Annotated in this window: 56 protein-coding genes and 1 tRNA gene (1 of these 57 cut by a window edge); 10 read left to right on the forward strand and 47 right to left on the reverse strand. The window is 60.8% G+C overall.

Annotation, left to right across the window (positions count from 1 at the left end; genetic code table 11):
- Positions 1 to 162: 162 nt before the first annotated feature.
- From P406_RS01785 to P406_RS01795, 3 genes are all read right to left on the reverse strand, one after another.
- Positions 163 to 1,110 carry a SphA family protein gene (locus P406_RS01785; protein WP_046235136.1) on the reverse strand — a complete coding sequence of 316 codons (948 nt, stop codon included), beginning with the start codon at positions 1,108 to 1,110 and terminating at the stop codon, positions 163 to 165.
- An 84-nt stretch (positions 1,111 to 1,194) separates the two neighbouring features.
- Positions 1,195 to 1,962, reverse strand: coding sequence for a coniferyl-alcohol dehydrogenase (locus P406_RS01790; RefSeq protein ID WP_046235137.1), 768 nt, complete (start codon positions 1,960 to 1,962; stop codon positions 1,195 to 1,197).
- An 86-nt stretch (positions 1,963 to 2,048) separates the two neighbouring features.
- Positions 2,049 to 3,530, reverse strand: a complete 1,482-nt coding sequence (locus tag P406_RS01795; protein WP_046235138.1) for a benzaldehyde dehydrogenase — start codon at positions 3,528 to 3,530, stop codon at positions 2,049 to 2,051.
- A 279-nt stretch (positions 3,531 to 3,809) separates the two neighbouring features.
- On the opposite strand from P406_RS01795, the gene P406_RS01800 reads away from it, so the two are divergent.
- Positions 3,810 to 5,573, forward strand: a complete 1,764-nt coding sequence (locus P406_RS01800; RefSeq protein ID WP_046235139.1) for a sigma-54-dependent Fis family transcriptional regulator — start codon at positions 3,810 to 3,812, stop codon at positions 5,571 to 5,573.
- A 50-nt stretch (positions 5,574 to 5,623) separates the two neighbouring features.
- On the opposite strand, the gene treS is transcribed toward P406_RS01800, so the two are convergent.
- From treS to P406_RS01820, 4 genes are all read right to left on the reverse strand, one after another.
- Positions 5,624 to 7,687 (reverse strand): maltose alpha-D-glucosyltransferase, encoded by a 2,064-nt coding sequence (gene treS / locus P406_RS01805; protein ID WP_003410725.1) that lies wholly within the window; start codon positions 7,685 to 7,687, stop codon positions 5,624 to 5,626.
- Positions 7,688 to 7,851: 164 nt separating this feature from the next.
- Positions 7,852 to 8,421 (reverse strand): substrate-binding domain-containing protein, encoded by a 570-nt coding sequence (locus tag P406_RS01810; protein WP_235810436.1) that lies wholly within the window; start codon positions 8,419 to 8,421, stop codon positions 7,852 to 7,854.
- Positions 8,418 to 8,717, reverse strand: coding sequence for a LysR family transcriptional regulator (locus P406_RS01815; protein ID WP_003400996.1), 300 nt, complete (start codon positions 8,715 to 8,717; stop codon positions 8,418 to 8,420). Before P406_RS01815 ends, P406_RS01810 begins: the two co-directional genes overlap by 4 nt.
- A gap of 229 nt (positions 8,718 to 8,946) precedes the next feature.
- Entirely contained in the window at positions 8,947 to 9,552 is a 606-nt protein-coding gene (locus tag P406_RS01820; RefSeq protein WP_003314850.1) for a DJ-1/PfpI family protein, read from the reverse strand.
- Positions 9,553 to 9,694: 142 nt separating this feature from the next.
- Between P406_RS01820 and ftrA the strand changes: the two genes are divergently transcribed.
- Positions 9,695 to 10,648 carry a transcriptional regulator FtrA gene (gene ftrA / locus P406_RS01825; protein ID WP_003314848.1) on the forward strand — a complete coding sequence of 318 codons (954 nt, stop codon included), beginning with the start codon at positions 9,695 to 9,697 and terminating at the stop codon, positions 10,646 to 10,648.
- Here ftrA and P406_RS01830 read toward each other — a convergent pair.
- The 11 genes from P406_RS01830 to P406_RS01885 all read right to left on the reverse strand — a co-directional run bounded on the left by P406_RS01830 (position 10,608) and on the right by P406_RS01885 (position 24,267).
- Positions 10,608 to 11,798: a serine hydrolase domain-containing protein gene (locus P406_RS01830; protein ID WP_046235140.1), complete on the reverse strand. Its 1,191-nt coding sequence runs from the start codon at positions 11,796 to 11,798 to the stop codon at positions 10,608 to 10,610. The genes ftrA and P406_RS01830 overlap by 41 nt on opposite strands.
- 3 nt (positions 11,799 to 11,801) lie before the next feature.
- Complete coding sequence (locus P406_RS01835; protein WP_046235141.1) at positions 11,802 to 12,956, reverse strand: iron-containing alcohol dehydrogenase; 1,155 nt, start codon at positions 12,954 to 12,956, stop codon at positions 11,802 to 11,804.
- A gap of 24 nt (positions 12,957 to 12,980) precedes the next feature.
- Positions 12,981 to 13,625 carry a LysE family transporter gene (locus tag P406_RS01840; RefSeq protein ID WP_010430066.1) on the reverse strand — a complete coding sequence of 215 codons (645 nt, stop codon included), beginning with the start codon at positions 13,623 to 13,625 and terminating at the stop codon, positions 12,981 to 12,983.
- A gap of 15 nt (positions 13,626 to 13,640) precedes the next feature.
- Positions 13,641 to 15,389 (reverse strand): FAD/NAD(P)-binding protein, encoded by a 1,749-nt coding sequence (locus P406_RS01845; protein WP_046235142.1) that lies wholly within the window; start codon positions 15,387 to 15,389, stop codon positions 13,641 to 13,643.
- Positions 15,389 to 17,569: a 2,3-diaminopropionate biosynthesis protein SbnB gene (sbnB, locus tag P406_RS27020; RefSeq protein WP_082100674.1), complete on the reverse strand. Its 2,181-nt coding sequence runs from the start codon at positions 17,567 to 17,569 to the stop codon at positions 15,389 to 15,391. The genes P406_RS01845 and sbnB overlap by 1 nt, the downstream gene beginning before the upstream one ends.
- A 5-nt stretch (positions 17,570 to 17,574) precedes the next feature.
- Entirely contained in the window at positions 17,575 to 18,894 is a 1,320-nt protein-coding gene (locus P406_RS01860; RefSeq protein WP_046235143.1) for a lysine N(6)-hydroxylase/L-ornithine N(5)-oxygenase family protein, read from the reverse strand.
- A gap of 43 nt (positions 18,895 to 18,937) precedes the next feature.
- On the reverse strand, positions 18,938 to 19,918 hold the full coding sequence (locus tag P406_RS01865) for an ABC transporter substrate-binding protein (protein ID WP_046235144.1): 981 nt from the start codon (positions 19,916 to 19,918) through the stop codon (positions 18,938 to 18,940).
- Positions 19,915 to 21,069: an NAD(P)/FAD-dependent oxidoreductase gene (locus P406_RS01870; RefSeq protein ID WP_046235145.1), complete on the reverse strand. Its 1,155-nt coding sequence runs from the start codon at positions 21,067 to 21,069 to the stop codon at positions 19,915 to 19,917. The genes P406_RS01865 and P406_RS01870 overlap by 4 nt, the downstream gene beginning before the upstream one ends.
- Before the next feature lie 14 nt (positions 21,070 to 21,083).
- Positions 21,084 to 22,583 (reverse strand): methionine--tRNA ligase, encoded by a 1,500-nt coding sequence (locus P406_RS01875; RefSeq protein ID WP_046235146.1) that lies wholly within the window; start codon positions 22,581 to 22,583, stop codon positions 21,084 to 21,086.
- Positions 22,576 to 22,968 (reverse strand): cupin domain-containing protein, encoded by a 393-nt coding sequence (locus tag P406_RS01880; protein ID WP_046235147.1) that lies wholly within the window; start codon positions 22,966 to 22,968, stop codon positions 22,576 to 22,578. The genes P406_RS01875 and P406_RS01880 overlap by 8 nt, the downstream gene beginning before the upstream one ends.
- A 333-nt stretch (positions 22,969 to 23,301) precedes the next feature.
- Positions 23,302 to 24,267, reverse strand: a complete 966-nt coding sequence (locus P406_RS01885) for a site-specific integrase (RefSeq protein ID WP_046235148.1) — start codon at positions 24,265 to 24,267, stop codon at positions 23,302 to 23,304.
- 223 nt (positions 24,268 to 24,490) lie between these two features.
- Here P406_RS01885 and P406_RS01890 point away from each other — a divergent pair, with 223 nt between their 5' ends.
- Positions 24,491 to 24,955, forward strand: a complete 465-nt coding sequence (locus tag P406_RS01890; RefSeq protein WP_046235149.1) for an Xre family toxin-antitoxin system antitoxin — start codon at positions 24,491 to 24,493, stop codon at positions 24,953 to 24,955.
- A 5-nt stretch (positions 24,956 to 24,960) separates the two neighbouring features.
- On the opposite strand, the gene acuI is transcribed toward P406_RS01890, so the two are convergent.
- Positions 24,961 to 25,944, reverse strand: a complete 984-nt coding sequence (gene acuI / locus P406_RS01895) for an acrylyl-CoA reductase (NADPH) (RefSeq protein ID WP_046235150.1) — start codon at positions 25,942 to 25,944, stop codon at positions 24,961 to 24,963.
- Between the two features lie 49 nt (positions 25,945 to 25,993).
- Complete coding sequence (gene acuR / locus P406_RS01900) at positions 25,994 to 26,653, reverse strand: acrylate utilization transcriptional regulator AcuR (protein ID WP_003416942.1); 660 nt, start codon at positions 26,651 to 26,653, stop codon at positions 25,994 to 25,996.
- Between the two features lie 135 nt (positions 26,654 to 26,788).
- On the opposite strand from acuR, the gene P406_RS01905 reads away from it, so the two are divergent.
- From P406_RS01905 to P406_RS28540, 7 genes are all read left to right on the forward strand, one after another.
- Positions 26,789 to 27,868, forward strand: a complete 1,080-nt coding sequence (locus P406_RS01905; protein WP_046235151.1) for an NAD(P)H-dependent flavin oxidoreductase — start codon at positions 26,789 to 26,791, stop codon at positions 27,866 to 27,868.
- A gap of 101 nt (positions 27,869 to 27,969) precedes the next feature.
- Entirely contained in the window at positions 27,970 to 28,737 is a 768-nt protein-coding gene (gene modA, locus P406_RS01910) for a molybdate ABC transporter substrate-binding protein (protein WP_046235152.1), read from the forward strand.
- On the forward strand, positions 28,738 to 29,418 hold the full coding sequence (gene modB, locus P406_RS01915) for a molybdate ABC transporter permease subunit (RefSeq protein ID WP_011267944.1): 681 nt from the start codon (positions 28,738 to 28,740) through the stop codon (positions 29,416 to 29,418).
- Positions 29,419 to 29,421: 3 nt separating this feature from the next.
- Positions 29,422 to 30,510, forward strand: coding sequence for a molybdenum ABC transporter ATP-binding protein (gene modC / locus P406_RS01920; RefSeq protein WP_046235153.1), 1,089 nt, complete (start codon positions 29,422 to 29,424; stop codon positions 30,508 to 30,510).
- A gap of 88 nt (positions 30,511 to 30,598) precedes the next feature.
- A complete protein-coding gene (locus P406_RS01925; protein WP_003346397.1) occupies positions 30,599 to 31,669 on the forward strand; it encodes a DNA topoisomerase IB in 1,071 nt (356 codons plus the stop codon).
- 166 nt (positions 31,670 to 31,835) lie between these two features.
- Positions 31,836 to 31,921: transfer RNA gene (locus P406_RS01930), tRNA-Leu, on the forward strand.
- 185 nt (positions 31,922 to 32,106) lie between these two features.
- On the forward strand, positions 32,107 to 32,451 hold the full coding sequence (locus P406_RS28540) for a hypothetical protein (RefSeq protein WP_029573082.1): 345 nt from the start codon (positions 32,107 to 32,109) through the stop codon (positions 32,449 to 32,451).
- A 14-nt stretch (positions 32,452 to 32,465) separates the two neighbouring features.
- On the opposite strand, the gene P406_RS01940 is transcribed toward P406_RS28540, so the two are convergent.
- The 27 genes from P406_RS01940 to P406_RS02060 all read right to left on the reverse strand — a co-directional run.
- Positions 32,466 to 33,710, reverse strand: coding sequence for an SGNH/GDSL hydrolase family protein (locus tag P406_RS01940; protein ID WP_046235154.1), 1,245 nt, complete (start codon positions 33,708 to 33,710; stop codon positions 32,466 to 32,468).
- Positions 33,707 to 33,886, reverse strand: coding sequence for a hypothetical protein (locus P406_RS01945; RefSeq protein WP_046235155.1), 180 nt, complete (start codon positions 33,884 to 33,886; stop codon positions 33,707 to 33,709). Before P406_RS01945 ends, P406_RS01940 begins: the two co-directional genes overlap by 4 nt.
- A gap of 56 nt (positions 33,887 to 33,942) precedes the next feature.
- Entirely contained in the window at positions 33,943 to 34,473 is a 531-nt protein-coding gene (locus tag P406_RS01950) for a DUF2514 domain-containing protein (RefSeq protein ID WP_046235156.1), read from the reverse strand.
- Positions 34,470 to 35,003 (reverse strand): glycoside hydrolase family 19 protein, encoded by a 534-nt coding sequence (locus tag P406_RS01955; protein ID WP_046235157.1) that lies wholly within the window; start codon positions 35,001 to 35,003, stop codon positions 34,470 to 34,472. The genes P406_RS01950 and P406_RS01955 overlap by 4 nt, the downstream gene beginning before the upstream one ends.
- 59 nt (positions 35,004 to 35,062) lie before the next feature.
- On the reverse strand, positions 35,063 to 35,293 hold the full coding sequence (locus tag P406_RS01960; RefSeq protein ID WP_046235158.1) for a hypothetical protein: 231 nt from the start codon (positions 35,291 to 35,293) through the stop codon (positions 35,063 to 35,065).
- A 35-nt stretch (positions 35,294 to 35,328) separates the two neighbouring features.
- Positions 35,329 to 36,009 carry a hypothetical protein gene (locus tag P406_RS01965; protein ID WP_046235159.1) on the reverse strand — a complete coding sequence of 227 codons (681 nt, stop codon included), beginning with the start codon at positions 36,007 to 36,009 and terminating at the stop codon, positions 35,329 to 35,331.
- Entirely contained in the window at positions 36,006 to 36,350 is a 345-nt protein-coding gene (locus tag P406_RS27030) for a hypothetical protein (RefSeq protein ID WP_082100675.1), read from the reverse strand. The genes P406_RS01965 and P406_RS27030 overlap by 4 nt, the downstream gene beginning before the upstream one ends.
- Entirely contained in the window at positions 36,350 to 41,779 is a 5,430-nt protein-coding gene (gpJ, locus tag P406_RS30045) for a TipJ family phage tail tip protein (protein ID WP_046235160.1), read from the reverse strand. Before gpJ ends, P406_RS27030 begins: the two co-directional genes overlap by 1 nt.
- A 57-nt stretch (positions 41,780 to 41,836) precedes the next feature.
- On the reverse strand, positions 41,837 to 42,421 hold the full coding sequence (locus P406_RS01975) for a tail assembly protein (RefSeq protein ID WP_046235161.1): 585 nt from the start codon (positions 42,419 to 42,421) through the stop codon (positions 41,837 to 41,839).
- 54 nt (positions 42,422 to 42,475) lie between these two features.
- Entirely contained in the window at positions 42,476 to 42,898 is a 423-nt protein-coding gene (locus P406_RS01980) for a hypothetical protein (RefSeq protein ID WP_046235162.1), read from the reverse strand.
- 61 nt (positions 42,899 to 42,959) lie between these two features.
- On the reverse strand, positions 42,960 to 43,724 hold the full coding sequence (locus P406_RS01985; RefSeq protein WP_046235163.1) for a C40 family peptidase: 765 nt from the start codon (positions 43,722 to 43,724) through the stop codon (positions 42,960 to 42,962).
- Between the two features lie 2 nt (positions 43,725 to 43,726).
- Positions 43,727 to 44,476 (reverse strand): phage minor tail protein L, encoded by a 750-nt coding sequence (locus tag P406_RS01990; protein WP_046235164.1) that lies wholly within the window; start codon positions 44,474 to 44,476, stop codon positions 43,727 to 43,729.
- Positions 44,473 to 44,811, reverse strand: coding sequence for a phage tail protein (locus P406_RS01995; RefSeq protein WP_046235165.1), 339 nt, complete (start codon positions 44,809 to 44,811; stop codon positions 44,473 to 44,475). Before P406_RS01995 ends, P406_RS01990 begins: the two co-directional genes overlap by 4 nt.
- On the reverse strand, positions 44,811 to 48,314 hold the full coding sequence (locus P406_RS02000; protein WP_046235166.1) for a phage tail tape measure protein: 3,504 nt from the start codon (positions 48,312 to 48,314) through the stop codon (positions 44,811 to 44,813). Before P406_RS02000 ends, P406_RS01995 begins: the two co-directional genes overlap by 1 nt.
- A gap of 21 nt (positions 48,315 to 48,335) precedes the next feature.
- Entirely contained in the window at positions 48,336 to 48,512 is a 177-nt protein-coding gene (locus P406_RS02005; RefSeq protein WP_233590971.1) for a hypothetical protein, read from the reverse strand.
- Positions 48,513 to 48,577: 65 nt separating this feature from the next.
- The gene (locus P406_RS02010; protein ID WP_046235167.1) at positions 48,578 to 48,913 is read right to left on the reverse strand and encodes a hypothetical protein; all 336 of its coding nucleotides are present in this window, start codon (positions 48,911 to 48,913) and stop codon (positions 48,578 to 48,580) included.
- A gap of 11 nt (positions 48,914 to 48,924) precedes the next feature.
- Entirely contained in the window at positions 48,925 to 49,422 is a 498-nt protein-coding gene (locus tag P406_RS02015) for a hypothetical protein (RefSeq protein WP_046235168.1), read from the reverse strand.
- Between the two features lie 54 nt (positions 49,423 to 49,476).
- Complete coding sequence (locus P406_RS02020) at positions 49,477 to 49,863, reverse strand: DUF3168 domain-containing protein (RefSeq protein ID WP_003313676.1); 387 nt, start codon at positions 49,861 to 49,863, stop codon at positions 49,477 to 49,479.
- On the reverse strand, positions 49,856 to 50,356 hold the full coding sequence (locus P406_RS02025; protein ID WP_003313677.1) for an HK97-gp10 family putative phage morphogenesis protein: 501 nt from the start codon (positions 50,354 to 50,356) through the stop codon (positions 49,856 to 49,858). Before P406_RS02025 ends, P406_RS02020 begins: the two co-directional genes overlap by 8 nt.
- Before the next feature lie 3 nt (positions 50,357 to 50,359).
- On the reverse strand, positions 50,360 to 50,524 hold the full coding sequence (locus P406_RS29290; RefSeq protein ID WP_162832608.1) for a hypothetical protein: 165 nt from the start codon (positions 50,522 to 50,524) through the stop codon (positions 50,360 to 50,362).
- Between the two features lie 9 nt (positions 50,525 to 50,533).
- On the reverse strand, positions 50,534 to 50,854 hold the full coding sequence (locus P406_RS02030) for a head-tail adaptor protein (protein ID WP_024664858.1): 321 nt from the start codon (positions 50,852 to 50,854) through the stop codon (positions 50,534 to 50,536).
- A complete protein-coding gene (locus P406_RS02035; RefSeq protein WP_046235169.1) occupies positions 50,854 to 51,153 on the reverse strand; it encodes a head-tail connector protein in 300 nt (99 codons plus the stop codon). Before P406_RS02035 ends, P406_RS02030 begins: the two co-directional genes overlap by 1 nt.
- The gene (locus tag P406_RS02040; RefSeq protein ID WP_046235170.1) at positions 51,153 to 51,506 is read right to left on the reverse strand and encodes a hypothetical protein; all 354 of its coding nucleotides are present in this window, start codon (positions 51,504 to 51,506) and stop codon (positions 51,153 to 51,155) included. Before P406_RS02040 ends, P406_RS02035 begins: the two co-directional genes overlap by 1 nt.
- A gap of 51 nt (positions 51,507 to 51,557) precedes the next feature.
- On the reverse strand, positions 51,558 to 52,775 hold the full coding sequence (locus tag P406_RS02045) for a phage major capsid protein (protein WP_024664855.1): 1,218 nt from the start codon (positions 52,773 to 52,775) through the stop codon (positions 51,558 to 51,560).
- Complete coding sequence (locus P406_RS02050) at positions 52,772 to 53,416, reverse strand: HK97 family phage prohead protease (protein ID WP_004408626.1); 645 nt, start codon at positions 53,414 to 53,416, stop codon at positions 52,772 to 52,774. Before P406_RS02050 ends, P406_RS02045 begins: the two co-directional genes overlap by 4 nt.
- Positions 53,400 to 54,617, reverse strand: coding sequence for a phage portal protein (locus tag P406_RS02055; protein ID WP_024664854.1), 1,218 nt, complete (start codon positions 54,615 to 54,617; stop codon positions 53,400 to 53,402). Before P406_RS02055 ends, P406_RS02050 begins: the two co-directional genes overlap by 17 nt.
- Before the next feature lie 2 nt (positions 54,618 to 54,619).
- Positions 54,620 to 56,068: the 3' portion of a terminase large subunit gene (locus P406_RS02060; protein WP_046235171.1), read on the reverse strand. 237 nt of this gene lie beyond the right edge of the window; only the last 1,449 of its 1,686 coding nucleotides appear in the window; its start codon lies off the right edge, out of view; its stop codon occupies positions 54,620 to 54,622.

Consider the following 56,068-nt stretch of genomic DNA (forward strand, 5'->3'; position numbering starts at 1 on the left):
CGTCGCACTCTGCGTCGTCAGCGCCATCGCGATCGAAAAGTACTCCTGTGGCAACGGCTAACGGCAAGTCATGCTGTTGCGCCGCACCTGAGAGGTGTGACGCAGAGCGTCACGAACGGCATTCCCACGCGTGAGGAACGATAGTCAAAACAATCTCATGCCTTACAGCTTGTGCAGAAAATTCAGCACCACCTTGTTGCCTTCGGTGCGGTTTTCCGCCCCCTGTTCGAAGTAGCTATTGACCGTCAGCACGTTCTCCTTGTTGAAGGCATACAGGAAGCCAGGGCCAATGGCCCAGACCTTTTCCTTGCGACCACTGACATCATGGCCGTCCACCTGGGTATCCGTGAACTGCTTGAGCCAGTAACCGTTGAGCCCCAACGAGAGTTGCTCGTTAACCGCGTATTGCAGAGTCAGGTTAGCGTGCAGAGCCTGCCCCGCCTGCGTATCGGAAACATTGCCGAACCCGGCTTGCGGGTCATCATTCTTGCCGTTCCACAAATACATGAAACGCCCACTGGCCGACCATTTCGGCGAGAACCAGTAAGTCGCGGCATAGTACGGGTTGAAAGACCAGAAATTACTGCCGGGGTTGATCGAGCGATTGCGATCGTAGGCGCCGACCGGAATCGCAATGTCCGCCTCGACACGCTGGGTCAGCAGCGGGCTGCCATCGGCACGGGTGATCGTCGGCAGCTGCAGAAACGGGCCGATGACCAGATCGCCGAAACCGGCGCGCGAACTCAGGGCGGTGTTGCCCAGACCGTCATCCACGTCGACATGCGCCAGTGACGTGTTGATTGCGGTAATACCCGGCATGGCACCATTGGCCATTGGCTGACCGACGTAGATGATCTGCGTGGTCACCGCCAATACATCCACATCCTGTTTGGGAAGTTGCAGTTTGTCGCCATTCACGTCATTGAAGCGATTGGCCTTGGCATAGTTCAGATACTCCTCCAGATACCAGCCCGGGCCTGCAGGCGCCGGGGAGCCGTCGTAGAAGCTGGTGTTGCCCAGATTGAGGCCGGGCAAGTCATAGGCGTATGCAGTCGATGACAAGGCGATGAATGATACGGTCGCAACGGTACGCAAGACAGACTTGGGCATCTTGGGATTCCTGTACTTATTGTTGTTGTTTTCAAGAGCCCCGACGCCACGAACGCGTCGCCGGGGTTGCAACACGTGCAGCCATTACACGTAGGAAGCGGCCAACCCTCCATCTATCGGCAAGTTGACACCGTTGATCCAGCGCGAGGCGTCGGAACACAGAAACGCAATCACCTCGGCCACCTCATCGGCCAGCGCAGGACGCTTCATGTGCAGGCCATCGCGGGTGACCCGCTCCTGGCCAACCATGCTGACAAAATCGCCCAGAATCGGTGTGAACACCGGCCCCGGCGCGACGCAGTTGACGCGCACCGAATGATCGCGAAACCATTCCTGCGACTGCTTGAAGCTCCAGACGATCAGCGCTTCCTTGAAATACTGGTAGCAGGTTTCATGGGCGACCGGATTGGCCGCCAGCCACTCCTGCCCTTCGCTGTAGCTTTCGGTGGCGGCCAGCGCCTTGTGCAGCTCCAGCCTTTCCGGCCACTGCGAACCGAGTATCGACGCCACGTTGACGATACTGCCGCCCGGCGCGATGCGCGGCAGCAAACGTTGGGTCAGGTGACGCAGCCCGAGGTAATTGACCTGAGCGACCGCCTGAACGGGAGCTGTGCCGGGGACACCGGCGATGTTGCACAGGCCGTCGATCTGCTTGGGCAAGCGCTCGATCAACGCGTCGATACTGCCTGGGTCGGCAAGGTCCGCCTGGAAGAAACTGTCCACGGTCAGCTGCGGTTCATGACGATCGATGCCGATCACTCGGGCACCCTGGAAGCGTGCCACACGTGCCAGCTCAGCGCCGATACCGGATGACACACCAGTGACGATCAATGTTTTGTTATTCAGGTTCATAGTCACGCGCTCTTATTGTTGTTGGATCACGTCTTGCCGGTAAATCAAATCACCCGCTGCAATGAAGCATGGAATATCAGTCAGATTCAGAATGGATACGCCGGCGCCTGGTTCTTCACCGTCACCCACTGCCATTGGCTGTATTCATCCCAGTCCGAGGGGCTGCCAGCGCTGCTGCCGTTGCCCGACGCACCGCGCCCACCGAACGAGTTGACACACTCATCGGCCACCGTCTGATCATTGATGTGCAACATGCCGCACCTGAGCCGGTCGCCAAGCGCCGTCGCGCGGCCGATGTCCGGGGAGATCACCGCAGCTGCCAGGCCATACTCGGAACGGTTGGCCAGTTCGATGGCTTCCTCGTCCGTGGAAAAACTGACCACCACGGCCACCGGGCCAAAAATCTCTTCGTCGAATGCGCGCATGCCGGGTTTCACGCCGCTGAGCACGGTCGGTCGATAGAACAGGCCTTCGTACTCGCCACCGGTTTCCAGTTGCGCGCCGGCCTGCAGGCTGTCACTGACCACCTGATGCACGTGCTGTAACTGCCGTTTGTTGATCAGCGGCCCAAGAGCAGCCTCACCGCGCGCCGCGTTACCCACCGTCAGCGCACGCGCCTTGTCCGCCAGCTTGCGGGTCAGCTCGGTGACGATGGATTCGTGGACCAGGATCAGCCCGGTGGCCATGCAGATCTGCCCCTGGTGCAGCCAGGCACCAAACGCCGCATTGCTGGCGGCCAGATCAAGGTCGGCGTCTTCGAGAATCACCAGCGGATTCTTGCCGCCCAGCTCCAGGGATACTTTCTTCAGGTTGCGACCCGCAGCCTCGGCAACCTTGCGTCCGGCACCAGTCGAACCGGTAAAGGTGATCATCTGCACGTTGGTGTCGCGGCACAGCGCTTCGCCGGCATCGGCCGAACCCGGCAGCACGTGCAACAGTCCCTTGGGCAGGCCGGCTTCTTCGAACAGCCGGGCGATCAGGAAACCGCCGCTGATCGGCGTCTGTGGATCGGGCTTGAGCACGACGGCATTGCCGGCAGCAAGGGCCGGAGCGACCGAGCGCAGGGAAAGTACCAGAGGAAAATTGAACGGCGATATCACCCCCACCACACCGTGCGCGACACGCCGCGCATAGGACAGACGACCGGCCTGACTGGGCAGTATCAGGCCATGACCATGGGCCTGCGACAGCATCCCCGCAGCCTGACGCAACAACACGATGGTCTCGTTCACTTCGTGCTGGCCCTTTTGCAGGCTGCCACCGGTCTCGCGGGCGACATACAGGGCCAGTTCATCGAACGCACAGACCGCATGATCGGCGGCCAGAAGAAATATGTCGGCCTTTTCACGTGGCCCCAGCGCCGCCCAGGCAGGTTGAGCCAGCGCAGCCTCACGGCAGGCAACGGCGATGTCCGCGGCATCGGCCATGGCGGTGTTCATCAATAGCTCGCCGGTCGCAGGCTCGATGACGGGCAATGAAGGAGACGAGGAAGGAATCCAGTCGCCATTGAAAACGCATTCGGCTTCAATCGCGCGTTGCAACAGGGGGGTGCCATCAGACGCTGACATATAAAGACTCCGGCTTTTATGGTTGTAATCGCCTGCCCCATTTGCCACGGGAAGCATGCGCCGTACTTACGTCAGAGCAAAGCCTGTGCCGGGATTGTAATCCGACCATCATGTCATCACTCAACCGCTTTAGAACAAGGGTTTTCGACGACCACGCAGAAGCGTCGAGCGCCCTCAGTGGAAACTCTACGCGGACACGCTTGTTCATTTGATGAAGTTATGTTTATTAATCAAGCCTCGATTTGATCATTTCGACCATCGCCCGGCCGAGGTACACCCATGAACAACCCTCACTGCGAGCTGCCCGATCACAGCGTCCCCACCGAGCACTTCTCGCCTCGTGGCGACAGCAGTCAGACGCACGCAGGCGACTCGCCAACCGCCGAGGAATTGACCAGTTGTCTGTTCTTTTCGCCTGACGACGGGCGCATCTGGCTCAACGACCAGCGCATGTTGCTGCTGCACACCTCATCATTCGGCACCCTGCGCCGCGAGATCATCGAGCGGCTGGGCCAGGAGCAGGCACGCGGGATGTTCACCCGTGCCGGGTACCTGTCTGGCGCGCGGGACGCCCGATTGATTCGCGAGCGCTGGCCACAGGCTGACGCCTCCTCGGCGTTTCGGGCCGGTACGCACTTGCATACCCTGGAAGGTATGACCAAGGTCGAGCCGTTGCACTTTAAATTCGACGCCGAGTCAGGGTTCTACGAAGGGGAGTTTCTCTGGCATCACTCGTGCGAAGCCGACGAGCATGTCGCGGCCTATGGTATCGGCCAGGACCCGGTGTGCTGGACCGAAATCGGCTACGCCACCGGTTTTGTCAGCGGCCTGTTCGGGCAGATGGTGGTTTTCCGCGAAGTCGAATGCCGGGGCATGGGGCATGCGAGCTGCCGTGTAGTCGGCAAAACCTCGGAACAATGGGGCGATGTCGAACGCGATCTGAGCTACCTGAGAGCGGTCAACTCACCTGCTCCAGTGCACAGCGCCCCGACGCCAGCGGTGAACTATGAGGCAAGCCCACCGACGGCCACCGACCAGCCGCTGGTCGGCGCAAGCGCTGCCTTCAATGCGGCCACCCAGGCCTTGCAACGGGTGGCGATGACCCCGGCAACCGTCTTGATCAGCGGTGAGTCCGGTGTCGGCAAGGAAATGTTCGCCCGCCAGTTGCACCAGCTCAGCCGCAACCGCGAAGGCCCGTTCGTGGCGCTCAACTGCGCAGCCATCCCCGACAACCTCATTGAGGCCGAGCTGTTCGGTGTGGAGCGAGGGGCTTATACCGGGGCAACGCACTCCCGACCCGGGCGTTTCGAGCGCGCCAACGGTGGCACGCTGTTTCTCGATGAGATCACTTCGCTGAGCCTTGCCGGGCAAAGCAAGCTGCTGCGCGCCTTGCAGGAGCGGGAGATCGAGCGTGTTGGGGGCGTGCACGGCATCAAGGTCAACGTTCGAGTGGTGGCGGCGACCAACGTCGACCTGCGCAAGGCGGTGGCCGATGGCGATTTCCGTGAAGACCTGTTCTATCGCCTTAACGTCTACCCGATCACCCTGCCGCCATTGCGCGAGCGCCGCGATGACATCCCGTTGCTGATCAACTTCTTTCTCAAGCGCTTCTGTCAGGAGTACGGCAGGACGCCGGCCGGATTGACCATGCGTGCGCTGAAAACCCTGCTGGGTTATGACTTTGCCGGGAATGTGCGTGAATTGCAGAACCTGATCGAGCGTGGCCTGATTGCCAGTGATGAAGGCCAGGCCATCGATCTGGTGCATATTTTCCGCAACGAATCGTTACCGCGGGATCCCTACTCGCTGAATCACCACGGCGCACTGCGTCAGGCATCGGCTGCGGGTGCACAACAGGCACCTGCGACCTCGCTGCTAGACTCCCTAAATCAATCGGATCAGGCGTTCTCCATCGACGATCTCGAACAGCGCCTGATCCAGGAGGCGCTGGACAAGAGCGAAGGCAACCTGGCGGCCGCCTCGCGCTTGCTGGGCCTGAGCCGCGCCCAGTTTGCCTACCGCCTGAAAAAGCGTCAGCCCTGAACAGCCTGACTCAGCGGTAACGCGCAGCCGATCCAGCTGCGCGTTACACCTTACAGTGGCAAGGCGCTGACCACACGCAGGGCCAACCCTTCGTAGGCATCCAGGGTGATGGTGAACTCGCCCTGATCGGTCAGATCGCCTTCGACACGCTCGTTGATGATGTCGACCACCGGACCCGGCGCAATACCCGGCAGGTGCAGCGTTTCGACGATGGTCTCGGCGCTGAAATTGAGCGCAGTGATCTGCGTGCCCTTGCCGGCGGGCAATTCATGGACCATGACCAGCAGCCCTGGATGCTCGACATCCGGAATCAGAATCTGGCGGCTTGCCGCGATGTCATAGGCGCGGCGCACAGCGAGAATCTTCTTGAGCTGCGAGGCAAACGAATCGGGACGCTGGAGCTGAGTGACCAGGCTGCCGTACAGCGTCTTGGGACGCGGCATGTCACCCGCAGAAAACTCGGCTTCCGGGTCCAGATCGACCAGATCGTAAGCACCGCGGTGAACCCAGCGCGTGTCGCCATCCTGCATCAGATGGTCGACCTGGTCGGCCGGTAGCGTCAGGGCACCGACAAGGTCCCAACCCGACAGAGCAAACACGCCCGGCTGCATGGCGTTGTACATCACCAGCAGCAGGTGGATATGCTGGATCTGCTGAATGTCGGCATCGGTGATCGTGCTCAGGTCGCGAATGCCCAGCGCTGCAGTGATGATGCTCGCCGTGGTGCAGGAAACGCCGTTGGTGACGAACTTGAGGTTGTACGGCGCATGTTCGCCGGACAGCTTCTCGTACATCTCCTCACGGATGTGCTCGCGCAGGATGTTGCCCGGGAACGTCTGGCCCTGGTAATGAAACGTATCGTGGGCGTGCAGCGTCCAGAAGTGCACCAGTTCCAGGGTCAGTTCATCGTGGTTCTGCAAGGCATGGATCAACGACGCCGGGTCGATGCCATAGGCATGCACCTGACGCAGCATCAGGCGCAGGAACTCGGTGGTGCCGGTCAGCAGCGCGTGCTGATAGGCCGGCCGGGTAATGAAGTCGTAGGACAGATCCGCACCACCCTGACCCATGGAGGCAATGTCATCGATGGTCAGGTTCAGCTCCTGGAAGCTGAAGCCGCCCGCCTTGCGGATCGCACCGGCCAGAAGCTGGTTGCCGGTGATCGACAGCGGATGGCTTTCCGACCAGGCGGTACCCTCGGCGCGACGCTCGACACCAAGGAAGCCGTTGGCGTCCAGGCGCAGCACCCGGGCGCCCATGACATCGATGGCGTGCAGCGCGTCACCGATGATCATCTGCTGCGCGGCAAAGCTGGGGTCCAGCCAGTTCAGGGAGGGCTGGCCGTCCTTGAAATAATGCAGGTAAACCCAACGGCGGGCCTTGCCATCAACGCCCTGTACCACGTCAGTGGCGCTCCAGTCGGTTTCCTTGACCCCGGGCTCGAAGAAAATCACCCGCTGCAACTGGCCGACGATGTAGTGCTTGTCGCGCAGCTGATCCACCACATCGGGCATCAGGTTGACCGCATCGCGGCCCGCAGGCACTTCAGGCAACAACTGCCAGTCTTCCTCACGGATCTCGACCATGTGGAACAGACCGGGGTAATCCTCGTACGCCATCTCGGCCAGGCGGAAATCTGCGCCCTTGCCGGTGTGCGACGGGATGATGTCGTCGATGATCACCGCGTTGTGCGCTGCGGCAATGCGCGTCAGGCTCAACAACTGCGCCTCGGTACCCAGGTCCGGGTCGATGCCGAAACTGATGCGGTCGAAGTTGCCATCGATACTTGGCGTGCGCTCGCGGCCCTGCAAGCCGCCGGAAAGCTTCAGCGGCCCGTTGTGAATGCCCTGAATGCCGATTTCCGACAGTGCATGCCAGAGGGTTTCATCACCCAGCGCTTCGAGCACCGAGCCGCCTTCGCGGGTGACGATGGAGGCCGGGTAGGCGGTAAACCAGACCGAGGCGATAGCGGAGGCGTCTCTGGGACGTGCAAGGGCGAAAGGACGCTGCCAGAGCCTGCCCTGCCCCGAATAGGTCTTGGCGCGCTGTCTTGCGGCGTTCAGCATCGATTGCTCGACCAGCCATTCCACGTACTGCTTGTCCGGTATCGTCATAGCGTTCAGTCTTCCTCTCGAATCGGCGACCTGAGACGCTCCGCGTGCGGAGCGTCCTGAATGTATTGCTTACGGATATGAGCCTTGCCGGCCCGATTCGTTGCATTCGTATCGCGTTCAAACGTTCGTTGAGGGCACTGTGACAGTGTTTTGTGACACCTCGGTCAATCAGGCCGAGTGTTCGAGGCCGGTGGTTTTTTCAGTGCCTGAACCACGGCATTGGCGGCGTTGGACAGCAATGAAGCAGGCCGCGCCACGACGCTGATCTGGCGCATCACGGTCAGCGGCAGCGGGATCGACTCCAGCTCGCGAAGCCGTCCGTTCAACAGCGCGCCGGGCACAATCGAGATGCAATGGCGCTTGCCGACCAGGTCCAGCAGCGTGTCCAGGCAACTGAGTTCGCCACGTTGATTGAGCCGTAGCTGTGCCGATGCCAGTTGCTGGTGCAGGCGCTCGACCCCAGGATGCCGCCAGGCCACATAGCGCGACACCTGCGCAAGCTCGGCGAAACACTGCGCCGCGCCCTGCTTGCTGCGCGCCGCCACCAGTACGTAATGGTCCGACCAGCAATGGTGTTCGAGGTAATGCTCGTCCAGCACAGGGCCCGGCAGGATGAGAATATCGGCCACGCCCTTTATCAATGCGTCCAGCGACGGATGCTGTTCGCTGCGGTGCAGCACGTTCAGGTGGATATCGGGGTAATGATGGGCGAGAAAGTCCAGCGAGGCGCTCAGGCCGGTCTCGCGGATGTGCGAGTGGTAATGAATGGTGACGCTGCCACTGACCCCATTTTTTTTAGTTGTTCGAGCGTGGCCATGATATTTCCCAGGGTCTGGCTGATGACCTTGCCTTCAGGGGTGAGCGTGCAGCCTGTGCGGCTGCGAATGAACAGGCGTTTTTCGAAAAAATCTTCGACCTCCTTGATGGCATAGCTGATGTTCGACTGGCTGCAGCCCAGAATGGCGGCGGCCTCGGAGAACGAACCGTGCTGTGCAACGGTTTGAACGACTTTGAAGAAGTGGGTTTTCATGTGTCCTGCACTCTGGTTTTGCAAAGGTGGGTGCGGTCCTGCCGCTGAGCCAAAGGCTCGGGAATACAGGAAACCCCCGCCGAAACACCGAGCTGGCCGGTTTATCGGCTGTTCGAATGAATGTCTCAAGCGGGGGTAAGGCGGACGCTGGCTATCGCGTTGAAGCGCTGGCTATGCACATTTCGCGCACACAGCCTCTTCAGGGGTATCCGCAGCGCGACTGGATGACTCAGTCGTTCTCGGTCCAGTCGAAATCCATCTGCAGCGCGGTGCGTTCGGCCAGTTCACGGCTGTGCAGGCGCTCGACCAGGTGCAGGCTCATGTCGATGCCGGCAGAAATGCCTGCCGATGTCACGAACGAGCCCTCATCGACCCAGCGCAGCGTGCTGAGCACGTCCACCGACGGGAACATCTCCTTGAGGTCGTCGATGTCTTCCCAGTGGGTGGTCACTTGCTTGCCGGCCAGCTTGCCGGTCCTGGCCAGCAGGAAGGCGCCGGTGCACACGGCAGCGACCACGCGACCGGGCTCTGATTGATCGCTGATCCAGTGGATCACGTCGGGTTTTTCCAGCTCGGCGGTCACCACGCCACCCGGGACGATCAGGCAGTCGACGGGCGGATGGTCGTTGATCGAGAAATCCGGATCGACCTTGAGCCCGGCGCGGGCACGCACCGGCGCCGTGCTGCGGCCGATGGTGAACACGTTGAACAACTGCCGGTCATCACGGCTGTTGCGGGCGTGCATGCGGGTTGCGGTGGTGAACACTTCATAGGGGCCAGCGAAGTCGAGAACCTCGACGTCGTCATAAACGTAGATACCGATATTGAGTGGCACGAGTTGGCTCCAGGGCCTGCAGGGCAGACCACTTGCATCATAGTGAGGGTTAAGCGGGTTTCAGCGGTGACACAGAGCAGATTACTCAGTAGCATCACGCCAAACTACTGGCTGAAATGCCAATATCCGGTAACATCGCGCCATGAAAAATCATCTCGTTGTCGCACTCATCTACAACCAGCTGTGCACCTTCGAATTTGGCTGCACGGTTGAAGTCTTTGCGCTGAAAAGACCCGAGCTGGGCGTCAGCTGGTACGAGTTCGCGACCTTCCCGGTCGACGACGGCCCGATCACCGCTGCCGGGGGCATCACCATCGTGCCAACACCCGGCGAGGTGCTGCTGGAAAACGCCGACACGATCATCGTGCCGGGCTGGCGCGGGGTGGAATCCGAGGTCCCGCAACGGCTCATCGAACAGCTCCAGGCGGCTCATGCACGCGGCGCGCGAATCTGCTCGATCTGTACCGGGGCTTTCGTACTGGCGGCGGCCGGTCTGCTCGACGGGCACAAAGTGACTACCCACTGGCGCTACACCGACCTGCTGGCCACCATGTATCCGGGCCTGACCATTCAGCCCAACGAACTGTATGTGGATCAGGGCAGCATCGTGACCGCAGCAGGCTCGGCCGCCGGGCTGGACATGATGCTGCACCTGGTGCGCAACGATCACGGCTCGCGCGTCGCCAACATGGTCGCGCAGCGCATGGTCATTCCACCTCATCGCGAAGGCGGTCAATCGCAATACGCATCCCGGCAACTGGTATCGGCCAGCGACGGGCCGATTTCCAACCTGATGGACTGGATTCGCAGCGACTTGCAGCGCCCGCATACCATCAAGGAGATGGCCTCACGCGCGGCGCTCAGTACCCGCACCTTGCACCGCAGCTTCATGGAAAGTACCGGGCTGACGCCTTACGACTGGCTGCTCGGTGAGCGTATTGCCTACGCCAAGGAACTGCTGGAATCGTCGAAATTGCGCCTGAATGAAGTGGTGGACCGCGCCGGCTTCGGCTCCGAAGAGTCGTTTCGCCGGCACTTCCGCAATCTGGTGGGCATCAGCCCGAGCAGTTACCGCAAGCAATTTGCCCGGGCCTGACCACGGGCTCCGGGTAAAGCGCATCGACGATTGCGTCGGCAAATTCGCCCCACGCGCCGGCAACCGCCGTGTTGGTCAGAACCACCATGCTCAGCGCAGCACACGGATCGACCCAGTAATGGTTGCCATACAGCCCGCACCATGACCAGGTTCCCGCGCCCTGCCGCTGCCCGGCAAGCACTGGGTCGGTGAGGATCATCGGCCCCAGCCCGAACCGCCAGCCGGGCCCGCGGCTGGCGATGCTCGTCTGGCCAATCGCATTGCCCAGCAAGCGCGCGGTACTGGCCTCACCCAATAGCGGCGCGCCGCCGAGGCGCAGGCATTCGAGCAGCCGAAGATAGTCATCAGCCGTGCCGAGCATTCCCGCCCCGCCCGACTCATACGCATCGGTTTCAAAGGCGCGAGCTGCGGACAGCCGCGCCTGGCCGCTGTCGAGCAACACCCCATCGTCGTCGCCGATACGCTGCGGGCCGCTGAGACTATCCTTGTAGGCACTGGCCGGCGGACACTCCGGTAGGCACTTGAATGAGGTCGCGTGCATACGCAAAGGCACGGTGACCCATTTATCGATGGCTTCTGACAACGCCAGCCGCGTGGCCTGTTCGACCACTGCACCCAGCACATCGGTGGCCAGCGAGTATCCCCACGCACTGCCGGGCTCGAACAGCAGCGGCACACTCGCCAGACGCATCAGGTTTTCCTGCAGGTCGAACGGTACACGGTCCAGGCCGTCCGACACCCCGGCCCGCTGATAGGCATTATCGGGCGCTTGCTCAAAGCCGTAGCTCAAACCCGACGTATGCGACAGCAGGTGCTGCAGCGTGATGAGCGGCTCACGGCCATTCGCCAGACGCGGCCGAAAGGCTGGCAGCCAGCGAGTCACCGAAGCCTGCAGATCCAACACACCCCGCTCGCACAGCCGCAATACTGCGACCGAGGTCAACAGCTTGGTCAATGAGGCCAGGCGAAAACGCGTGCTGCGAGTGACCGGAATCTGCTGCTCGCGATCGGCCCAGCCGCGCGCACTGGCATATGCCACGCGGCCCTGCCGAGCCAGCAACAGCACGCCGCCGACGATCCGGCCCTGCTCGACGAAACCGCGCCAGACCTGGTCAAGACGCTGTATGCCCGCCTCGTTCAGCGCAGCCATGGTTCACTCGCCCCTCACTGCACGGCTGAAAATCTGCGCGTAGACCTGCGCCGAATGGCGAATCGGGTTGGTGTGCGAGCAGCCATCGGCGAAGGCCATCTGCCCGACCCGCTCGGCTTCGCGATCATCGATGCCGATCTCGCTCAGCGTATGTGGAATGCCAATCTGCTCGCGCAGCGTCAGCAGCCAGTCCATCACCCCGGAGAAACCGGGCGAAGGCAACCGCAGGTAAACCGCCAGATCGTCCATTTGCGTCTGCAGCACCGAGCGATTGGCCTCCAGTACGTAGGGCAGCAGGATCGCGTTCAGCAAGCCATGATGCTGGTCGTAGAGCGCCCCAAGGCTCTGCGCGATTGCGTGTACGCCGCCCAGCCCGCGCTGAAACGCGGCCGCGCCAAGGCTGGAGGCCACCAGCATCTGCTGCCGCGCCTCCAGGTCCTGCCCATCGGCAACAACGCGCGGTAAAAACGTCTTGATCATCTGCATGCCCTTGACCGAAACCGCTTCGGCCATCGGGTGCCAGACCGGCGAACACCAGGACTCCATGCAGTGGGTCAAGGCATCGGCCCCGGTGGCGGCGGTCAGGTGCCTGGGCAGGTCGAGTGTCAGCGTGGCATCCAGAATCGCGATGCGCGGCATCATGCGAATGTGCAGGATGGTGCGTTTGACCTGCGCCTGTTCATCGGTAATCACCGACGCACGCCCGACTTCAGAGCCGGTCCCGGCCGTCGTCGGCAGCGCAATCACCGGCGCAATGCCATCCGGATCGGCGCGCAGATGGTTGTCGTTGATGTCTTCGAAATCCCATAACGGGCGGGTCTGGCCCGACATCAGTGCGACTGCCTTGGCAGCGTCCAGCGCCGAGCCGCCGCCAAACGCAATCACACCGTCGTAGCCACCGGTTCTGTAAGCGTGCAGCCCCTCGGCGACATTGGTGCCGGTCGGGTTGCCCTTGACCCGGTCAAACAGGCCACAGTGGCCCAACTGACTGCGGCAGTCCTCTAAAGCGCGGGCGATCATGTCGGTACTGCCCAGAAAGCTGTCGGTGATCAGCAGCGGACGTTGTATGCCGGTCACCCTGCAGGCGTCGGCCAGTTCATTGACGCGTCCTGCGCCTGCGCGGATGGAAGTCGGGTAGTGCCAGTCGTTGCGATGCATTCAGGTATTCCTTTACAAATGATTTCAGTGGATGAAGCCAGCCGGCAGCAAACCGATCAGCAGGCGCAGGCCGAAAGCGATCATGAACAGGCCGGTGACGATGTCGATGGCCTTTTTCATGCGCTGATAGCGCGTCTGTACCGCAGGTATCGAAAACAACGTGGCGAGCAGCACGAACCAGGAAATCGCCAGTACCGCGATGATCGATACACCCGCAGTACGCACCCACATCGGCATGCCCGGCGTGGTCACGGTGGTGAACACGCTGGTGTAGAACGCCAGCGCCTTGGGATTGGTCAGGTTGGTCAGCAAGCCGAACCGATAGGCACGGCTCAGACTGCCAATGCCCAGCGCAGCGATGTCCCTGGGTTTGGGCTGGCTGCCGGCACTGCGCAGGCTTTTGCTGCCGAGCCAGGTCAGGTAGGCACCGCCGAGCAATTGCAGGGTCGGTTGCAGCCATGGCAACTGCTGAAACACCAGCCCCAACCCGGTGGCTGCCAGCAAGGCCCAGAGAATGCTGCCCGAGGCCACGCCCAGCCCGGCACAGATACCCTGCTGCCGCGACTGGCTGAACGAGAGTTGGGTGATGACCAGAAAATTCGGACCGGGGCTGATGATCAGCACGATGAACGCGCCAGCGAGAGCGGTCAGCAAAGTGATTTCGTACATAGTAATAATTCCTTTTTAATTAATGGCTTGAATGGCTTTTTTCAACTGAAATGTGATGCCACTTGAAGTTGTGTTTGTCAGCGTATCCAGGCAGGACTCGACCGCCCGGCGCGCTTCTATCAGCGCGCGACAGGTCGGATCAGGTGTCGGTACGTAGTGGTTGTAGAACGTGCAGCCTTCCACGGCGGGCCCGAGAACCCAGAGCCGCTGTTGCACCTCACCGTCGCCACCGATTGCGCGACCCACGGCGTCGGTGTCGATGCCATCGGCAGGCCAGGCATGGGCGGCTCGAATCAGCCCGCGCTCGCGCAGATCGTTGATCAACCCCTGACGACTGCCCGACACACCGCTGTGGGCGACCCGGGCAGACAGGCGGTTGTGCGGCTCCTGCACGTCACTCATCGGCGGCAGAACCGTCACGACCCCGGCCTCGATCAGCGCCAGCAGGTCTTCATGGCGTTCCTTCTGCGGCCCGCCGACCAGACGATTGCTCAGTCCCGCCCAGGTGCCATAGAACTCCAGCGTCGAGGATTCGGTCAGGCCGTTGCGATCGGCGACCAGACGCAACAGGTCGCGATAATCGCGCCAGACCTCCAGCGCCTGACAGATCGGGCTGTGCACGGTGCCCAGCCGACTCAGGGCCAGGTCACGTTTGATCCAGTCGACGAACCACGGCCCATACGAGCCTTCGGCGCCAGACCAGGGCTGGGTGCTCAGCCAGTGCTCAGGCTCGAATGCACCCCATTGTTCTGCCAGACGGGCAAGCACTGCCGGTCTGGTGCTTGACTCGCGCAGCAGGCGCTGGACAGAGTCCAACCGCCCAGGCGCCTCCATGCGGACCCTGGCCTGATAAAACACGGCACGCATCTCATCCTTGATCAGGGGCAGCACATCGGCGCGAAAGTCGAGCCGCCCGCCTTCCTTCTGCTCGCGCAGACGCGCTATGGCGTCGGCCGTGAAAAACAACCTTGGCAAGGGTGCGTGACGGCAGGCATGCCATTGCGGCCTGGCATGAAACGGCAATCCGCTACGCGAGTACATCAACACCCTGGGCTCGCGTCCGGACGGCAGGTAACGCCAGCCGGCGAAGCCGCCATCGCGCACGTAGCGCCCGCCGCGCCCCTCAGTCAGATGCGCCAGCGTGTCCATGGCCGTCAGTCCCACGCCTTCGATGACCACGCAATCGCCGACGTCCTGCTGCGCGGGGGTATCAGGCGCATGCCCGCTGGTGAGGAATACGCCATCGACGTCCATTGCCAGACTGCCGGTGCGCAGCCGGAAACCCGGCGTTTGCGACCTTGGCTGGCAGCTCAGCACCTGCTCGGCGTGGTGGCGAACCTGCACATGCGCCGGGCAGCGTTGCAGCAGAAAACGATAACTGTCCTGCAAATAGCGCCCGAGCAATGCACGCGGCACGAAGTCGCCAAATGCCACCGCTCTGCCCTGCCCATCCAGGCTGACATGGCCGCGCGCGTCCAGGCGTACATCCTCACGGCTGCACCATTGCAAAAAGGTCGGGCCTGGCGGTTCACACGCCGGGAAGGCCGAGGAAAACGCCGACAACTGACCGGCCATGGTGTTGAGCATCAGGTAATCCGGCTGCTGCGCATGGTGCAGCCCGCTGCCCGGCGACTGCGGATCGAACACCTCGATATGCAGCGGTTGCCGCACGTCTTGGCGACCCATGCCGATCAACTGCTCCAGAATGCTCAACCCGCGTGACCCCATGCCGATAATGGCGACGGTATGCGTATGCATGGCCATCACCAGCGCGCCGATTCAAAGAAGAACTGCGGCACCGGCAAAGCGCTGCCCTCGGCCACCGCCTGGCGATACACCCGCTGCCCCACGGCGAGGTCCAGCACGCCGAGCCCGAACGGCGAAAAGATCGAAGCCTTGTCCGGACTCAGCTCCACTTGCCCGGTCATCAGCTGCGCCAGCGTCCCGGTAATGAACGAACGGTGCTGGTACTGCTGCACGGCGAGGTCAGGCGAGGTCTGAGCCTTGAGGCAGTGTTCGACGTCATCGAGGATGTTGTTGGCCTGGGCAATGACCTCCGGCCCCAAATCGCGCAACGAGATGTTCAGCACCAGTTGCCCCGGCTGAAACACCGGCTCCAGCACATAAGGGCTTGGCGCAGTAGTGGCAAACACCACCACATCGGCTTGCAGGCACGTCGCCAGGTCGCTCGGCTCGCTGTGCAGTCCGTGGCGACTGGCATGCCGGCCCAGCGCCAGCGCCGAGTCCTGGTGCTGATCGAAGACGCTGACCGCGTCCATCGTCCAGCCATCGCTGACGAACATGTCGAGGATGGTGCGGGCAATGAAACCGGCACCGATGAACGACATTCGCCCGACATGACGCTGCTGGCGGTTCATCCAGCGCGCAGCGAGCACCGCCGAGGCTGCCGTGCGCATGGCACTGATGCGCGAGGCTTCCAGGCAGGCAAAGGCATAACCGGTGAGTGGATCGTTGAGGATCAGCACTGCCGAGGCGCGCTGCAGGCCCGTGTCGATATTGCCCGGAAAGCTGGAAATCCATTTGATGCCACTGACCGACTGCTCGCCCGACAGGCTGGCGGGCAAGGCAATGATGCGATTGGCCGGCGCCTGCGCAAAGCGCAGAAAGTAACTGTCGGGATTGATCGTTTGGCCAGCCTCATGAGCCAGATACGCCGCCTGCACGTGATCGATACAGGCCAGCGGGTCCGCCGCCAGCAGGCGCGCAACCACCTCACCGTCGACCACATGGAACGCCGCCCGCTTCAGCCGCTCGGCGGCCAGCCAGAAGGTTGAACTCTGCTCCTGCGCAAGCGCGCTTGCACCCGAAGGCGCTGCGACTGAACCGCCGTTTTCGCGAGCAAACTCGGTCCCACAAGGCGTTGCGTGCGCGCGCACGACATTTACACACCTATTCTGTGGGAGCGAGCTTGCTCGCGAAGGCGTTTTCACGCTTCCCGAAGATGTTGCAGCCTTTGATGAGGAAAGATCCGCCAAGGTCATGCTCAGCACTTCATGGCCAAAACGCTGCTCGACCCACTGATCATCGTAAAGAGTATCCAGGTAGCGCTCGCCCCAGTCCGGCGACAACGCCACGACCACTGAACCGGGCTCGATGCGCTCGCGCCAGGCATGCACCGCCGCGATCACCGTTGCGGTGGACCCGCCGACCAGCAGGCCCTTGCTGCGCGCGAGGATGCGGCACATGGCGACGGTTTGTGATTCCGGGACCATTTCCAGCGCATGAATGCCGTCGGCGTTGAAGATCGGCGGGCGCTGGCTGGTGCCCAGTCCGGGAATGAAGCGCCGGCTGGCCGGAGTGCCAAAGGTCACCGAACCGACACTGTCGACGGCAATAATTCTGGTGGTCGGGTGATGCCGCTGAAAATGCTGGACACAGCCCATCAGCGTGCCAGTGGTCCCGGCACCGACGAACACATAATCCACATGGCCGAAATGCTGGCTGATCGAACGCGCCGTGGTTCGCGCATGGGCACGCGGGTTCGCTGCATTCTCGTATTGATTGAGCCAGACGTAGCGCGGGTCGCTGGCCACTTTTTGGCGAATCAGCTCGATGCGCGTCCCCAGAAACCCGCCGTTGGCGTCCGGGATTTCGACCTGGATGACCTCGGCGCCGTAGCTGCGCATCATGCGGATGTTGTGGCTGGAGCTGTTGGGGTCGACCACGCAGGTAAACGGGATGCCCCGTTCAGCGCAGATCATCGCCAGCGCCACCCCGAGATTGCCCGACGAGGACTCGATCAGAATCGTGTCCGGGCCCAGCTGGCCCCGCGCCTGAAGGTCATTGATCAACCCCACGGCAGTCTTGAGCTTGATCGAGCCTGCCGGGTTGAGTGATTCCATTTTCAGGAAGAAATCGGCGCCCAGGCCCGTCACCTTGAGGAAGGTCTGATCGTGAACGATTTCGCATAGAGAGTTGTACATGGGCTTCACTTCCACTGTGCCAGCAAAGGTTCGGCTGCCGGTGCTACGGCCTGCTGAAGGGCCGTGGCGATACGCTCGGCGCGCAGTGCCATCAGTGAAAACGACTGACTGTCACTGATTCCGTGGCTGCGTTCGGAAAGGCCGTTGACCCAGATATTCACGTCGCACTCGCCTTGGGTGGCGACCTGATAATCCCGATCAATGAGCAGCCCCCCGTCGACATCGGCCTGCAGCCATGGCTGCAAACCACTCAACAACGGCGGTATCAGGTACTGCTGATACCCGGTGCCGAGTACCACGGCATCGACCTCCAGCACCTGAGTGCGCTGACTGAAGGTGTCGGTCAGCTCGACCCGGTAGCCCTCGGCGACAGGTTCGATGGCGCTGATCACGCTGTAGGCGTAGGTCTGCAGACGTTTGCGACCAGCGATGGAGTCTTCGTAGATCAACGAAAACAGCTTCTGGCTTTCGTCCGGGTCGATCCCTGCGTAATTGGTCGAGCGGCTCCAGTCGAGAAAACGCTGCCGCGCGGCCGGGTCCAGGCTATGGAAATAATCGACGTGATCCGGGGCGAATACCCGGTTGGGGAACTGGCCAAGCTGGGTGAGTTTGAAACCGGCCGAGCGATGCACTGAATGCACCTCGATGCCAGCGTCGCGGCTGACCAGCTCCAGCACCGACTCACTGGCGCTCTGCCCCGAACCGAGCACCAGCCAGCGCTTGGGCAACTGATCGCCGAAGGCTTGCAGGCGGCTCAGAAACTGCGACGTGTGAAACAGCGTCGGGCCGATCAGCGCCTCGAACACGGGCGGAATACGCGGCGCGCTGCCGCTGGACAGCACGACATTGCGCGTCGTGAAACAGGTATCCGGCGTACATACGCGTAGCTCATGCAGGCGTCCGTTACGCAACACCGGGTCAATTCCGGTGACCAGCGTGTTGAAGCAGGTCTGGCTGTCCACCTGCGCGGCGACCCAAGCCAGATAATCCGACCATTCATGACGACTGGCCGGGCGGCCCAGCAGGCCGAAATCGAACATTCGCCCGTGTTCCTTGAGGTACATGGCGAATGAGAAGCGGCTGCGCGGGTTGCGCGGGGTCACCAGATCGCGAAATACGTGATGATTGATGTCCGTTCCGGCCAGCAGCAGTTCGCGATGCCATTGGCTGTCCTGCGCAGCTTCCAGATAGCGAACGGACAGCGTGCCCAGCGGGTCATTGGCCTCCCGCGCATCGGCAAACGCGCAGGCCAGCGCGATACCGGCCGGACCGAAGCCGATACAGACGGCGTCCGAATGCAAGGTGTGTGGTGTCGAGTTACCCATGAAGTTCCTGTCCTTAGAGTTGGTATAAAGCGGTGTTTTGGGGCTATGGGGTGATGCGGCTCAGCCCGGTGGAGCCTGGCGTCCAGAGGCAGGTCGTCGCGCTGCGCAGCTCGCCCTGATCGAAGCTGACCGTGCCCAGCGGTGTGTTGAAGGTGCTGTGCCGAAACGCATCCGGCAGTTGCGAGGCGCGAAGACCGCCGCGGGCCACCTCGGCCAACACGTAAAGCATCAGCAGGCTTTCGCGAAAGTAGGTCTGCGGTTCGGCAGCGAACAGTGACCGGTGCAGTGCCTGGGCCTGACAGCGATGTCCGGCGCTGTCCGGGGCGCCGAAGCCGATCACGAAGGTATTGCTGTCGTGCGTTGCGGCGCGCCCCAGATACGGCGAGGCAGCGTCGTCGGTCAGCACCAGCGGTCGGGTACTGCCGGTCTGCCGCCGCGCTTGCCAATGCTCGCGACTGGGTTTGAGGCGTCCGGCAAACACCTCGACATCGGCCTGCTCGAGCTCGTCGACACGTTGTAACCCGGCACTAGCCAGCGCCGCGCCGATGGCAACGCACAAGGCCCGCCCGTGAGCACTGTCGTCGGCCTGAACATGCACGCGCGGCCACTGACGAGCCGCCAGCCAGCTGACCAGATCCGCCGCCAGTTGCCGGTCCGCGGGGCAGAAACGAAAGACGTTGTGATGCTCCAGGGTCAGGCAATCAATCGTCGCCGCAGGGGTCAGCAGGACAATGCCGGCGTGCCGATACAGCGGCGCGGCAGCGACGGCGGCATCCGAAGAGAAATGACCGATGACCAGATCGGCCTTCCAGTCGATCATTTGCCGGGCCACATCGGCCCCGCGAACGGCATCGGCAGCGTCGTCGAGAAAGTGCCACTGCACCCGCTCAAGCCCCGGCATGCAATTGCGCGCCACCGCCAGCGCCCTCAAAAAGGTCCGTGCATGCGGCGTGTCGTCGGGGTCGAACAGAGCGCTGACCCCGACCCGCAAGCCCGGCAGGCGCGAGTCGACCGAGGACGTCATGACTGCACACTCGCCAGCGCGAGGTCTTGTGCTGAAAAGCCCGGCATCGACCTGCCTGGCGACAATGCAGACCAGCCGGGGCAAGCGCGATCCGTTCCGGCCAGATGCCTGAGCAGTTGCTCGAAAGCAATGTGCGCCACGCCGGGCGCGAACTTGAAGCCCAGCCCGGACATGCCTGCGGCCAGATACACCGGGCTGCGCTCGGCACAGAACCCCAGCATCGGCCGACCGTCGGCGCTGTAACTGTCGAAACCGGGCAACACATCGAGCACGTGCGGCTTGCCGACCGAGGCGCACAACTGGGCGACGCGCTTGCAGGCGTCTTCGCTATGCCGTGCGTCAGGCTGCGCAAGGTGCTCGGGCCACAGGCCGCTGTCACGCGCGCCACAGCCGGTCTGCACGATATGCCGAGTCAGCGGTATGCCGTAGCTCTGGGTCACCGCATCGATCACCGGCATTGACCAGTCGCCTTCGGTCAGCACCCGGGCCAGAGGAATCGAGCGTGCTTCCAGCCCCGAGTGCGGCACCAGGTGCTGGCTCCACGCACCGGCCGCGACCACCACGGCCCGGCAACGCAGCGTGGCGCTGCCCAGGTCGATGTGCACAAGGTCGGGGGCTCGGCAGTCGATGGACTTGATCTCGCGATGTTCCAGCAGCAAACCCTGCTGGCGTACCGACTGACACAGCGCAGCAACGGCCTGGCGCACATTGCCGACGAAGGCGCGTGGCTCAAACAGGTTGACCCGTTCCAGCGCCGGGCAATGCGGGTAGAGCCGGCCATCGAGCTCGTGACCTGACAGCAGGCGCATCGGGTAGCGTTCGCTGCCGTACTGGTCGATGGCGCGGTGCAGGTTATCGAGCTGGTCCGTGGCAGCCCGGTAAATCACCCCGGTACGCCGCAACGCACTGGCGTAAGTGCTCGCAAAAATGCCGTCGTCCATCAGGCTGATGGAATAGGCCGCCAGCTCCATCAGCAGCGGATCGCTGTCATACAGGCGAACCAGGCCGCCGGAATAGCCGCTTGCGCCCAAGCTGCCGGCTGCGCCCTTGTCGATCAGCGCGACCGACACACCGGCGCTGCACAGCTTCGCCGCGATACTGGCGCCGGTGATCCCGGCGCCAATGACCGCTATCTCATAATCGATGAGCATTGTCGTGAATCCGTTCAGATGGAGTATTCAGCGGCCGGGCCGTTCATGAGCGTGGCGTGGACGCGGGCTTCAGGCAGTCCGTACGCGCTGATGATCTGCGCTGACATGTCCGGAATCAGCGCCTTGCCAAGCACCGCGATGAAAGCTGCCAGATGGCTGATCGGGCGACCTTCGGCCAGACGCGCGCGAGTAATGGCGATCACGTCGAGCAGCACCTGGGCCATGCGTTTCATCGAAAACTGCGCAGGCTCCGAGGCTTTGCTCCATTGCACGCGCAACGCTTCCAGGAGTCCGGCGTCTGCCCCGCAGAGTCCGCTCCACCAGTGGTCGTCGCGGTTGCTGCCGGCCTCCAGCAAGGCCGGAAAAAACTCGCCGAACACCTCTGCCCGCCATGCCAGGAACTGCGCCAGGCGGAAATCACCCTCGCTTTCCTCAGGCGCGATACTCGCCAGATACAGGCGCGCACTGTCGGCGCAGGCCTCACGGGCCAGGTCGCCGACCCAGATCGCATGGTTGCGGCTGGTCGACAGGTTCAGGCCATCCAGCTTGAGAAACTGGTTGGGCATGAAGCGCTGGCGGACCTTGATGTCGCGCAGCACCGTCAGTTGCGCCGGATAGACGATGGCGTGGCTGAACACACAGTCAAAGCCGAGAAAATGCACCAGCGTGCCCTGCCCCGACTGCCAGTACTGACGAAACAGCTCAGGACGCCCGACGCGGTCGGCATACTCCCGAAATGCCGCCATGTAGCCCGCCAGCCCCATGAACCAGGTGTGCACCCGGCACGAGCCGTCGGCCTGCAGGTCGAGCCCACCGTCGCCCGGGCGTGTGACGCCCCAGTCATGCAGGTGCTCCAGGCTGTCGCGCAACCAGCTGTCGAGCGGCTTGCGCCATGACTGGCCCAGCAGGCGGTCACGCAACTGGGGCTTGAACCCGGCCAGTTTCAGAAACGCGCGATGGACGTTTTTCCATTGCGAGGGCTGACTGCAGAGCTTGCAGCACAAGTCCGTCATCAGCTCGGCGTCAGGCGCCTGGGCGCAGTTCTCGCACTGACTGGCGTCGGACTCGGCACCGCAGTAATTGCAGTTGCCCCGGGCAAAGGCCTCGTAGCCCCAGACGTCGCAATCAGGGCAATACGGCTCGCTGGAATCCCGACATTCGATCGCGCCAGCATCACGCAACGCACCGAACACCTCGCCAACCGCTTCGGCGAACCACGGGTTGTCGTGCGGGCGCATCCAGTTGTCGGGCTGTATGTTGATGGCCGCCAGCGAGGCCTCGATGCGGTCGGAATTTCGCCCGGCCAGCTCCACCGGGTCGATGCCCTGCTCCAGCCCTTTGCGCAGCATGTAGGACTGGTAGTCGTCGGAGTAGGACACCAGCACACACTCGTGGCCACGCTGGCGCTGCACGCGGGTGAACACATCAGCGGCCAAAAACGGCCCGGCGATATGGCCTATGTGCAAATCGCCGTTGGGGGTCGGTGGCGTGATGGTGACAATGAACTTACTCATCCAGACACCCCGTGGTCTCGCTGTGGTGCGCCACGAACGCGTTGACGTAGTTCATATCCCACCAGACTACATAGAAGTGGAAGTCCTCGGCGGAATCGTTGATGACGTAATGGTTGGTGTGTTTCGGAATGGCAGCAATATCGCCAACGGTGAAATCCATCTGCCGGTCACCGACAACCAGACGCGCACTGCCCTTGATGGCAATGAAGATTTCCTGATCGATCTGGGTGTGTGCTTCGCTGCAGGTGCCCGGACGGACCACGCACCAGCCGCCAGCGAACGGCATCGGGTAGCCTTCCCACGGCAGCAGGCGGCTGCCATCCAGACCGTACTCGTGTACCAACGAGTCGAATCGGGTTTTACGGTGTATATCGAACTTTTCCATGCTCAGTCCCGTACGTTTCAAGTGCGGCAAAGCATGAAATTGTTGCCAATTGTTGGCTATCCGATTGCCGGATAGCTCAGGGTCGAACTATCCAGTTTTTGGATGGCGATCCACAGGCAGGCCCGCCGTCCTATTTTTTTTGACAATGACGGCTATCGATAACGCTGATAACTGAATCGGGGACGGCGGTGTTAACGTTGCCGGCGATGAACGAACATTTCTCCCGGCCCCGCGAATCCGCGTCGCGATGCCGGTGAATCTCTGCTCTGCTTCATCACTCCTTTGGTTAGATCTTTTAAGCCACCCCGTTTACGCGAGGTGGCTTTTTTTTGCTCAAAGATCAAACCGGTCCACAACGTTGCGCCGCTCGTTGTCACTGCGCATGTCGTAACTGGCGGTGGTCGAGATGTGCGTGTGGTGCGCGAGTTTCTGGGCAATCGACAGATCGAACTCTTCGATCACCCGGGTGATGAACGAACGTCGAAAATCGTGGGGCATGATGTTCACGCCCACCTGCCGCCCGCGCTGCTTGGCGATGAAGTAAATGGCGTGCTTGGTGATTCTGTCGCGGGTGATATGGCTGCCACGGCGGATCCGGTTGAACAGGAACGGATCATCGCCCTGCCCCGGCGGGAGGCACGACCGGCGCAACGCCAGCCAGTCGGTCAGCGCCTTGAAGGCCCATTCGGGAGCGTACTTGATCAGTTGCTTGTTGCCTTTGCCCAGCACCCGCAGGCTGCGCTCGGCGAAGTCGACCTGGGAAAGGTCGAGGTTGACCGACTCGGACTTGCGCATCCCCGAGCCATACAGAATGGCAATGATCGCGGCATCGCGACGCCCTTGCGGCCTGGGGTCGGCAGCACAGGCTTCCATCAGCTCACGAATCAGCGTGCGACGGATGTTGCGGCCCTTGACCAGCCGCGTGCCGCTGACCGGTTTGATCGAGCGGATTTTCAGCAGTTGATCGTGGCTGATCAGGTCGTGTCGCCAGGCTTCGTTCATCACGCCGCGAATGGCGTTCACATACAGCGAGGTGGTATTGGGCGCGTAGTCATCTTGACGCAGCGTTGCGACCAGCGCGGTAACGTGGCCAGGTTGCAGGGTATGCCAGGGAATATCATGAATATCGACGTCAGCCATGCCCAGCCGGTCTGCCGCATCCTGCAGAACGTAGGTCATGGTCAGGCGGCTTGAAGGTGCCAGGCGGTCGAGGTAGAGGCGCAGCGGCTTGTTGACGTCGGGCAGCGAAGGCTGGCTGACGACGCGTGCGTCCTGATCGGTGTGAGGGTCGTGCGGCATAGAAAGCGACGCCTTTTCTGGTGCAAGCGCGTGCCAACAGCCACGGCGCTTTTCATTCGTATTCAGGCGACCGACTTTAGCACGAGGGCTCTGGTGCGACACCTGCGCTGCAGCGCGCCGCCTTCCCGGTCAGGCAACGCCCGGTAACATCCTGCCGCTTGAACGACGCGTCGCCTGAGATAGCCTTGGCCGTCCTTTCCGCCATCGAAGGCCGGCACGCACCTTGATTCCTTCCTCTGCCAGCAAAACAACTGGCCGTCGTGAAGCGGCGGCCAGTTTCTGGTTGCTGACCCACCAGCTCAGTCAGCGCAGCGAAGCCCAACGCCTGACGAACATTCAGGCGGGCTTTGCGCCGCGCTGGATCCGTGCAGTACGGGAAGCGCTGGCCCTTGGCCCCCGGCAAATGGAAGCGCTGTTCAACGCATCGATTTCAACCCTCGAACGGCGTCAGCGCCAGCAGCAGTCACTGGATCTGGTAGCCTCCGAACGCCTGGACCGTGTGGCGATGATCGCCAGCCACGCCCTGCAGGTATTTGCAACACCCGAGCGTGCCGGCCAATGGCTGGTTGCCCGCAACACCTCACTCGGCGGTCGCACGCCGTTGCAATTATGCGAAACCGGGCTCGGCACGACGCAAGTACATCGCGCACTGGTCGCACTCGAGTGTGCCAGTGCCGACGCGCCGTGATTCACTCAGCGTGCAGTATCCACCACGATCCGCCCACGAACCTGCCCTGCAATCAATTGCGGCGCGAGGTCGATCACCTCGCTCAAGCCGACTTCACGGCTGATCAGTGGCAGCAACGACATGTCCAGGTCGCTCGCCAGCCTCGACCAGGCTTCCAGCCGATCCGCGCGCGGGCGGGTCACGCTGTCGATACCCGCCAGCGTGACGCCGCGCAGAATGAACGGCGCAACCGACCCCGGAAACTCCATGCCCTGCGCCAGGCCACAGGCCGCCACCACACCGCGATAACGAATACCGGCGCACACGTTGGCCAATGTATGGCTGCCGACAGAGTCGACTGCCGCCGCCCATTGCTCCTTGGCCAGCGGTCGCCCAGGCTGCGAGAGGGTTTGCCGATCAATGATCTGTGCCGCGCCGAGTTGCTGCAGGTAGTCGCTTTCCGAGGCCCGCCCGGTGGAGGCAATGACCCGATAGCCGAGCCTGGCCAGGATGGCGATGGCAAAGCTGCCGACCCCACCATTGGCGCCGGTGACCAGCACATCGCCGTGGTCAGGCGTCAAGCCGTGCTTTTCCAATGCCAGGACACTGAGCATCGCGGTGTAGCCCGCCGTGCCGATGGCCATCGCCTGCGCCGGCGTGAAGGCCCGTGGCAGAGGAATGAGCCACTCGCTCTTGAGCCGGGCCTTTTGCGCCAGCCCGCCCCAATGCCCTTCGCCGACGCCCCAGCCATTGAGCAGAACCTTGTCCCCGACCTTGAACTCAGGGGTATCGCTGGCTTCGACCGTACCGGCCAGGTCAATACCCGGCACCATCGGGAAGCTGCGCACGATCGGGCTGTGACCGGTGATCGCCAGCGCGTCCTTATAATTGAGCGTGCTGTGCGACACGTTGATCGTCACGTCGCCCGAGGGCAGCCGCGCTTCGTCGATGTCGGTCAGATTGACGTGGTAGCCCGCCTCATCCTTGTCGATAAAGATGCCCTTGAACATATGCGCCTCCAATTTAGACTGATCGTCTTTAAATAGCTCTGAAGAGAAATCATTGCGGCAAACCGCGAAGGTAGCCGGCAATGAACGTGTTCAACGGTGTAGCGCTTTTAACCAGCCGGGCGCGTAGCACTGCGCCCTCCCAGCCGATCCAGAAAAACGCGGCCAGCTCATCGCAATCAGCGTCTGCAGCCAGCTCGCCCATTGACTGCGCAGCCCTCAGACAGCCCGCCAGCTTTGACTGCCAGTCCAGCAGCGTCTGTTCCAGTACCTCGCGAAATCCGTCCGGTAACAGACTGATTTCCTGGCCCAGATTGCCGACCATGCAACCGCGTCGATAGTCGTGTCGCGCCATACCGCCCTTGGCGCTCTGTACAAAGCCGACCAGTCGTTCCAGTGGCGAAAGCGCTTCATCCAGCAGCCAGTGGTCGAGCCGTTGCGCGAAATAGCGCGCGTACTCATCCAGCACCGCCCGGCCGAATGCTTCCTTGCTGGGGAAGTAGTGATAGAACGACCCTTTGGGAATGCCGACTTCCTTGAGGATGTAATCCAGCCCCGTGGCAGAAAAGCTCTGCTCGGTGAGCACTTCCAGACCTCGACGCAGCAGCGCCTCGCGGGTCTCGAGGTTATCGCGATCAACCTTCGGTGGCCGGCCGGGACGCCGGGGCCTGGCGAGTGAGGGAGTGGGTAGCGGGATAGTTGGCTGAGTCATGCACGAATAGTAGACCGATCGTTTTTTATGTCAACCGAGCGACCGTCCCGGCTTGTCGACGCTCGACGTGGCGTTTGCCATTCACGCCATTCTCGCGCTCAATGAGCGTCTGCCGAATGCCTGCCGGAGAACTACATGAGCCAATGGCCAGATAGCCGCATCACCGAACTGTTCGCCATCGAACTGCCGCTGTTGCAAGCCCCCATGGCGGGCGCCAGCGGATCGCAGATGGCCATTGCTGTGGCTCAGGCTGGCGGCTTGGGGGCATTGCCCTGCGCCATGCTCACTCCCGAGAAAATCGACCAGGAAATCGCGACTTTCAGGCAACAGACCGGCAACGCCCCGCTGAACCTGAATTTTTTCTGCCATCAGCCTCCTGCCGACGATGCCGGGCGCGCCGAACGCTGGAAGCAGTCGCTCAAGCCCTATTACGAGGAATTGGGTGCCGATTTCGATGCGCCGACACCGGTCTCTAACCGCGCGCCCTTCGACAGCGACAGCTGCGCATTGATCGAGCGCTTGAGGCCGGAAGTGGTGAGTTTCCATTTCGGCCTTCCGCAGCCATTCTTACTGGACCGGGTCCGGGCCACCGGTGCAAAAATCATCTCGTCAGCCACCACGGTCGAGGAAGCTATCTGGCTGGAGCAACACGGCTGTGATGCGGTGATTGCCATGGGCTATGAAGCTGGCGGCCATCGGGGGCTGTTCCTCAGCGATCAACTGCACACACAGGTCGGCACCTTTGCATTGGTCCCGCAAATGGCTGACGCCACAAGCATCCCGGTCATCGCCGCAGGTGGTATCGCGGACGGTCGCGGTGTAGCTGCGGCATTTGTCCTGGGCGCTTCGGCGGTACAGGTCGGAACCGCGTATCTGTTCTGCCCGGAATCCAGCGTCAGCGCCCTGCACCGTCAAGCGCTGCACGATGCCACGGGCAGCCAGACCGCGCTGACCAACCTCTTCACCGGGCGTCCGGCGCGAGGCATCGTCAACCGGATCATGCGCGAAGCCGGCCCCATCAGCGCGCTCGCCCCGGCGTTTCCGCTGGCGGGCGGTGCCTTGATGCCGCTGCGTGCGCAGGCGGAAAAACTGGGCAGCAGTGACTTCGTGAACCTCTGGGCAGGCCAGGCAGTCGGTATCAAACATCGGCTGGGAGCCACCGAACTGACGCGGCAACTGGCCGAAAATGCGCTGAAAATTCTGTCTCCGCGATAAAACAGTGCTTTCAGAACAACAGGCTGACGCTATATATTTATCTATATAGCGAAACGCCCTTATCTCGATGGCGTGCATTTTCATCATCAAGGAGCTGCTTCATGCGAACGACCACGCTACGCGCCATTCTCAAGTTCTCCGTGCTGGCCTTTGCCGCCTCTGCCGCAGCCTATGCGTCTGCCGACGAAGTGCAAGTCGCCGTGGCGGCCAATTTCACCGCGCCGATCCAGGCGATAGCCACTGACTTCGAGAAGGACACCGGCCACAAGCTCGTCGCCGCGTTTGGCGCTACCGGTCAGATCTATACGCAGATCAAGAATGGCGCGCCGTTCGAGGTCTTCCTCTCGGCTGACGACGCCACGCCGGCAAAACTTGAGCAGGAAGGCGAGACCGTCAAGGGTTCGCGCTTCACCTACGCGGTCGGAACACTGGCGTTGTGGTCAGCCAAGAATGGTTATGTCGACAGCAAGGGCCAAGTGCTCAAGGCCAATCAGTATCAACACTTGTCCATCGCCAACCCCAAAACCGCCCCCTACGGTCTGGCAGCGACTCAGGTACTGAGCAAAATGGGCCTGACCGAAGCCACCAAAGCCAAGATCGTCGAAGGTCAGAGCATTACCCAGGCCTACCAGTTCGTCTCCACCGGCAACGCCGAGCTGGGTTTCGTGGCCCTGTCGCAGATCTACAAGGATGGCAAACTGACCAGCGGCTCGGCCTGGATCGTACCGGATGACCTGCATGACCCGATCAAGCAGGACGCGGTCATCCTCAACAAAGGCAAGGACAGCGCCGCTGCCAAGGCCCTGGTCGAGTACCTCAAGGGCCCGAAAGCCGCCGCGATCATCAAGTCCTTCGGATACCAGCTGTAAATGCCGCTGGGGAGTGCCGACATCGCGGCGATCTGGCTGACGCTGAAACTGGCGTCGCTGACCACTGTCATCCTGCTGATCATCGGCACGCCCGTTGCGCTGTGGTTGGCGCGCACTGATTCATGGCTAAAGGGGCCGATTGGCGCAGTGGTCGCCCTGCCCCTGGTGCTGCCGCCAACCGTTATCGGTTTTTACCTGTTGCTGCTGCTCGGCCCCAACGGTGCGGTGGGTCAGCTCACGCAAAGCCTGGGGCTGGGCACGCTGACTTTCAGCTTTGCCGGGCTGGTGATCGGCTCGGTTCTGTATTCGATGCCTTTTGTCGTGCAGCCGCTGCAGAACGCGTTCGCAGCGATCGGTACCCGCCCTCTGGAGGTCGCAGCTACCTTGCGGGCTGGCCCTTGGGACACCTTTTTTCACGTGATTCTGCCCTTGGCCAAGCCGGGGTTTATCACTGCGGCCATCCTCGGGTTCGCGCACACGGTCGGCGAGTTCGGTGTGGTCCTGATGATCGGCGGCAATATTCCCGAGAAAACCCGTGTGGTGTCGGTGCAGATCTTCGATCACGTCGAATCCATGGAGTACCTGCAAGCGCACTGGCTGGCCGGCGCGATGCTGGTCTTTTCCTTTCTGGTGCTGTTGGCGTTGTATTCCAGCGGCAAATCCAGAACGGGATGGAGCTGAGCCATGGCGTCGCCGATAGAAGTCCGCTTGCAGATGGCCTACCCGGATTTCACCGTCCATACCGACCTGAGCCTGCCGGGGTCGGGCATTACCGCGCTGTTCGGGCCTTCCGGCTCGGGCAAGACGACCTGCCTGCGCTGTATCGCCGGCCTGGAAAAAGCCGATCAGGGCTTCATCCGCGTTCACGATGAAGTCTGGCAGGACACCGAAAAAGGTATTTTCCTGGCTCCGCACAAGCGGGCGATCGGCTATGTGTTTCAGGAAGCCAGCCTGTTCGCGCATCTGTCGGTGCGGGACAATCTGGAGTTCGGGATGAAACGTATCCCGCGCCAGCAGCGCCATATTCAACTGCCGCAGGCCAGCGAACTGCTCGGCATCGATCACCTGCTGCAGCGCAGCCCTGACAAGCTGTCCGGTGGCGAGCGCCAGCGCGTAGGCATCGCACGCGCCCTGCTGACCAGCCCGCGGCTGATGCTGCTCGACGAGCCGCTGGCGGCGCTGGACACCCGACGCAAAAGTGAAATCCTGCCGTACCTGGAGCGCCTGCACCGGGAACTGGACATCCCCATGCTGTACGTCAGCCATGCTCAGGATGAAGTTGCACGCCTGGCGGACCACTTGGTGCTGCTCGACGCAGGCAACGTGCTGGCCAGCGGTCCGATCCACGAAACCTTGGCGCGGCTGGACCTTCCGCTGGCGATGGGCAGTGATGCGGGGGTGGTCATCGAAGGCACGGTCAGCGCCTATGATCAGCATTACCAGTTGCTCACCGTGACGCTGCCCGACAGCAAACTGAGCATGCGCGTCGCCCACGCGCAGATGCAGGTCGGCACCCTGCTGCGCATCAAGGTCCAGGCCCGTGACGTCAGCCTCAACCTGCAACCCGATTACCAGAGCAGCATCCTCAACCGCTTGCCGGTCACGGTGATCGAGGAAGCGCTGGCCGACAATTCGGCACACGTGCTGGTCAAGCTGGACGCTGGCGGCACGCCGCTGCTCGCGCGCATCACTCGCTATTCCAGCGACCAACTTAACCTGCACAGAGGCCAGTCGCTGTGGGCGCAGATCAAGGCGGTCGCGGTGCTGGCCTGACCTTTCGAAAAAACAGCCACGCAGCAAATAAACGGCACCACCGTAAAAGGCCGAGGTCAGTGTTTTTAACTGCCTTTGGAACTTAGCCATGCCTGACTCGACTGCCATCAGCCAGCCCGCCAGTGAACTGCATTACGTAGACGACACTCAACCGGGCCTTACACGCAAGGTACTGCGCGGCAAATTCGCGTACTTCGACACTCAGGGTCAGCGCATCAAGGACGAGTCGGAGATCAAGCGCATCAACGCTCTGGCAGTGCCGCCCGCCTACACCGAGGTGTGGATCTGTGCCGACCCGCTGGGTCACCTGCAGGCCACCGGCCGCGACGCCCGCGGGCGCAAGCAGTATCGCTACCACCCGCGCTGGCGCGAAATACGTGATCAGGACAAATACTCGCGGCTGATCGAGTTCGGCCATGCGCTGCCCAAAGTGCGCAAGCAGATCGAAGCACAGCTCGCCCAGCCGGGCATGGGCCGGGAAAAAGTCATGGCGACGGTCATCTCATTGCTGGACGCGACCTTGATCCGCATCGGTAACAGCCAGTACGCCAAGGAAAACCGCTCGTACGGCCTGACCACCCTGCGCAACAAGCACGTCGAAGTCAAAGGCGGCCAGATCCTCTTCGAATTCCGCGGCAAGAGCGGCGTCGAGCATAAAGTCAGCGTCAAGGATCGACGTCTGGCCAACGTGATCAAACGCTGCATGGAGTTGCCCGGACAAAATCTCTTCCAGTACCTGGACGAAGACGGCGTGCGCCACGCGGTGACCTCATCGGATATCAATGCCTACCTGCAAAGCCTCACCGGCTCGGACTTCACCGCCAAGGACTACCGAACCTGGGCGGCCAGCGCGCTGGCGCTGGCAACACTGCAAAAACTGCACTGGGAGCCAGAAGCCGACGCCAAACGGCACATCGTCGACATGGTCAAGGCAGTCTCGAAACAACTGGGCAACACCCCCGCCATCTGCCGAAAATGCTACATCCACCCGGCGGTTCTGGAAGGCTTCCTGCTCGGCAACCTGGCCAAACTCCCCCGCTCCCGACAACGCAAAGGCTTGCGCCTGGAAGAAGTCGCCCTGGCGAGCTACCTGCGAATACTGGCTGACAAGGTCGAGGCTGTGGTTAAGGATGCGGTGGTGAAAGACAGCAAGGCCTGAGCGGCCTGACCACGGACGTCAGCCTTTGCGCCAAAAAAATTTCGTAGCTTCATGATTTGCCAAGCATTTCTGATAGACAAAAAAGCAGCGTCTTGCACCTTTCGAGACGCTTTCAAGCTTGCTTCATGGGGGCCGGGTGTATATATTCCCTGCTCTTGGCGCTACCGCCCCGATGGCGAAATTGGTAGACGCAAGGGACTTAAAATCCCTCGTCCTTTGGACGTGCCGGTTCGACCCCGGCTCGGGGCACCACATATAAATCAAGGGCTTACGCGCGTTATGTGCGTAGGCCCTTTTTGTTTAAATTGCCGCAATTTTATATTCTTGCCGCAATTATTGTTAGCGCCCACCTCCGGCGTCCTGCCGACGAACACCACTCCCCAAATCTGAAAGACTCAACTACTGTATGCACATACAGCAATTGAGAATCACTCATCATGAACATCGACTACGCCGAAGACTGGCCGTTTTGCCCCACTGAAGAGCAGATGCTTAAGCAGCACGCGCACCTGGTGGCGGAAGAAAACAGACTGCTGCGCGACGAGGTCGACCGATATCGCAAGCACGTCACCAAGCTCATCGATATGCACAACGATGCGGCGCTCGAGCGTGACAAGCTCAGGATAAAGCTGAGGGATGCGGACAGCCGGATATCTGACCTGCTACGCGATGCCTGCGATTCCTGGGCGACAATAAACTCACAGAAGTACGTGATCGAACAGCATCGTGAGGTCATGAGGCTCGAAGGAATCAGCCCGGAAAGATGGGGTGAAAAGGAGTAGCGCTCGAAGCGGGCCTACATCTTGCGTATCCCGAACTGCGCGGCCTTGACCGTCGAGTCCTGCGGCACGCCTGCAGCCAGGTACAGGCCCATGCGCGAGGTGATCACGGTTTCACTCAGGTCAATCGTGCCGCGCTGCGTTTCCAGCGCCCCGGAAAAGCTGGCCGGCATGGTGAACGCCTCTTGGTACTTGTCCATCGACCGATAGTAGAACGTGGACGACGCCCCGTTGACCGTCTTGGTGATGGTCAACTCAGCCTCCCAAGCCAAAATGCCGCGCGACGACCCCATGATTTCCACCGCCGACACCATTTCGATAACGTCGCCGGCCGCCAGGTTGGTCTGTACCACGTTGGCCGTCGGTTGCATGTAGATGTAGCCGCCCGCCGCAGCCATGTTGCCACGCAGCTCGATGCACTGCGCCTCGCCATAGGCGGCAGGCTCCTTGAACCAGCGCGTGGTGATACCGGTCAGGCCAGAGCCAACGGCCTTGTAGCCGTCCGCCAGCACAGACCCGGCCACAGCATTCACGCCAGCAGGTAGAGAACCGCCGGTGCCCGCCAGCAGCGGGTTGGCATTGAGGCAGCCGAACGGGCGGATGGCCGAGTAAACGTCGCCAGAGTCCGTGGGCAGCGGGATTCCGGGAAACTCGAAGTTGGCGGTGATGATCGGCACCACCCGCGAACTGATGAACTCGGCACCCAGGATGTTCGGGTGCAGGCCTTCCACGGTCATGGCTTCGGTGAAGCCGTCCCAGATGTTCACCACCGGCACGAACTGGCTGACATAGTTCAATACCCAGTCTTTGTAAGCGATCGCATCGGCCAGCGCCTGCCCGGTCAGAGCCCTGCTACCGAAGCGCGGCGTGCCGGTGCCGACGATCAGGTACTTGCCGGGCGTGTTCATGAACGCGGTGACGATCTTCATCACGTTGGCTTTCGTGTCGGCCAGGCTCATACCTGCCGTGGTGCTGTCGTTGGTGCGCGACAGCAGCAGCCACAGGTCGGCAGTGGATGACGCAATGCAGGCCGGCAGCCTGGCCAGAAACTGCCCGGTGTGGTCGCCGAGCTTGCCCTGGTTGTCGACATAACTGGGAAACAGGCCGGTGCGCGCCGCGATCCAGCCCGCATAGCCGTAGGCCTCGGTGCCAAACGCTGTCGCGGCGATGGTATGGCAGTTACCCGAGAAGCTATCGCCGAGCAGGCCCAGGCCACGCCGGATCGGTTGGCGGCGTGGGATCGGGTTGACTAGAAGGCTCATGCGTATACCTCGAATTCAGCGCCAGCAGCGGGCACGTAGCGGATCGTCGCGGGCGGAATGCTCAGCTGATAGCCACCGTCTTTCCAGATCGTATCGGTGGTGATCCAGTTGTCACCGGCCTGGATCTGGACCGTCACGGACCCGCCGTTCGCCTTCACTGCCAACGTCACTTTCATCGTGCGGTCGTAGGTTTCTTGCTTCGTTGCTGTCTGCACAGTACTTCCCCGGCGGCCTACGGCCTGGCTTGGTTGGTGGTGTTGGATAGCTCATCGACAAAGCGGTTACACGCCAGGCCGGCTATTCGGGATTCGTCATAAGCCTTTGCCAGCTCTCCCGCTCGCGCGTCAGCCCGGCCGAGCAGGTCGGAGAGCACCATGGCGGCGCGGGTGGCTGCCTTGCCTCGTTTGGCAGCGCCGGTATCGCCGGGGGCGCAACTGGTGGTGGCAGCAAGCTTTCCGGCTTCGACGCGCAGCCGGTTGCCAGCAGCATCAGCGACAGCAGCATCAGTAAGCGCAGCGGTCTGTTCTTGTCTTGCATCGTTCGCCACCTGGTTGGCCGCTTTCTGGCGGCGTTGCTCTTCGGTTCGGTACTCGGTGGTCGTGGTGGCCACCGCTTCGGATCGGGTGCTGACTTCCTCGGCCCACTTCGCTTTCCAGGCCAGGTCGGTAACGGTCACGCCGTGCCGGTATGCCCCGTACAACGCACCGGCCAGCGCCAGCAGGATCAGCAGCAGGCCGACTGCCTTCCACGGCAGGGCCTTCACGCCAGCACCTCAAGCGCCCGCTCATAAAGCGCCTGCCGATCAGCCAGGCCGTTCGTGCCGCCGTTGATGCGCTTGGTGATAGTCAGGAAATCGCCCTTGTCGGCCAGCGTGTTGAGCGCGGCCCGGTGCCAGAACCACGCCGCCGACATTGCGGCGTGCTGCGCCAGCTCGAGCAATTCGGGATGGTTGATCAGATCCAGGCCCAGCGCTTCGGCGCACTCGACATAGTTTGCCCGTCCGGTGATCTGGATCAGGCCGCGCCCACGGTATTTGGAGCCATCCCCCGGCACGGTATTGCCCAGGTCTTTGCGCCCCTCGTACCCCAGCTGCTGCGTAGTCGGCCCCCATATCTCGCGGACGTAACGCAGCTGACCGGACTCATGGCCGACCTGGGCAATGAATGCCGCGATGCGCAGCGGTGTCACGATCTGGTACTTGCTCATAGCGGTGTTCAGGACAGGTGCAAAAACGCCGGCTCTCTGGCCGGCGTTCGGGAGTATCTGCAGCAACTGCTGCGCTGTGATGGACATTCGTTTTTCTCCGGGCAACAAAAAGCCCGCACTGGGCGGGCCGGGATCTTGCGGTGCGGTTACGCCGACGCTGTATCCGCGCTTGCTTCGCTGACCGGGTCAGCAGATGCCTTGGCGGTCACGGTGACTTTGGCGCTGTAGTCCTTGAGCAACTGAGCGGTGAACACCTGGGCGGTGGGGAACTGGTTCAGAATCTCGCGCGCACGGCTGTCAGCCTCGGCCTCGGTCGCGTATCGGGTATTGTTGGCCATGTCGAAACCGTTGCTGCTATTGACTGCGATGAAAGGCATGGTGAATCTCCGCATTGGATTAGGTTTGTAAAAAGTTAGGCCTGCATCTTGGCGAACAGCGCCGGAAGATAAAAGGCAAAAGGGTTGCTGGAGCCAGTTGTCAATGCATAAAGCTTGCGTGCAGAGAAATCCCACATACAGCTGAGCACCCGCCCTGGCGTGTTTGCAGCGACCATGTTCATAGAGAAGCTGTTGATCATGATGTATTCATTTTCTGGAAAGTCGAACGGAACTGAATAGAAGTTCGTAGAGCCAATCGTAAGCTGCTGATTGAACTCATAGGTCCAGTTTTGAAACGACCTTGTGAACTGGGCGCATGGCACCCCTGTATCAAATATCAGTCCTCCCTGCGCATTGAAAAGTCGCATCCCAAATTTGGCAACAGGCGTCGACTTAAACACGCCAGCAAACCAACGTCCGTTGGGCTGTAAAAACTGCGTGCTTCGAGTTCGAATCTGAAAGCCTGTCCAGTTACCCGGAGAGCCGTAGATGATCACTGATGCGATTACGGCCTGGCCAGATGCCGAAGTATTTGGACGGGCAAAAATCAATGGCGGCTCTTCTGTCGTGATTGCTGCCGGGAACGTGACGATGGACGTAAGGCCGTTTTCAGCGTTTGGTGAGTAGGTGCCGGACGCAGCAACAGCAAGCCTTGCGAATTCGCTGTCCAGTGTCACGACGTTGCTGTCATTCACAAATCGAAGACCGAAGCTCATGCAAACCTCACGACAAGAAGGCGCATGCTTGAAACGTTTGCCAGTACCTTGCCGGCAGGAAAACCACGGTTGTAGTTATAGACTCGCACCACGCCATCAAGCATCTCCGTCTCATACTGAGTTGTGTTGTCACTGAATGAGCCAATTGGTATGAGGCAAGCGGTACAGTTTCCGGGTTTTCCATCCACCGCCCACTGCCTGTAACCTGAACCAGTAAAGGTGCCATCTAATGTCCAGCCTGACCTATCCACTACAGTGGTAAACACAACGCGCATCGTAAAGGAGTTTTCATTTATCTGCAGGGCACCATCGGCACCGAATGTTCTAAGTCCAAATGCCATTATCCTAGATTCCCAAGCTGAACGCGTAGCACGTTATTTTCGTCGTAGATGTAAACCCCATTACCGTTAATGAGGACCCTGCCCGCTCCCGGTATCGTGCTGTTAATCTCGAAAACTCCATCCTTTTTAAGAAGCCAGCCCGCCCGTTGAGGCTGATAGTTGCTGGAATACAACATGTCTCCGATCTTGGCGTTATCAATTGATCCGTTCTTGATAAACACTTCGTTTATGAAAACCTGCCCACCAGTAACAGCAAATGGTGAAAACACTGCTCCGTCATTCGGGTTGGCGTTCAAGATGGCAAATGAGTCAGCACTCACTACAAACCTGGATTGAGTAGGTCCGGCAGAATTGTCGAGCCCCAGTCCAAAACCTGATGCGTACTGAATGCCGTTTGCCGTCACTCCCAATTTTACGGTGTAGGAACCGGACACTTTCCCATCGACGGATGCAGCAGTGTTGATCGCCTGCTGTGCGTATGCATTCGCATTGCCAGCGGTTGACTGCACATCATCGACCCTACGCGACAAAGCACCATCGGCATCGGCCCTGGTGACTGATTCGCTCTGTATCGCTGCGTAAGCCGTGCCAACGGATGAGCTCAGACTATCAATGCTTCTACCAATTGCTACGTCGGCACTTGCCCTGGTCGTAGCTTCGCTTTGAATGGCGGCGCTTACATTGCCAACCGTTGAGGTCACCCCATCAATTCTGGACGCTAGAACGTTGTTCACGTTCGCTAGCGCTTGATTGACGCTACTGACATTCGCGTTCGTGTCACCCAAGCTCGCGTTCAGTCCTTGAATTTGGGTTGACTGTGCGGTAAGTGTCTGGCCTTGTTGGCTTACAGCTGACTGAGTCGAACTCAACGCTGACGCAGAGGCTTTGGTCGCCAGACCATTGGTGGTGCTGTTGACGGTGTTTTCGAGGCTGGTCGTTCGGCCGCTCACGCTGCTGATCGAGTTGGCCTGTTGTGTCACCGTGGAGCTAAGCCCCGATACCGCGACAGAGGTCGCCGACTGCTCTGACGCGAGCACAGCCGTGTTGTCCCTCCAGCCGGTGACTGTGGTGCCCACCTCGAGCTGCGCCCGTGTGTACTCGGCAAAACCGGAGCCAACCGTGTCCGACCCGTACAGACGGAAATAGGCCTGCACAGAGGCTGTTCCGGCCGGCAGGTTCGGGTAGTCGTAGACGATTCGCTGAGTGCCACCAGTGGCCACAATTAGAGGACCCGAAACGGTCACAGCGTCGGTGCCAGCGGCGTTCACGCCCTGAATGAATATCTTGAACACCAACCCTGCAGTGGCGCGCACGTAGCACGACGCAACCACTGAGTTACCTGCCATGACTTTTGGCCGGTAGTTCGCAGGGGATACCCGGATGCCTCGATAACTGTTTGATAGGTTCAGGCCAGTAACATCAAGGCGCTGGGCTTTCTCGGAACTGACCAACCAAGACGGCACGATCGAAGGCACACTGGTGCCACCTGACGCACCTGAATCAGTGATCCAACCCTCGGCAGTGCCGGCGGACGCGCTTTCCTTGCTGAACGTCGGGTTGAAGAACAGATTCTGCCCGCCCGATGTGCCCACGCTGTTGCTCAGCGAAAACAGCTGGCTGCTGGCGCTGGTAATGCTCGTCTCATTCTGCGTAACGCGGGCGGTGAGCGCGCTGGTGGCCTCGGCTTGTCCGGCAAGATCAGTCTTGACCGTATCGGCATTGTCCTGCCAACCACTGACCACGGCGGCCAACTGCGCCTGCACCCGATCAACCTCAAGGAAGCCGGCAGTAGCCGAGTTCACCGTGACTAGCCTGGTGATGCAGTGGACGGTTGCGGTATTGGCTGGCAGTGACGGGATGGTCAGCGTGTGGCGCTGCCATTCCCCGGTAGCAATCAGGGTGCTGGAATTCACCGTCACAACTACCGCACTGGCGGAGTTGAGCGGCTGCAGAAATATCTGAATGCCCAGTCCCGGCGTCGCCCGCACGTAGCAGGAGAAAGTGAACGGCTGACCCGGCCCGGCAGATGGTCGCTTTTCAGGCGCTGGAACCACATCGATGTAGCGCGACGGGTTCAGATTCGTCACGTCGGCCCGCTGCGCTATGCCTTTCGAATCGATGCCCGATTGAACATAGCTGGTGCTGGTAAGGGTGGCTGGTCCACCGATCTGCCAGCCGTCACCGATAAGACCTGCACCGATGGTGCCGCGCTTCTCGAACGACGGGTTGTAGATCAGATTCTGCCCGCCCACTGTAGAAATTGACGCTGCGATGTTGGTCAGCGACTGGCCTTGCGCGGTGATCGCGCCTCCCTGCTGGTTCACCGTGTTGGTCAGTGCATCGACGGTCGCAACGTTGGCCTTTCCTGGTAAAGCATTGGTCAGTCCGGTGATGGCCGAGCTCTGGCTGGTGAGTTTCCCCTCAGCGTCGGTTACCCGGTTGCCGATGGACTGCACGCTGCTGGCCGAGGCCTTACCATCCAGAGACGTCTGCAGGCCGGTGAGCTGTTGTGCCTGCGCAGTGTTGACGCCCTCAATGGACGTGACCTTTGTTTCGACGGTCTGCACCCGAGACGCCAACCCCACAGCCGTGGCCACCGCCTGGCCAACGTTCAGCCAGTAGGTGGTGTTCGGCGGCGGAGTGTTGACCGGTACGTTCTGCGTGGCCTGGTAGATGATGCCGTCCGAGCCCAGTACGCCCTGCCCGGCCTTGTAAGTCCCGTCTGGCTTGTATGGCATGGAGTCGGCAAGGTCGGCTATGTTGTCGATCTGCTGTTGCAGCTCTGCCCGGACATCCGCCAGATTGCCGTCTACATCAGCGATCTGCTCGTTCAGCGCTGTTCTGATGATCGCTAGGCGCTCGTTAACCGAGCCAGGTCCGTTACCCTCGATTTTTTCCAGCTTGGAAAGCAGATCTTTGCCGAACGCGCTTTCAGTGATTTCACCGGCGATCTGCTCAAGAATTGCAGTCGCATCGGCGCTGGCGGACCCCATGACGCCATCGACCAGTGGGAACCACGGACCGATGTTGCCGGTGCGATCAACCAGGCGCGCCCAGAAAAAGAACGTCTGCCCGGCGCGCAGCCCCTGCATGACGTACTCAGCCTGCGGGTAAGCCAGGTCGGCCAGCTTCGTGGCTGCTTTCAGATCGTTCGCCAGTGCATACCAGAGCTCAGTCCGCTGGCTGTCTTCAGCACCCGAAGGGAAGCCCCACTTAAGGCCAATGCCGAACAGCAGACTTTCAGCGGTCAAGCTGGTCACCGCAGGCGGCAGGCCTTCTTTTCCGTTCAGCAGTGTGAGAATCGAATTCCGCCAGTTCGACGAAATGTCGTAGGCGCTCACTGCGCGGACGCGGGCGAGGTATGAACCCGAATAAACGCCGTTGACCTCGACGCTGGTTGTACCGGTGCGTTGCACCTTGACCCAGTTGCCGCTGTCCTTGCGCCACTCGACGTCGTAAGCCACCGCGCCGGCCACGGCGGGCCAACTGATGGTCATCGTTGTAACAGCCAGGCCTTGCGCGATCGCCGTCGTTGACGCCAGCGAAACACTGGCAGGCGATGGAACGACGGTGATGGGAATGACGCTGATCGGACGCTCTTCCAGCCGGGCACCGGTGTCGATGTAGCCGAACTTACTTGGCTCGTACTGGAGAGCCGTAATTGCGTACTCGCCTTCCGCACTTCGTTTCACGCTCAGCACCCGGTACAGAGGGATAGCCAAGTCGTCGGCATCCAGAGCCCACTGCAACTGTGTGGTAGGCGTCTCGCTGTACGCGACGGTTACGGTGATCTCACGACCTGCCACCGACTGCACGGTCCGGCCTTCGGCCTGGCCGCTGGGCAGATTGATGATCAGACGGTCGCCAGGCTTTGCGAGCGTGTCCCGATCAAGGGCTACTACCTTTCCAGCAGCGCCCGCAATGCGTCCACCGATCTCCCGGCCGGCAAGCAGCGAATCAGCAACCGGGATGATGTAGCCAGGCAGCGGGATAGCCCCTTCCATGCCGGTGCTGAAGCTCACTGTGCGGTCTTGATTGTTGCTCATCACGACCCACTTACCGCGACGCTGCCCCTCAGAAGCACGGGTGCATCCGATGGCAGTCAGCTCGGTCGGCTTGTCACCGAAGCGGCGCTGCAGCACAGGGTCGGCGAACGGGATGACGTCGGTATCGTAGTTGTTGTCCGGGTTGTCGTAACTGACGATGGCACGGGTGTAGCGTGTCTTCGCCGAGGCGCTGCCGTAGGTGAACTTACCATCGATGACGTTGGCGCGAGTGAAGACATAATCGAAGTCCTGGCTGCGCGGCATATCGGCCTGCGCAACCAACTGGCCTTGGGCCCAGTAAGTCATGCCGCGATAAATACCGGAGATATCACGCAGCAGCGACCATGCTTCGGCCTTGCCCTGCAGGTTCATATCGCACAGGAAGCGAGGTTCTACGCCGCCCACACCATTTGGTACATCCTGATCGCAGTATTGCGCGATGCGGTACAACTCCCATTTGTCGACCATCCACGGCTTGATGCGTTTACCGAGGCCAAACCGGTCTTGAGTGCATACGCCATATGTCACCCAGGCAGGGTTGTTGGTCCATGCTTCTTTCATGGAGCCGTCCCACACGCCCGAATAGGTGCGGTTGAACGGATCGTAATTGCTCGGCACCTGCCATTTCCGTGCTTTGCACTTGACCGTCACTGCGGGAATGTTGGTGAACTGCTCAGCATCAAACTCGATGTAGAGCAGCGCCGTGTTCGGGTAGCGCAGCTTTGCGTCGATGACCTCTGTGAGCCCAGCCACCAGCATGGTGTCGGCGATCTTGTTGGTGTTCTGGTTGGCAGTCAGGCGGCGGACGCGGATCTGCCAGCCTGATGTCGCGGCGGGCAAATCGATGCGGCGCGATCGCTCGTAGCGCGTGGTGGTTTTGCCGTCCACGGCCTCCAGCAGCGCCTCCTTGTAGCTGCCGCCGTCAGTGGCCACGTCGATGGCGTACTCAATGCGGTAGCCGCCGACATTCCCTTCGTCGTCCTGCCGCTGGAGCGCCGGCCATGCAAGGCGCACGCGCACGGCTGACAACTGAGTATTGGTGATCGAGCGAACCCATGGCGAGTCATTGCGCAGCTCGACGTTGACTGTCGTCTCGTTGTCGATGGAAGGAATGCCAGGGATGTACGACTGATCAACTGAACCGGTGCGCCACTCCCATTTCACGTTTTGGAAATTGACGTTGCCGCTGGCATCGTTGATCGGCGTGTTGTCGAGGTAGATATCAGCTGCCGTCGGGGTGCCTTCAAACTCGCCCTCGCCTACCGCGATGAGCAGCTTTGCCAGGTTGGTAGAGCGCAGGCTGTCGGACGCCTCGGTCGGCGACTTCGGACTGGTGCTGCCGCCTTTCTCACCGTGGATATCGATTTTTCGTGCTGCGCCCATGCTGTTCTCCAGGCATAAAAAAACCGCCTCTCGGGCGGTGTGGTCCTGCAAATTTGGTTATGTTTTGTCTTCGGCGTAGATGCCCGCACTGATGATCGCCCCGCCCCAGCGCCTATCACCGATGCAGATCGGAACCGGGTTGCCGCTGGCAGTTGTGTTCTTGGCACTGCCAAATGCGTAACTGGGTAGGTTTTCAGGCGAGGCGCTTTGCTTTAGTCCGGAGGCTTGGGGGCTAAGCATTTGGATAACGCCGCCGATCGCCAAGGCTGCACCAGTCTGCGCCAGCCATGCCTGCCCTGTGTAGGCACCAACAGCGATCATCACTGCTCCAATTACTGTCTGCAGTATTCCGCCTCGCTTGCTGCCGCTAACCACTGGAACGATTCGAATCTCACGAGTTCCACCGAGCGAAAGGGCGTCCACTCCAACATTTTTTCCATTTCTGAAAATGGCAAAACGCATACCCAGCCTATCTAAGCGGCTGATCTCTTCGGCGAAACCCTTGATCGTCACATTGAGCGCTCGAAACACTTCCTGCGACTGACCTGAGTCAATCTGCCTACGATGTGTCCGCCCGAATCTTTGAGCCAATGAGCCGGATAGCTTGATGGTTGTCATAGGCGAATAGTGGATAGCTGCCATAATTTCCCCAGGCACAAAAAAACCGCCCGGAGGCGGCCTTTTAAAAAGATTAACTCATTGGTATTCGACGTAGGGACCTAGATAAAAACCGCCCATATCGCCAGTGATTCTGTAAATGGTCTCATGCCCGTTCTGCACGTTCGCAGAAATCGTCCTAACCGCTGCGCCTGCACATAATCCAGAGTCCGCAAGACCCGCACCAATACTTGGACTTCCAGGCTTCAGGTAAAAGCTTGCGCGCTGACCAGTTCCAATCTTGGCAGCCTTGCGACCATCTACGTAGACGACGATATCGCAGCCCGAGCCAACAAACCCCTGATCTCGAATTACTGTAACTTTCCCGCTATCGCCGGCAGGTTTAGTTTGATACGCATATAACTCGTCAGCCGGTACAGGTTCCGCTTGGCCAACGGATATTGGTGCGCTGGAACATCCAGTCAACAGAGCCAAAGTCAGCGTCCCTATTAAAAATCGCATGGTGATCCCTCATTCAGTGAGCCTGAATCGTAACACTGACCTGTCCACCCATCCACACTAGCTATATGGGCTGCGTTGACTTGTTGTGCCTGAGTATGAGGCGTGTTCTATCCAGCCACGGCCCGCCAAAGACGATGATTTCGGACGGCCTGCCATACAGGTGGTGCAACAGGAAAGGGCCGGGGCCGAATACCACGCCTCCCTCACCGGTCAGCGAAGCGTCCGCGCCGAGATAGATGCCAGCGTGATTCGGGTGCTTGGTCCGCCCGACCTCCATCACGACCATGTCGCCGCGCTGCGGCTGATCCACTCTGACAAATCCAGCCGCCTCGTAATTGGTTTCGTAAAGGCTTTCCGCGTCTGCGCTCTCCCACCAGCCATCCGTGCGCTTGAATGCTTCGAACTCCAGGCCGAACTCGCGCTTGTACCAATCGGCGCAGACCTGCCAGCAGTCCCAGGCTCCATGCACGAAGGGCCGCTTCAAAAGCGGTGTATTGCCGGTGGGAACGATGGTGCGCAGGTCACCCTCGGGCCAGCTCAGGATATGCCAGGGCAGTTCAGTCGCCTCGCACATCGCCTGATCGCGCGGTGACGGCCTGCTGGTCGCGTCGGGGTGCGAGTGGACAACTCCGATGACGGTGCCCAGGTCTTCCGCCGCTGCGTAATCGTCGGGGCTGATGCGGAACTCTTCGTTTGGATCGGTCGCTGTGTTGGAGCAGGGAAAGTACTGCTGCTTTCGCCCCACGCTCAGGAGCAACCCGCAGCACTCGCGCGGGTACTCAGCCGCCGCATGCGTCTGCACGGCCGCCAAAATGTATTTCAGCATGGTCAGCTCCGAGCGATCAGGGATACGGCGGGGAAACCGCCAAAGGGTACTTCGTTGCCAGCCCCGAAGCGCGGCGTGCAGCCGCGCGTCAGCGTGGCATCGCAGACATCAAGTTCAGGGTTATCGGTGGGCTGACCGTCCTTGTCCACGTATGGCCCGGTGTAGCCGCAGTTCGGCCCGCGATATCCACCGGTGAGACACCAGTGACAAAGCGTAGTCATCTGCCGGCCAATCGATTCGCCGCCGACGTCGCCCGGACTGGCCAGCTCCCAACTGACCGATTCACCATCCTCATTGGTTTTCTGATCGAGATACCAGACCTCGATAGATTCCTGAGTCGGATCCGCATCGGGGTTGCCGCCAGGGAAGTTCTCTGCATCCAGGTACTGGCCCAACGTATGCCGCATGGTCAGTTTGAACTCGAGCAAATCCTCGAAAGCCAGGCAGAGCGCTGTTATACGCCCACTGACGTTGCCTGCCGCGAACGTAGGCCTTACTGCGGTTCCATCGCTGTTTGCTTCCACACCATCCAGTTGGACCGGCCAGGCGCTGTACTCTTGGCCCTGCCAATAGATGGGTTTGGCTGGAAGCTGACCAACATCGGCGCCAGCCGCTGTCAGTTCATCCGACGTGTGCGGTATGGCGTGCCCGTGAAACCGGAGAACGTCGGCGCCGTAATCGGAACCATCGAGCTCGAACAGCAAAATATCAGCGCCCGGCTCGAGCTTCTGCAACTGAGTGATCAAACTCATGGTTGGTATGCCCTTTCAAAAGTAGCGGTCAGAACGGCGAGGCCTCCTGGCTTTCTTTGTCGACGGAAAGTAGAGCAGCGATAAAGACCGAGGCTTTCGTCGGGTGGCGTCCAAAGGAACGCCCGGGCGCCCTGATGCGCGCGGATGAAATCCACTATCGGCTTGATCTCGCTGCCCGTGCCGCCGAACGACAGCGACCAGGTGTCCTCTTCAGCGTTCGGGCCGTCACTGGACACTTGGACATAGCCATCGCCGAACTTCGACTCACGGGTTCTGAACGTACTGTCGCCACCAGCCTCATCGTCTGGCTCCCAAACAAACGTTTCTACGGCCATCAGCCTCTCCCACTGGTGTTTCGGTGGCTTGTTCCTCCGGGTCGCCACGAATCGGCGATCGCCTTCTGCGCCACTCCGAGCATTTGGCGTTGCATGTTCTGCTGAAGCGCAGCGCTGTCGATCTCCATGCCCTCTCCGCTCCGGTCTTCAAGGGTCAGGTAAACAGGGGCCTCTACTTTTACGACAGTGCCGCCGCTGGTGGCAGCACCTCCAACCATGCGGACACCGAGCGATCCGTCTGAACCGCGCGCCAGTGGCATGATCGCCTCCGGCCCGGCCTCACCCATCACACCCGCCCCGCCTCCGGCCATCCCGAACGCCGTGGGCGTGTTGACGATGCTGTTGGTGAACGCGGCGCCGTCGGCGAACATTTGTACTCCGCCCGCCCATGCGCCGCCTTTGGCCTGGGGGAAGTAGGTGGATGAGTAGCCTGCTTGCGAAGCCCCGAGGTTCGATGACGATGCGCCTGCCGAGCCAGCAGCCAAGCCGTTCCCGCTTCCGCTTCCACCGGAGCCGAGATAGCTAACCCCCACATCAAATAGCATCCCCAGCAAAGCAGATGACGCTTTGCGCGAGGCGATGCGTCCCATGTCAGTAATGATCGACGTCGCGAAGTCAGAGAACTTGAACTTGCCCGTGGTCGCGAACGTGTTCAGCGAATCCTCCATCGTGCCGAAGGCGCTGGTGAAAGCGGTCTTTGTCTGACCGGCGACATCCTTGGCGGCTTCGAGATAATCGGAAAACGCGGACTTTGCGCCCAGCTTCCAATCACCTTGAGCCGCGTCAAGATTCACATACCCTTGCTGCATTGCTGCCAACTGCCGGGCACCGTACTGCTGGGTCAGGGCGATCTGCGATTCCAGCGCCTGACGCTGCTTGTCCGTGGTAGCGGTTGCAAGCTCAGTGCGCAGCGCCAGTACCTTATTGTTGGTGTCCTGCTCAAGCGACACGCGAGCCTGCGCCCGCTCAGCCTCTTTGCTGCCCATGCCGACTGCTGTGGCTGCCTGCTCGTAGGAGGCCGTAGCGAGCGCAAGCTGACGTTGCAGGTCGGCCTCGTACTTCATCGCTTCAGCCATGCCGTCGGCGGACGCCACGGTCTGGTCATACTGCTGTTTCAGCCACTGCAGGCCCTTGCCGTACTCTTCCGTCGATATCTTGCCGGACTTGTAAAGCAGCCGCAGTTCCTCGGTTTTTTTCGTCTGCTCATCCGCCGCCGCACTGACCGGATCGAAGCTTTCCTTGAGCTTGGCGTAGGCATCAGCAGCGGTCTTGAGCTGCTGCTCGAGCTTGTTCTGGGCCTCTTTATGTTTTTGCGCCGACTCTGTCGCAGACTTGTCCGCGTCCTTTTGGGCGTCGTAGGCCTTGGCGGTATCCCGAATCTGTTTTGCCAGGGCGCCCTGTGGATCGATCTTGTTCTCGGTAATGAACCGGTCGGCTTCCTCGAGCTTCGTCTTGTCCTTGAGCGCATGGATCTGCTTGTCGAGGGTCTGCTGATAATTCTTGCCGGCGTTGTCGGCGGCAATATCGACGTCGGTCTTGTCCTTCGTACTTTTGGTGCTGCCGTCGAGCTGCTTGGTGTACAGCGCCTGGCGGGCCGCCAGCAGGTTGGTATTAACGTCAAGCGTGCTGACCGCTTCGGACTGTTTGACCCAGCCGTCCAGCTGTTTCTGCGGGATGCCGAGCTGTTGACCGACCTTGAGAATCGTGTCGGACAGCGGCTGTCCGGCCTTCCTCGCTTCCTCCATGCTGCTTGCCAACGTCGCAAACTGTTTGCCGCCGGCTTCGCTGGAGCGCGGCCCGATGAGCGCACGCTGCATCGACGTGCGCAGGCCCTCGAATGCATCTGCGGCTTCCTTGGCCGAGTCGCGTTGCTGCTCGGTGACACGCACCAGTGCGCCCTGCTGCTGATCGCGGGTCAGCTGAGCGAATTCCTTACGCACCTCTTCGACCGATCGTTTCAGATCGTTTACGTCTGTGCGGGCGGTCTGGGCGTTGGAGCCCATAGCCAGGAACGCCACGCCGACACCAATCGCCAGCGCCGCAATGCCAGCCGGGCCGCCCAGCAGCGCCAACAGCGACGAGCTCGCCCGCGCCAGTACGTTCTTGGCAGCTGCGGCCTGAGCCTGGGCTGCCGCGTTGGCGGTCGTGGCTGCAGTGTCACGCACCATGGCAGACGAAGACGCAGCGGTAGCGATTGCAAGGCGCTGGGTGGCAGCTGCTGCCGCCGTCTTGGCTGCCGCCAGCTCCGTGTCCATTGCAGCCAGAGCGGCGGTGTATCGCGTCTCTTCCACCGTGCCAACGGCCAGCCGCGCCTGATAAGCGAGCGCCTGGCGAGCGGCCTGCACCTGGGCGAGCCGCGCGATCGTCTCCGCTTCCACTGCCTGAGCGGCGGAGTAGGCCGCGACGGATTCACGTAGCTTGGCCGCAGCGGACGCTGCCGAGGCCGCCGTTTCCTCGGCCTTGGCGATAGCAGAGGCCTTGGTGGTGGCGATGTTGGTGAGCATCGCCTTGGTAGCCGTCGCCGACGATGTCACCGCATCAATGGCGAACTTGGCGAAAGCCGCCGCCATCTTGCCGCCCAGCGCTGCGACCAGTACATCCACGTTCTCAGCCAGAAAACTGATCGTCTCGCCCAGACGCTGAGCGCCGCCGTTGTCGCTCAAGCCCTGTAGAGACTTGGTGATGCTCTCGATACCTGGCAGCAGGCCGATGGTGATTTGGTTGGCCGCCCCGGAGAAGGTTGCTTTCAAACCGGAAATAGCCTGCCCCGCAGCGACGAGGCGGTTGACGTTAAACTCTGAGATAACCGAGCCCGCGCGATCGGCCTGATCCCCCCACTCCTTGAACCCTTTGCCGTTATTGCGCAGCAGTGGAATCAATGCCGTGGTTTCGTCGGCCATCGCCTCCATGTAGGTCGTCATCTGCTGCTGATTCAGACCGGCCTTTTCGAGCGAGGTGTAGTAAAGCTGCAAGGCCTGTGGCCCGGACAGATTGGCGAACTGGCCAGCAGTTACCCCGATCTTCGGCGCGATTTCTTTGAAGAAATCAGACATCTCGCCGCCGCCGCGCTGCAGGAATTCGCCGACGCGGTCGTTGGTGTCTTTTAGGATGTCGCCCAGTTTGTCCTGCTCAACGCCGACAGTTTTTGCACCAAAGGCCATGCGCTGGAAGTCTTCGACCGTGGTGTTCGATAGCGCCGAAAGGTTCTTGACCTCTTTCGCGTAATCGATGGTGCTGGTCGTCAGCGCCACCAACCCGGCGATCGAACCAGCAGCGGCCAGGTTACCGGCGCCGATCTGATCGAATGCTGATGTGACCGCACGGCCCACGGTCTGGGCGCTGGCGTTCACTCGGTCGAAAGCGTTGTCGATCCGGCCCAGGCTTTGATCGATGTTATGAGCTGTGCTCGACACCGAACCTTCTGAGCGCGTCAGTTCCTGCCGCAGCTGCGCCGTGGTGGCTTCAATGCGGACAAGCATGCCTTGGACGTCGGTATCGGCCACGTAAGGAACTCCGGAAAAACGTTATGTGCTGCCCTTGCCGGTGAGCGCCATGCGCAGCTTCTGCGCGACAGTCGTCGGTTTGGGTTTGGATTGGGGGCTGGGCTGGGTGCTGCTGGGGAAAGGGCTGGTCATGCGTGCCCACTCGATCTTCGCGTCCATCGCGAGGAACAGTTCAGGCAGCGAGGTATGCCAAGCCACTTGCGGTGACCAACCGAGCCAGCCGGTGGCCACCGCGTAAAGCCGATCGACGTAGCTCCCCGCCTCTACGGCGCTGACTCCGTCGGCTGCTCCTTTCCCGGCTCGCCACCGCGCGGGTTGTAAAGGGCTCCCAGGTAATCGTTCAGCTGCGGGGTCATGTCTGCTACGCCCGCCTGCCATACCGCCTCTGCCAGGCCTTCCGTCTGCTTTTCAGTCAGGTTGGCACCGGCAGCGATGATCAGCGCGGCACCGTCCACGCTGACCTGATGCAGCGCGCTGGCTGCGCCTCGGAGTCCGCCGAAACGCGCCTCGATAGAACGGACGGCAGCCAGGGTTGGCCGCAATTGATAGGTGGTCCCGCCAATGACAAGATCGATGTTGCCGTGCAATGTCTTGCTCATGGTTCACCCGATCAGGCGGCAGGGCCGGCAGCAATTTCGATGACATCGGAGTTGATGCCCATGGTGATGTTGCGGCGCACAACGTTGTCAGCTGCGCCAGGCGCAACGGTGTTGTTCATCACCTTCACGCGGAAGTAGAAGGTGGTCGGCAGCACGGCAGGCGTTGCTGTCACGTCACCGTCGTTCAGCGTGACCTTGATGTTGTAATCGCCCTTGGAGCGGTCCTTGTGGGCAACCTTCACGGCCTTTTGACCCGCGTCGCCGTTGTCCAGGCCGACAGTCAGCGTCATGTCGCCAGCGTCAGCAGTGCCCTTGTACTTGCGCACGCGGCCATCCTTCAGCGACGTGAAGGTCACCGAACTGAAGGTATCGCCAAATTCGCCCAGGTCTTCGATTTCGCCGACCTCGACGTAAACGTCCTGTTTGTAATCGGCTTCGGTATCGGCGCCGGTTTTGGTGCCGAGGCTAAGTCGGCAGCCTGCAGCGGTGTTCAAATTGTCGTCGGCCATGGAAATTCCTCCAAAAGGCACATTGGATAAAGCCGCGAAGCGGCAGATGTTGAATCAGTGAGTGGTGATGACGCGGACCGTGATAGCGCCCATGTACGTGACGCCGTCTGCATCGCGCTGTGAATCCGCACGCTCGACACGGACAGACACTGCCCTGCCAACTTCCAGCGGCAAGGGGCGCTCATCCAGCGCGGCGGTCACCTCAGCATTGATACGCTTGACCTCGGCCTGGCCGTGAGCATCCGACCAGACGGTCAGGTAAAGCAGGCGCTGCTGACGCTTGCGCCCGGCGATAGGGCTGGTGTTGGTCGAGATTTCGCGGTCGATCGAGACATACGGCATGGGCGTGTCCAGCGGTGCCCCATCGTAGATGGGGCATGACACCTCGGCCTGTAGCCGCTCGAAAAGTGCGACCTGCAGGGCAACGGACGGATCAGCCATCGTTTCCTCCCTGGCTGGCCTTCTTCAGCGTTCGATTCACGGCGGCGCGGATGTCTGCCATCACCACCTCCCGGTTCACGTCCAGCGAAGGCCGCAACCACGGATGAGCCGGCAGCGCAGGTATGCTCGGGTACTTGCCGAAAAACGTGGAGCCGTCCGACTTATTCTTGACCGAGCGACTACGGTTGCCCGCGCGCTTTTTCCCGTCGTAGCCCTTGGTGCCATATTCCAGAAACCGCAGGTAAAAGAATCGGCGGTTGTCCTTTTTGCCTCGAATGCCGATCTGCGCATCCAAGCCACTTTTGGAGACAAACGCCTTCAGGGCGCCAGCCGCTTCGCCAGTGTCCCGAGGGATGGTCGACTTCATGGTGGCCAGGATCTTGTTGGCGGCCTCCTGCATGGCCGGGCGCAGCTCGTTATCCACGTTCTGATGAATGTTGCGCAGCGTCCGGCGTAGCTTGAAGTCACCGGACATACGGGACCGGCGCGCCATGGGTTACTCCTTTGCCTTGTCAGCTTTCGGCGCCGGGGTGTTCTTGACCTCTTCGACCAGGCCTCGCTCAATCAGAGACTTTGCCGTAGCAGCGTCCACGGTGAATTCATCGCCTGTAGTCCGCTCGCCTACGGCGCCGGAGATGTTGGCAAGTGCTCTAACATTCATGGGATTTCCTCAAGGGTTGGGGACATTGGTGCAGAGCAGACGGAGCATTGAAAGCTCGTTGTCTGGCAGTGCAGCCACGATCAGATAGGTGACGCCTCTGTTCACCAGGCGGCAGCCTGCAATCAGGTCCGGCCGTGGCCTGACTCGGACTTCTGCGGTAACCACCGCAGAAAGCTTTTCAGCAATGGCTTCGATGCGGCCAGTTGGCAAGGTGAACTCCGCCCAGAGCTTGCCGGACTCGATCCAGGTGTCGTCAAAACCACCGGTTCGATTCTTAACCCGATCAGGCTTGTAGAGCGTAGGACGGTGACGCATTGGGCCTGCTCTCATTAGAATCGCTTCCTGTACCAAAGCAGGCGTTCGACGGCCAATGGAACCTCAGCGGTGATGGTGCCGATCACGACAGCCTCACGGTTTGCGTACCAATGGCCCACCAGCAGCAACACCGCCTGCTGAACGTCCTTGGTCAGCTTCATTTGCTCAGGCAGCACTGGGCTGTCTTCGACAAGTACCCGATCACAGTGCTGCTCGACGTGGGACAAAGCTGCTGCAATGTATCCTTCGATCAGAGCATCTTCTTCAGCGCCATCCACGCGCAAATGCGTTTTGACCAAGTCCAAGGCAATCATCACGACGCCTCTTTGGCAGCCTTTTCAGCGGCTTCCTTTTCAGCGGCTGCTTTCTCCGCCGCGTCTTTTTCAGCCTGTGCCTTCTCAGCCTGGGCCTTTTCGGCAGCAGCCTTTTCAGCCGCGGCCTTTTCGGCAGCAGCTTTTTCCGCAGCTGCCTTTTTCTCCGCCGCGCTTACTTGCTTGTTTTCCTTTGGAGCACTTCCGCCCACTTCGACGGCTAAGCCTTTGCCGATCAGGACGTGGGCATATTCGTCGTCGGCCTCAGCGAACACTACGCCTGCGCGTACACGATCGCTCTCTGCGCCCAGCTTGGCCGCATTGCCTTCAAACCCCCACAGGGTGCGAATTTTCATAACGTACCTCGAAAAAAAAGGGGCCTTAAGGCCCCAAGCGGATGGGTTCGATCACTTGACTGCGAAGCGGCCCTTCACGAACGCGTAAGGGCGGCGAACGGCCAGGCCAAGACGCTCTTCTACCAGCACGACACGCTGGTTCTTCACGAAGTCGTCATTGATCCAACCTACCTTCACGGTGTACGCCATGCGGTCGTACAGGCGGGCGCCTTGGGCGAACGAGCCGACGAGGAATTCACCACCGGAAGCGGCAGTACCGTCGGCGGCCGGGGTGCCCTCGTCCATGCTGTCAGACACCACTACTGGGCGGCCCCACAAAATTGGAGTGACAAGGCCCTGCAGGTTGGCGAACAGGTAGCGGTTGTCGGCATCCTTCAAAAGCTCGATGTTCATCCAGTCAAGGTCAGTCATGACCACGGCATCAGCCGCACGCTGAGACTGCTTGCGCACCTGATAGATAGAACGGCGCACGGTGTCGATCGCAGTGTCACCGGTTTGGCTGAGCTGCGCATTGAAGGCGCTGGCCTGGGTCATGATGCCGTTCAGGTTATTGCCAGCGCCGTCACCCTTGAGGATCTGCCCCTCTTCCTTGAGCTTCAAGTCGTAGCGCAGCAGCTCCTGAATGTAGCTGTACAGCTGCGGAATATCATCCAGGGCTTCATCGGTCACCGGCATCCACACAGCGATCTTGCGGACGTTGTCGGTCTTCTGTTCGAAAGTGACATCGCTGGAAGGCTTGGCCGCGCCTTCCGCCACCATGCCAGCGCCACGGGTGTGGAGCTTCTCAAGGAAATAGCTGTAGCTCTGACCTGTCACGGGCGTGGTCGGGATCAAGTCGCGAATCACCAGCTCCTGGCGCGGGCGATCTTGAATAACCGGGTCCCACTGCGTCGGCACCAGGCCTGCGCTGGTCAGCTTGGTCTCGGACATGGAAGCCATGTCCGACTTGGTGACCTCGATTTCCGCCTGATTCTGGTTCTTCTGCTGCAGCGATTTGTAGGCGTCGTTACCCTTCACCAGGTCGATGAAGCTTTTCTTCTCGCCGCCCTGGGTGCGCAGCTGAATGCCCTTTTCCTCGAGCTTCTGCACTTGCTCGATGACGCGCTCCAGTTCGCCTTTCTGGTTTTCGATCTTGGACTTCATTTCCAGCGTCACGGTGTTGCCTTTCTGCAACTCTTCAGTGACGTGGTCGTATTTTTGCTGCAGGCCCTGGAAGCCGTCTTTAAGTTGCTTGTCCAGGGAATCGCGCAGCTCTTTCACTTCGCTCATTGCGAATCTCCAAAATGGTGGGTGAACAGTGTTGAAAGTTGTTTCAGCTCATCCACGATCACCGTGGCCGCTGTGTCACCTTCACGGTGCACGGCGGAGTAGCCGAGCGAAGCGACGGCTGCCGCTTCCTTTTGCGAAAGACCCATGCGATCGCGCAGGGCCTTCTCAAAAAGTCTGATGTCCGATTTGACGTCGGTGATTTGCGCTTCCGGATTCATACCGAAAGGTACAAGCGAGGCCTCCCACAGCTCGGCCTGCTTGATGATCCGTATGCTGCGACCCTCGCGCTCTTCGTAGGCTGCAAGCAACGTGTTGAAGCCGATGGACATACTGTCCAGCGTGCCCTCCTTCATCAGCTCGTAAGCGTCGCGCGCGTAGCTCACGCCAAGGTTCACCTTGCCTTTGAGGTACAGGCCGTGTGCATCCTGAGTAAAGTCGGCCGAACCCACCAACCGCGTCAGGTCATGGAAAAGCGCGAGCTTCAGGCGCCCGGCACGGGTCGTTTTCACCTTCGTAAATGCGCCCGGCAGGATTACGTCATCGCCCAGATCGACGTTATTGAACACCGCGGCATAGCCTTCGAAGTTGCCAGCGTCATCGACGGCCTTAACCTCGAAGGGCACTTCAATTTTTGTCAGCATTGCCCTGCGTCTCCCACCGAGTGACCCGGTTATATTCATCCCCCGCCAGTGGCGGCAGGTTTTCCTTTTCACGGACTTCGTTAATGGTCATCCAACCCGAACCGCCGGAGCCGCCTAGGGCGCTTCCAAAGTACGTCGCACGGGCGGCGCTATCAGCGCGCAGCAGCCCCTCGACGACAAACTCGACGAATCGATCTGTATCGCCGTAAAGCTTGTCGTTGAACTCGTCTTCGATGGCATCCAAGTAAGGCTTCAAACCAAACGTCACGAACCCACTGGTTTGCTGTTCCAGGTTGGAGCCCATGATCGAGGTCTTGCTGGCACGGTTGGCCAGGTAAAGCGGAACGCCCCAGATGCCCGCCAAGGCTTCTTCTTGGAACTGCTGGGATTCGATGAACTGGCTGTCTTTCTGAGTCAGGCCAGCAGGCACGATTTTCGGGCCGCCCTGCAGGATGGCCATCTTGCCCAGATCCTCGGTGTCGGCCTTGCGAACGTCGGGAAACTTATTCATCACCTGAGCCTGCTGCTCTGCAGTCAGGAACCCGTCGTAGATGACGTAACCACCCGTGAATCCACCCTTGCGCATGAAGCGGGCGGACCAGTCGTGCGCGGCCTTTGCCAGGCCAATGGTTTCGGCCTGATGCTCGACCGGCGACATTCCGTTGATCCCGTCACTGCTGAACAACTTGAAGTGCAGCATGTTCTCGGGTGAAACCGGGGCGCGCTTGCCATCGAGCGACACGTAATAAATTAAGCGAGAGTCGAGCGTGTCGACCGTGACATCATCCGGAGATACCAGCGTGAAACCGATAGGATCGCCACCGCTGGATCGCTCGATGATGGCAAAAGCGTTGCCGCGCAACGCCATGTTCACCACAACCGCCTTCAAGAAGTTGAGGCGAGTCATGAAAGGGTTCGGCTTACGCATGATGCGACTGGCTCGATCCTTGTGCGCCACCAGTTGCCGCTTGCCATCCTTGTCGTCGTAGAGCTTGAGTGGCAGCCCTGAAACGGTTTCACTCAGGATTTTCACGCAAGCCCAAACGATGCTGATGTTCATGGCTTTGGTAGGCGTGATCCTGACCCCGGCTTTCGTTGCCTTTCCACCGACCGTCATGTCCATTTCGACATAGTCGCCGGTTTTCGGATCCTCATAGCCGAACATCCGCCAGGACAGCGGGTTGTACCAATGAGACGCCATAGTCAGCCTACAAGTCCGAAGAAACCGTTGTTTAAGTAGTCATCCATCCCGCCTTTGCTTTCGGGGTTGAGTGACATAAGGGATACCGCGTTGAAGGTGGCCATCAGCGGGTCGATCTTGGCCGAGCCTGAAGCCTGCTTGGTGATGAGGATCGAGTTACCACGCGGCTCGACTCTGGCATTGCCGCAGCACCAGGCCATCATGGGTTGGCCGCCGTGGATCAGGCCGCCCTCGGCCAGCTTGCGCTCGGTGGTCTTGATCGCGCCGCCCAGCTTCCAGCCCTGCGAGATACCAATGATCTTGTCCTGCGGTACGCCAGCCGCAACCAGAGCATCGAGCACACCACCAATACCGGCCGGGTCGACGCCGACTTGATCCAGCAAGCCGGCCTTCTCGACGCGGGCTGCGAGGTCCGCGACTTCCTCAAGGTCATCGCCGATGACTTGAACCATGGTTAGATGGCACTCTTTGGCAAAGTCATGAAGCCGTGGCGCCTCGCCCTTGCGGCGCTCAAGCACCGACGGGTGAGCCCAGGCGTGCGTCCACAACAGCCACTGACGCGTGTGCTTGTCACGCCCAATTGCCGCAAACCCAAGCAGGTCGTCCAGGCCGCCGCCGTCGATGCCGATATCGATCACTTCGCAGCGCTCGATCAGATCGTCCAGCGTCAGGCCGGGCAGCTTGGCCTGCACTTCCCAAAACTCGGCACCGGCCCACCGATCAGAGCGCAGCGCCAGGCCAATCTCGACATTCAAATGCTTGGCCAGAAAACCACGGAACGACTCTTCGCCGTCGATCTGCGCTTGCATGAAGCCGCGCTCAATGAACGGCTCGTCTACCGACAGCCCCAGATTCGGGTTGGTGATGTACGCGTGCTTAACATCGCGGTGTTTGCCCGCGTCGATCATGTGTTTCGGAAATTCGTAGAGCACCGGCAAGAAAGACTTGTCGACAATCCCGCCGTCGCGTACCTGACGGGCATAGAGCAGCTTCTGCCGGAAGACGCCTGCAGGCGGCTCATCGGACTGGGTCGTTGCCCAGATAATGAAACCCTCTGGCCTCGATGCCAGACCGCCGGTGGCCTCGCGCAGCATTGCCTCGGCATTGGCTCGCTTGCCGAATACCCACAGCTCGTCGATAAACACGCCGATGGCTTTCTTGCCCGAGACAGTTTCGCTATCGGCCGCCACCACCTTCAGCGTGGCACCTGTCTCGTAATGAGTAACCGTGCGCAGGTGATCCTGCACCTTGAACAGGTCCTTCAGCTCATCGTCGGCTTTGACCATGTCCCGAATCGGGATGTAGGAGTTGTCAGCGATCTCCTTGGTCGGTGCCAGAATGATGAATTCGCCCGAGGTGCGCCAGTTCAGCACAAGCGCCGTAAGCATGATGCCGGCGGCAATGGTCGACTTCCCGTTCTTCTTGCTGATCAGGAGCATGAACTCGCTGAT

Source organism: Pseudomonas syringae pv. coryli str. NCPPB 4273, from assembly GCF_000972175.1.
Taxonomy (GTDB): Bacteria; Pseudomonadota; Gammaproteobacteria; order Pseudomonadales; family Pseudomonadaceae; genus Aquipseudomonas; species Aquipseudomonas syringae.

What these genes read in the sequence shown, in the direction of transcription:
- P406_RS01785 (WP_046235136.1), bottom strand. Translation starts at nt 1,110, where the DNA reads ATGCCCAAGTCTGTCTTGCGTACCGTTGCGACCGTATCATTCATCGCC.
- P406_RS01790 (WP_046235137.1), bottom strand. Translation starts at nt 1,962, where the DNA reads ATGAACCTGAATAACAAAACATTGATCGTCACTGGTGTGTCATCCGGT.
- P406_RS01795 (WP_046235138.1), bottom strand. Translation starts at nt 3,530, where the DNA reads ATGTCAGCGTCTGATGGCACCCCCCTGTTGCAACGCGCGATTGAAGCC.
- P406_RS01800 (WP_046235139.1), top strand. Translation starts at nt 3,810, where the DNA reads ATGAACAACCCTCACTGCGAGCTGCCCGATCACAGCGTCCCCACCGAG.
- treS (WP_003410725.1), bottom strand. Translation starts at nt 7,687, where the DNA reads ATGACGATACCGGACAAGCAGTACGTGGAATGGCTGGTCGAGCAATCG.
- P406_RS01815 (WP_003400996.1), bottom strand. Translation starts at nt 8,717, where the DNA reads ATGAAAACCCACTTCTTCAAAGTCGTTCAAACCGTTGCACAGCACGGT.
- ftrA (WP_003314848.1), top strand. Translation starts at nt 9,695, where the DNA reads ATGAAAAATCATCTCGTTGTCGCACTCATCTACAACCAGCTGTGCACC.
- P406_RS01830 (WP_046235140.1), bottom strand. Translation starts at nt 11,798, where the DNA reads ATGGCTGCGCTGAACGAGGCGGGCATACAGCGTCTTGACCAGGTCTGG.
- P406_RS01835 (WP_046235141.1), bottom strand. Translation starts at nt 12,956, where the DNA reads ATGCATCGCAACGACTGGCACTACCCGACTTCCATCCGCGCAGGCGCA.
- P406_RS01840 (WP_010430066.1), bottom strand. Translation starts at nt 13,625, where the DNA reads ATGTACGAAATCACTTTGCTGACCGCTCTCGCTGGCGCGTTCATCGTG.
- P406_RS01845 (WP_046235142.1), bottom strand. Translation starts at nt 15,389, where the DNA reads ATGGCCATGCATACGCATACCGTCGCCATTATCGGCATGGGGTCACGC.
- sbnB (WP_082100674.1), bottom strand. Translation starts at nt 17,569, where the DNA reads ATGTACAACTCTCTATGCGAAATCGTTCACGATCAGACCTTCCTCAAG.
- P406_RS01860 (WP_046235143.1), bottom strand. Translation starts at nt 18,894, where the DNA reads ATGGGTAACTCGACACCACACACCTTGCATTCGGACGCCGTCTGTATC.
- P406_RS01865 (WP_046235144.1), bottom strand. Translation starts at nt 19,918, where the DNA reads ATGACGTCCTCGGTCGACTCGCGCCTGCCGGGCTTGCGGGTCGGGGTC.
- P406_RS01870 (WP_046235145.1), bottom strand. Translation starts at nt 21,069, where the DNA reads ATGCTCATCGATTATGAGATAGCGGTCATTGGCGCCGGGATCACCGGC.
- P406_RS01875 (WP_046235146.1), bottom strand. Translation starts at nt 22,583, where the DNA reads ATGAGTAAGTTCATTGTCACCATCACGCCACCGACCCCCAACGGCGAT.
- P406_RS01880 (WP_046235147.1), bottom strand. Translation starts at nt 22,968, where the DNA reads ATGGAAAAGTTCGATATACACCGTAAAACCCGATTCGACTCGTTGGTA.
- P406_RS01885 (WP_046235148.1), bottom strand. Translation starts at nt 24,267, where the DNA reads ATGCCGCACGACCCTCACACCGATCAGGACGCACGCGTCGTCAGCCAG.
- acuI (WP_046235150.1), bottom strand. Translation starts at nt 25,944, where the DNA reads ATGTTCAAGGGCATCTTTATCGACAAGGATGAGGCGGGCTACCACGTC.
- acuR (WP_003416942.1), bottom strand. Translation starts at nt 26,653, where the DNA reads ATGACTCAGCCAACTATCCCGCTACCCACTCCCTCACTCGCCAGGCCC.
- P406_RS01905 (WP_046235151.1), top strand. Translation starts at nt 26,789, where the DNA reads ATGAGCCAATGGCCAGATAGCCGCATCACCGAACTGTTCGCCATCGAA.
- modA (WP_046235152.1), top strand. Translation starts at nt 27,970, where the DNA reads ATGCGAACGACCACGCTACGCGCCATTCTCAAGTTCTCCGTGCTGGCC.
- modB (WP_011267944.1), top strand. Translation starts at nt 28,738, where the DNA reads ATGCCGCTGGGGAGTGCCGACATCGCGGCGATCTGGCTGACGCTGAAA.
- modC (WP_046235153.1), top strand. Translation starts at nt 29,422, where the DNA reads ATGGCGTCGCCGATAGAAGTCCGCTTGCAGATGGCCTACCCGGATTTC.
- P406_RS01925 (WP_003346397.1), top strand. Translation starts at nt 30,599, where the DNA reads ATGCCTGACTCGACTGCCATCAGCCAGCCCGCCAGTGAACTGCATTAC.
- P406_RS28540 (WP_029573082.1), top strand. Translation starts at nt 32,107, where the DNA reads ATGAACATCGACTACGCCGAAGACTGGCCGTTTTGCCCCACTGAAGAG.
- P406_RS01940 (WP_046235154.1), bottom strand. Translation starts at nt 33,710, where the DNA reads ATGAGCCTTCTAGTCAACCCGATCCCACGCCGCCAACCGATCCGGCGT.
- P406_RS01945 (WP_046235155.1), bottom strand. Translation starts at nt 33,886, where the DNA reads ATGAAAGTGACGTTGGCAGTGAAGGCGAACGGCGGGTCCGTGACGGTC.
- P406_RS01955 (WP_046235157.1), bottom strand. Translation starts at nt 35,003, where the DNA reads ATGTCCATCACAGCGCAGCAGTTGCTGCAGATACTCCCGAACGCCGGC.
- P406_RS01960 (WP_046235158.1), bottom strand. Translation starts at nt 35,293, where the DNA reads ATGCCTTTCATCGCAGTCAATAGCAGCAACGGTTTCGACATGGCCAAC.
- P406_RS01965 (WP_046235159.1), bottom strand. Translation starts at nt 36,009, where the DNA reads ATGAGCTTCGGTCTTCGATTTGTGAATGACAGCAACGTCGTGACACTG.
- P406_RS27030 (WP_082100675.1), bottom strand. Translation starts at nt 36,350, where the DNA reads ATGGCATTTGGACTTAGAACATTCGGTGCCGATGGTGCCCTGCAGATA.
- gpJ (WP_046235160.1), bottom strand. Translation starts at nt 41,779, where the DNA reads ATGGGCGCAGCACGAAAAATCGATATCCACGGTGAGAAAGGCGGCAGC.
- P406_RS01975 (WP_046235161.1), bottom strand. Translation starts at nt 42,421, where the DNA reads ATGGCAGCTATCCACTATTCGCCTATGACAACCATCAAGCTATCCGGC.
- P406_RS01980 (WP_046235162.1), bottom strand. Translation starts at nt 42,898, where the DNA reads ATGCGATTTTTAATAGGGACGCTGACTTTGGCTCTGTTGACTGGATGT.
- P406_RS01985 (WP_046235163.1), bottom strand. Translation starts at nt 43,724, where the DNA reads ATGCTGAAATACATTTTGGCGGCCGTGCAGACGCATGCGGCGGCTGAG.
- P406_RS01990 (WP_046235164.1), bottom strand. Translation starts at nt 44,476, where the DNA reads ATGAGTTTGATCACTCAGTTGCAGAAGCTCGAGCCGGGCGCTGATATT.
- P406_RS01995 (WP_046235165.1), bottom strand. Translation starts at nt 44,811, where the DNA reads ATGGCCGTAGAAACGTTTGTTTGGGAGCCAGACGATGAGGCTGGTGGC.
- P406_RS02010 (WP_046235167.1), bottom strand. Translation starts at nt 48,913, where the DNA reads ATGAGCAAGACATTGCACGGCAACATCGATCTTGTCATTGGCGGGACC.
- P406_RS02015 (WP_046235168.1), bottom strand. Translation starts at nt 49,422, where the DNA reads ATGGCCGACGACAATTTGAACACCGCTGCAGGCTGCCGACTTAGCCTC.
- P406_RS02020 (WP_003313676.1), bottom strand. Translation starts at nt 49,863, where the DNA reads ATGGCTGATCCGTCCGTTGCCCTGCAGGTCGCACTTTTCGAGCGGCTA.
- P406_RS02025 (WP_003313677.1), bottom strand. Translation starts at nt 50,356, where the DNA reads ATGGCGCGCCGGTCCCGTATGTCCGGTGACTTCAAGCTACGCCGGACG.
- P406_RS29290 (WP_162832608.1), bottom strand. Translation starts at nt 50,524, where the DNA reads ATGAATGTTAGAGCACTTGCCAACATCTCCGGCGCCGTAGGCGAGCGG.
- P406_RS02030 (WP_024664858.1), bottom strand. Translation starts at nt 50,854, where the DNA reads ATGAGAGCAGGCCCAATGCGTCACCGTCCTACGCTCTACAAGCCTGAT.
- P406_RS02035 (WP_046235169.1), bottom strand. Translation starts at nt 51,153, where the DNA reads ATGATTGCCTTGGACTTGGTCAAAACGCATTTGCGCGTGGATGGCGCT.
- P406_RS02040 (WP_046235170.1), bottom strand. Translation starts at nt 51,506, where the DNA reads ATGAAAATTCGCACCCTGTGGGGGTTTGAAGGCAATGCGGCCAAGCTG.
- P406_RS02045 (WP_024664855.1), bottom strand. Translation starts at nt 52,775, where the DNA reads ATGAGCGAAGTGAAAGAGCTGCGCGATTCCCTGGACAAGCAACTTAAA.
- P406_RS02050 (WP_004408626.1), bottom strand. Translation starts at nt 53,416, where the DNA reads ATGCTGACAAAAATTGAAGTGCCCTTCGAGGTTAAGGCCGTCGATGAC.
- P406_RS02055 (WP_024664854.1), bottom strand. Translation starts at nt 54,617, where the DNA reads ATGGCGTCTCATTGGTACAACCCGCTGTCCTGGCGGATGTTCGGCTAT.